Genomic DNA, 55702 nt, shown 5'->3' on the forward strand with positions numbered 1-55702 from the left:
TGCATCACACCCGGCAACTCCTCGCCGCTCACCGACGGCGCCTCGGCCGCGCTCATCATGTCGAGGGAGAAGGCAGATGCGTTGGGCCTCCGACCCCGAGCCCGCTTCGTCGCGTTCTCGGTCGTCGGCGACGATCCGATCATGATGCTCACCGGCCCGATCCCGGCGACGGCGAAGGTGCTCGACCGGGCGGGCATGCGGATCGACGAGATCGACGCCTTCGAGGTCAACGAGGCGTTCGCATCCGTACCGCTCGCGTGGCTGCGCGAGACGGGAGCGCCGCTCGAGCGGCTCAACCCCCGCGGTGGCGCGATCGCGCTCGGCCACGCGCTCGGCTCCTCCGGCACGCGGCTGCTGACCACGCTCGTGCACGAGCTCGAGTCGAGCGGGGGTCGCTTCGGGCTGCAGACGATGTGCGAGGGCGCGGGCATGGCGAACGCGACGATCATCGAGCGCCTCGACTGACGCGTCGGCGCGAGACGGCGCGCGGCGGGCGCTACATTCGGCGATGTGAGCAACGTCGCCCCCTCCGCCGTCATCCTCGTGCGCTCGCGCCGGTTCCGCGTGAACCCCGCGACCGCCGCCGACAACGCGTTCCAGGCCGACCCGCCGGCGGTCGATCCCGCGGCGCTGTCGGCGCAGGCGACGCGCGAGATGGACGCCGTCGCCGGCGCGCTCCGCGCGGCGGGCGTGACGGTGCACGTGTTCGACGATGACGACCCCACACGCCCCGACAGCGTCTTCCCCAACAACTGGATCTCGACGCATCCGGGCGGCATGGTCGGGGTCTTCCCGATGTTCGCGCCCAACCGCCGGCACGAGCGCCGCGGCGACGTGCTCGAGATGCTGAAGGCGCACTACCGCGTGCAGACGATCGTCGACTACTCGGGACTCGAGGCCGACGGCATCTTCCTCGAGGGCACGGGCGCGATGGTGATCGACCACGACTCGCGCGTCGCCTACATGGCGCGCAGCCACCGCGCCGACCAGGTCGCGCTCGAGCGCTTCTGCGCCGACTTCGCGTACGAGCCGATGGCGTTCGACGCGATCGACTCGGGCGGCCTGCCGGTCTACCACACCAACGTGCTCGGGTGGATCGGCACCCGCATGGCGATGTTCGCGCTCGAGATGGTGCCGGATGCGTCGCGTCGCGAAGCGCTCCGCGAGCGCCTGTCGGTGCACGGCCGGGAGGTCGTCGAGCTCACCGAGGCACAGGTGGGCGAGTTCGCGGGCAACGCGATCGAGCTCACCGGTTGGCACGCCGACGGCAGCCCCCGGCCGATCGTGGCGATGTCGGGGCGCGCCTGGCGGTCGCTGCGCGACGACCAGGTGGCCGCGATCGAGCGCTCGGCCGAGATCGTCGCGGTCGACATCCCGACGCTCGAGCTCTCGGGCGGCTCGGTGCGCTGCATGGTCGCCGGCATCCACCTCGACCCTCGGCCCGGCGTCAAGCCCGGGCACGCGGCGGCCGATGACGCCATGGCCGCCGAGGGGACCCCCTCGATCGGCTGAGCCGACCGGTCGAGGCGTGCCTACGCGAAGCCGGGCACAGCAGCGGGCTCGGTCGACAGCACCTCGGCGATCGTCGTGATCGTCGCGAACCTGCCCGAGAGCGCCGCCGCCGTGCGCGTGATGACCTCGTCGGCGGTCAGCTCGCCCGAGCCGTCGTGCAGGGCGAGCGGATGCGTCGCGGTCGCGTCGAGCACGACCTCGACCCGGTAGCCGAGGTCGCTCGCGAGCCGCGCGGTCGTCTCGACGCACTGCTCGGTGCGGATGCCCGCGAGGCGCACCGCGCGGACGTCGCGGCGCTCGAGCTGCTCCTCCAGGTCGGTCGTCGTGAACGCGTTGTGGACGCGCTTGACGAGCACGGGCTCATCGGCGGCCGGCTCGAGACCGTCGATGAGGCGCACGGCACCCGACTCGGGGTCGAACGCGCCGCCCGAGCCGGGTTCGGCGTGCAGCACCCACAGCACGGGCTCACCGGCCGCGCGCGCGTGCTCGACGAGCCGCGCGACGTCGGCCGCGATGCCGGGGTTCGAGATGCGATCCCACTGGGGCTGCTGGCGGAACGATTCCTGCACGTCGATGACGAGGAGCGCGGTGGTCATGCTCAGAGTGTGCGCGCTCGTCCGCCGGCCCCGCGAGCGGCACGACTGCCGGTCTCGCACAAGATGGCGCCACGCGGGGTGCGAGATGCCCCGTCGCGGGGCTGCACCGAGCGCTCAGCCGGGGATGATCCGTCGCTCGACCAGCACCCGGAACCAGCGCCGGAACGACAGCTCGGTGTCGCGGACGCCGTGGAAGCCGGCCTCGTGCAGCTTCACCGTGCTCAGCAGCGCCGGTGGCGGCGGCGCCTTGGCACCCGCGGCGAACTGGAAGTCGGCGTAGAGGTGCGAGCGGCCGAGCAGCTCGGGGAGCGCGAGCGGGCGCAGGCCGCGCCTCGCCACGATCTCCTCCCAGAGCGCCGTCCGGCGCAGCAGGTACTCCGAGATCCGGAACCGCTCGTCGGGTCCCGCCTCGACGCCGAGCTCCTCGGCGAACGCCGGCCACAGGTCCCGCCACTGGAACACCTCGCCGTTGGAGATGTTGAAGTGCTCATCGCGGGCCTCGGCGGCGCGCGACGCCCACACGAGCGCTTGCGCGAGCACCTCGGTGTCGACCGCCTCGGCGACGTACGACGGCCCGCCCGGGTAGGTGAACGGCAGTCCCTCCGCCGCTCGGATGGCCGCGTAGGCGCCGATCACCGGCACGAGGTTCATGGCGACGCCGTAGGTGGGGCCGACGATGAGCGGCGGCCGGAAGATGGTCCAGGCGAACCCCGACCGCTCGCCCTCCTCGCGGACGTAGTCCTCCTGCAACCAATAGAAGTTCTCGTGCGCGTCGCGCGGCTCGCGCTCCCTCGCCGGCACGCGGATCGGGTGCAGGTGCGCGCCGTACGCCTTCGTGCCCTGCAGCAGGCTCACGTGCGCGAGGGAGCCGGAGGCGATGAGCGGCTCGAGCGCGCTGCGGATCATCCGCAGGTTCGTCTCCATCTGCTCGCGATCGCGCCAGCCCCGCACGAGGTCGGGCTGCTCGTGGACTGCGGCGTAGACGACGTGCGTGATGTCGCCGCGCCCGCCGATCGCCTCGCGGACGCCGTCGCCGTCGAGCAGGTCGAGCGGGAGGTGCTCCGGCTCGCCGCCGCCGAGCAGCTCGGGCGCCCGCCGCGAGACGGCGACGACGCGCTCGCCCGCCGCGAGGAACGCGTCGACGGCGGCGGCCCCGACGAGTCCGCTCGCGCCGAAGATGGCGACCGTCATCTCACTCCTCCTCGAGCGTCACGATCGCCTTCACGACCTGGGCCGTCGCGATGAGCTTGTCGCCGATGCCGACCTCGCTGCGCAGGAAGGCGGTCGCCCTCCCCCGTCGCAGGATCTGCGCTCGGGCCCACACGGCCGAGCCGAGGGGCGCCGGGCGCAGGTAGGAGATCGAGAGGGAGTTGGTCAGCACGACCTCGTCGTCGCCGAGCTCGGGGAAGATCGCATAGGCGGCGGCCACGTCGAGGGCGGTCGCGACCATCCCGCCGTGCAGCATCCCGGAGTTGTTGGCGATCTTCGGGTCGACCGTGAGCTCGAGGCCCCGCGACGGGTCGGCGGGATCGGCCTCGCGCAGGCCCATGTAGCCGTGCAGCGGCGTCGCCATCAGCACCTCGAGCCGATGGTCCTGGCGCTGCGGCCGGAGCCGGGCGCTCACGGCGCCTCCCCCGCGGCCGAGAGCGCGAGCCACGCGTCGTACTGCAGCTCCTCGGTGAGCGCCGGGACGAGCCCGGCGATCGCGGCTCGCTTGACCGCGGCCGCTCCGGGAGTCACGAGGGTGTCGGCGAGCCGCTCCGCGTCCGCGGAGCCCAGCTCCGCCGATGCGAACGAGAGAGCGGATGCCTCCTCGCCGGTCATCGGGACGCCCGTGTAGACGAGGTGGTCGGCCCGCGCGCGACCGAGCAGGCGCACGAGCAGGCGGTAGGCGCCGGTCTCGAGCGCGGATCCCGGCTCGGTGACCCGGAACGCGGCGTCGGCTGCGACGAGCCGCACGTCGGCCGCCGCGGCGAGCGCGAGGCCGAAGCCGGTCGCCTCCCCCGCGACCGCCGCCACCACCGGCGCGGGATGCGCGACGACGGCGAGGAGCAGCGAGTGGAAGTCCCGGTGCGCGGCGCGCGCGTCACCCGGCTGCCGCTCGTGCTGCCACGACCCGGGCCCGCCCGCGATCACGAGCGCGCCGCCGGCTCTGCCCGCATCCTTGAGCGCAGCCCGCAGCCCCCGGCGGGCGTCGGCATCGAGGGCCCAGCCGCCGAGCTCCTCCAGCGCGATCGCGTGCATGCTCGATCCCCTCTCCATCGCCTCACTCACCGGTGAACTCCGCGGGTCGCTTCTCGAGGAAGGCGTCGATGCCCTCGAAGTGGTCCTGGGTCGACAGCAGCACGCCGAGCTGCGCCTTCTCGTAGTCGAGCCCGGCGCTGACGCCGATCTCCTCCGACATCCGCAGCGACGCCTTGGCGGAGCGCTGCGCGACCGGGCTGAAGAGGGCGAGCGACTCGGCGGCGCGGATCCCGGCGACGACGACGAACTCGCTCGGCACGACCTCGCTCACCATGCCCATGCGCTTCGCAGTCCACGCGTCAACGTTCGTCGCGCCGAGCACGAGCTCCGCGGCCCGGAAGCGCCCGATCACGCGCGACCATCGCTGCGTGCCGCCCGCGCCCGGCAGGATCCCGAGGTTGATCTCGGGCTGGCCGAGCACCGCGGAGTCCGCTGCCACGATGATGTCGGCGCTCATCGCGATCTCGCAGCCGCCGCCGAGCACGTAGCCCGCCACGGCCGCGACGAGCGGCTTCGGGAACGCGGCGATCCGGGCGAACGCCTTCTGCCTCGGCGAGCGCAGGTAGGCCGCGGGCGTCAGGGATCGCAGCTCGCGCACGTCGGCGCCCGAGGCGAAGAGCTTCGTGCCGCCCGTCAGCACCACGGCTCGCACGTCGCCGTCGCCCTCGGCCTCGTCGAGGGCGGCCACGATGCCCGCGAGCACCGCGCTGCTGAGCGCATTGCGCTGCTGCGGCCGGTTGATCGTCGCCACGAGCACGTGGCCGTGCCGCTCGACGAGCACCGGTGCGTCGTCCGGCTGCTGTTCCTCTGCGGTCATGGCAGTTCCTCCCTCGGGGTCGGGTCGGCTCGATCGCCGATCACGACCAGGTTCATGTCGGACATCGCGATGCGCTCGCCGTCGTCAGCGGTGAACACCGTGCGGATGCGCGTGAAGCTGAGCGTGCGGCCGCTCGAGCTCGACCGCTCGTCGCGCGAGATGATCGCCGTCCTGGCGCGCAGGCGCTCGTCGACGAGGATCGGCCGCGCGAAGGCGAACTCCTGCCCCGCGTGCACCACGGGGCGATCCGTCCTCGTCCAGGTCTGCGAGTCGGAGACGGGCTCCGGCGCGGCCGAGCCGGCGTTCGCCGGGTCGTCGGCGAGGAAGCCGAGCACCGGCGCGGCGAACGCGAGGGTCGGCGCGGTCGGGACGGCCGGGTAGCCCGCGTCACGCGCGCGCTCGGCGGAGGTGAGGACGCCGCCGGCCCCCAGCACCCGCGCGAACCGGATCGCGTCGTGCTCGGCGATGCGCAGCACGAGGTCGGCGACGACCTCGGCGTCCTCCGGCAGCTCGGGCACGTCGACGGGCTCCCCGCGCCCCGTCTCGGCCTCCACGGTGAGCACCTCGGCGCCGTCCTCGCGCAGCACGCGCGCCTGCGCGCGTCGGGCGTCGCCGCCATCGACGAGGAGCCGGATCGTGTCGCCCACCGGCACCGGCGCGGCGAAGCGAGCGCGCAGCGCCCTGACCTCGCTCGCGCCGGCTCGCTCCATGAGCCTCGCGGCCGCCCAGCCGAGCGTGAGCATGCCGTGCGCGATCGCGCCGTCGAAGCCCGACTCGCGCGCGGCGTCGTCGCTCATGTGGATGGAGTTGCGGTCGCGGGCCGCGACGGCGTAGTCGTCGACCACGGCGCGACCGACCTCGAGCCGAGGCTCGGGTTCCGGCCGCACGCGCACCTCGACGAGCGGCGCCCCGTCGCGCTCCGCGATGCCGAGCACGCCCGCCGGCGCGTCCCAGCGCAGCTCGACGGTCGCGCCGACGCGCACGGGCCCGAGGAAGCGCACGGACGCGCCCCGCAGCCCCTGCACGCCCGCGTCCTGGAGCGCGTCGAGCGCGATGGCGGCGAGGAGGTGGCCGTGCACGATCGGCACGCCGAACGGCGTGGCCGCCGCGAACTCGGGATCGGTGTGCAGCGGATTCGCGTCCTCCGCGAGGCGGCCCCAGCCCGCGACGCGATCCGGGTCGAGCTCGATCGTCTGCAGCAGCTCAGGCATCGGCGGGCGCTCCCGACGTCCAGCGGAGCGCGAACGCGACGACCGACGGGTGCGCCTCGTCGGCTCGCGAGCGGAGCTCGACCGACACGCGGACGTCGACCCGGCCGCCGCTGCGGGGCCTCTCGGACACGTCGCATCGGTACTCCGTGTCACCGGAGGGCTCCCAGCTGCCGGGCTCGACGTCGATGCCGAGCAGCACGCCGCCCGGCGGCAGCGGCTCGCCGCGGGTGAAGGCGCGACGCGCGGCGACGATCGTCGCTCCCGCGGGCACGCGCGCCGCCGTCGCGGCGAGACGCCGGTACTCGTCGAGATCCGGAGCGGCGCGCGGCGCAGCCCTCCACGACCCGTGCGTGGAGAGCTCCGCCACCGACCGCTCCGCGCGCGTCACTTCTGGAAGCCCCGGATGTACTCGTGCACCTCGGGCTTCGTCGCTGCGGAGGCCTGGGCCCACGACTCGAACTCGAGCGTCGCCGAGAGCGTCCCGGACGCCGCGATCGCCACGGCAGCCTTGATGTCGCGCGCGAGCTGGGCGTCGAGGGCGGCGTAGCGCCCGCCGAGCTTGAGCGCCGCCGCGAGCGGCTCATCGGCGAAGTGCGTCGCCACCCCGCTCGCCACCGCGTCGGCCCCGCGCTTGGTGCCGCCGTCGAGCAGCATCTTGAGCGCGCGGTCCTGCCCCATCGCCTGCACGAGGAACCAGGTGCATCCGCCCCCGGGGTGCAGTCCGATGCGCGAGAACGTCGCGGAGAACGCCGCGTCGGGCCCCGCGATGCGGATGTCGCACACCATCGCGAGGTTGAGGCCGGCGCCGACGGCCGGCCCTTGCACCGCCGAGATCGTCGGGATCTTCAGCTCGCGGATCGCGAGGAACGACCGGTACACCTCGTGCAGGTCGTCGCGGATCTGCGCGACGGAGCGCTCGCGGTCGCCGAAGACGGCCGGCATGTCGGCGCCGCCGCAGAACGCCGTCCCGGCACCCGTCACGACGAGCGCCGTCGCGTCCGGGTCGGCCGCGACCTCCTCGACCGCTGCCAGGAGATCGGCGCACATCGCGGCGTCGAGGATGTTGCGCCGCTCGGGGTCGTTCAGCGTGATGACCCGCAGGCCGTCGTCGTGCCGCTCGATGTCGACCTTGCTCATCGTCGCTCCTCCTCGGTGATCCAGGCCCACGCCGCCGCCTCGTCGAGCCCGACGAGCTCCCGGCCGAGGCGGGCCGCCCAGGCACGCCCGGTGCCCTCCTCGTCCCGCCACGACCACAGGCGCCGGGTCGAGAGGTGGAGCGCGTGCTCGCGGGTGATGCCCATCGCGGCGTGCAGCTGGTGCGCGATCCGGCTGCCGGAGGTCGATGCCCGGTCGATCACGACGCGCGCGGCGGCGATCCGGGTGGCTGCGTCTGCCCCGCCCTCGCCTGCTGCCGCGACGGCCTGCTCGACCGCGACGCGCGCGAGCGCGTACTCGCTCGCCATCTCGGCGAGCAGGGCGGCGACCGCCTGGAACTTCACGAGCGGCCTGCCGAACTGGTGCCGGGTGGTGACGTGCTCGATGGTGCTCGCGAGCGCCGTCTCGAGCGCGCCGAGCGCTTGCGCGGCGCGGAAGAGCGAGAGCTCGAGCAGCGCGCTGCCGGAGTCGTCGACGACGGCCTCGGCGGGCAGGCGCACCCCGGAGAGCGTGAGCGCGTCGCGCGGCTCGCCCGCGATGCTGCGACCGGGCTCCCACGCGACGCCGGCGGCGTCCGCGCGGACCAGCACCCACACGTCAGCGCCGTCCGGGTCGCTCGCACGCACGAGCACCGACTCGGCGGCGGCACCCCACGGCACGCGGGCGATGCGGCCCTCGAGCTCGATCCCCTCCTGGCTCGCGGTCGCGCGCGCACCCGCGCCGGTCGCGACCGTCGCGGTGCCGATCGTCTCGAGCCCCGTCCTGCCACCACGGGCGAGCGCGCGCAGGGCGGCGACGCTCTCCGCGACCGGGGCGGCGACGGATGCGCGACCGAGCGACTCCAGGATCTCGACGGCGTCCTCGATGCCGCCGCCCTCGCCGCCGGCCTCCTCGGGCACCGCGATGCGGTACCAGCCGAGCTCGGCGAGCATCGCACGCAGCTCGTCCTGCTCCGCCGCCTCCCCCGCAGCGCCCTCGAGCACCTCGTCGGCGACGCTGCCGAGGTCGCCGCGCGACCTCCGCGCCTCCGCGATCACGTCGCCCGCGCCGCGGGCGATGAGCGTCTTCAGCACCTCTGAGGTGCCGCCGCGGATCGTGAATCCGGGCGCGGCCGTGATGGCGCTCGCGAGCAGGCCCGCGATCCCCTCCGCGCCCGGATCGGGCTCGACGTCCACGCAGTCGCGCGCGAACTCGATCACCTCGTTCTCGAACGCGGTCCCGAGGTCCTTCAGCACGGCCGCATCCGTCACGGGCGAGCCCCCGGCGTCGATGTCGAGCGCGACCCGCACGGCCATCGCGCGGAGGGCGCCGAGGCGCGCGAGCATCTCGCCGGCCCTCGCCGCCGCGCTCTCATCCACCTCCCCCGCCCGCATCGCCTCGAGTGCGGCGGCGAGCAGCGGATAGGTGCTGAGCACGCGCTCGATCCCGCCGCGCTCGAGCGAGAGCTGGCTCGTGACCTGCGCCCACCCGTTGCCGATCGTGCCGATGACGTGGTCGTCGTCCACGGCGACGCCGTCGAACGTCACCTCGTTGAAGTGGTGCTCGCCGCCGAGGTCGTAGATGGGCCGAACCTCGACGCCGGGCGCGCGCATGTCGACGATGAACTCGGAGAGGCCCTCGTGCTTCGCCTCCGACCGCTCGGTGCGCGCGAGCACGTAGGCGTGCGTCGCGTGATGCGCCTGGCTCGTCCAGATCTTGCGCCCGGTGATCGTCCAGCCCCCGTCGACGCGCGTCGCGGTCGTGCGCACGGACGCGAGGTCCGAGCCGGACTCGGTCTCGCTCATGCCGAGGCAGAACACCATCTCGCCCGAGGCGATGCCGGGCAGGTACTTCTGCTTCGCGACGTCGCTCCCGTGGCGCAGGATCGCCGGACCGATCTGCCGGTCGGCGATCCAGTGCCCGGCGACGGGCGCGCCGACCCGCAGCAGCTCCTCGGTGACGACGAGGCGAGCGATGCCCGGCTTGCCGGCGCCTCCCGCCTCGCTCGGCCACGTGATGCCGATCAGGCCGCGTCGGCCCATCTCGCGGCTGAAGTCGGGGTCGTAGCTCCGCAGCCACGAGTCGCACACCGCCGTGAGCCTGCCCGCGCGCCGCCACTCCGCGACGAGCTCGCGCACCTCGGCGCGGACGTCCTGCGTGCTGTCGTTCTCGGTCATGCGTGCTCCACCTTCGTCTCCATCTGCATCGCGCGGGACGCGACCTGGTACCCCCGCGCCGCCGCTTCCGTCAGCACCGCGACGGCTGCTGCTCGCTCGCCGTCGGTGACCCGCTCCCGCTCGGCGACGGACGCCGTGCTCGCGCCGAGCGCCTCGGCGTGCGCGAGGAAGGCGTCGGCCCCGGCGACCGGGGCCACCTCCTCGACGACCGGCGCGTCACCGAGCCGCACGACTCCCCATCGGGTGTGCAGCCGCACGAGCGTGCGCGGCCCGGGGGCGGCGGTCACGTGCTCGACCTCCGCCTGGAACCTCCGCAGGTCGGGGGCGCCGCACAGCCAGACGAGCTCGCGCGCCTGCCCGGCGATGTCGGGGGCACCGCCGCCGCCGGGCAGCCGCACCGTCGGATGCGCGCGATCGGCACCGATGAACGAGGAGTTCACGCGCCCGCGGATGTCGACGTTGCTCGCGTCGAGGACGACGCGATCGAAGCGCCGCGCGTTCGCGAGCAGGATGCTCGCGGAGTCGCCGAGGTAGCCGAAGGCGTCGGCGTACGCGGGGTAGTCGGTCGTGCTCGTCGCCACCTGGCGCCCGGGGCCGTGCGTGCTGACCCCGGCCTCGAAGACCTGCGTGAAGGGCGCGCCGTCGAGCGCGTGCGCGACGCGGCCGGCGAGCACGGGCCAGTGGAAGCCCGTGAAGACCCAACCGCCTCGGCGGAACTCGCGCGCGGCGCGCGCGAGGAAGTCGACCACGATCGTGTCCGCCATCATGCGCCGCCCTCGGACGACAGCGCCCGCATCCAGGCCGCGAAGCCCTCGCGCGTCGCAGCGGCCGATGCGTACGCGACGTATGCCTCGACGTCCCGGTCGTACCGGCCCACCGCACCGTCGGGCGCGACCGCGCCCGGTGCCTCGACGATCGCGGACACGAGCACGCCGGGCACGTTGATGCCTCGGGAGGCGAGATCGGGCCAGTCGACGATCTCCTCGGTGACCATCACGACCTCCGTCGCCGCGCTCGCCGCGACCTGCACTTCGCCGAGGGGACCGTTGATCCAGCCGTTGCCGTCGGCGTCGCATCGGTCGACGTGGACGAAGGCGACGTCGGTCGTCAGCGCCTCGACGACCAGGCTGTCGCCGAAGGGCGTGGTCGCGGTCGCGATGCTGCCGTCGGTCCAGTCGTCGGACACGAAGCCGGTGTCGCGCAGGCCGGGGAACGGCATGAACGGCACGCCCCACGCGCCGGCGGTGAGGGCGGCCGTCATCATGCCGAGGCTCATCTCACGGATCCGCACCGAGGTGTCGCCCGATTCGGCGAGCCTGCGGAAGTTCCACGCGGGACTGGGCCCGACCGGGCTCCAGCAGTGGCCGAAGGTGGCCGTCCCGACGCAGCCGGCGCCGAGCAGCTGGTCGACCAGGAGCCCGCCGGATGCGACGACGACGTCGAGATCCCGCCTGCCCTGCCGGATGATCTCGTGGCCGACGGCGAAGAGCTGCGCTCCGAAGTTGCCGAGGTAGACGGAGCTGCCGTCGTGCACCTTGGACTTCACGGCTTCGGTCAGCGTCATCACCGGCGGTCTCACTGGTATGCCTCCGGCAGCATGTGGAGGCCGCGACCGATGTGCGCGCCGCCGTCGATCTGGATGAGCTGGCCGGTCATGAGCGATGCAGCCGGGCTCGCGAGGAAGCAGACGAGCTCGGCGACGTCGGCGACGGGCGTCTCGCGCTGCATGGGCGTCGCCTTGCCCACGAGGTTGCCGAGCACGTGCTCGCTCGCCTCGTCGCTGAGGCCGCGCGTGATGACCGTCCCAGGCCCCAGGCAGTTGAGGCGGATGCCCTCCGAAGCCCACTCGAGCGCGAGCGACCGCGTGAGGCCCAGCACGCCGGCGCGCGCGGCGATGGAGTGCGACATGCCCATGCCGCCGCGGTCGACGCCGGAGAGCGAGATGTTGACCACGCTGCCCCGGGATGCGGCGAGGTACGGATGCGCCATCCGGGTGATGTGGAAGATCGCGGTGAGGTTGAGGTCGATGACGGAGTTCCACCCGTTCACCGAGATGTCGTCGGCCGGCGCGAAGAACTGCCCGCCAGCGTTGTTGAACAGCAGCCCGATGCCGTGCACGTCACCGGTCTCGCGCACGACCTCGCCGATCGCCTCGACGTCGCGGACGTTGCACGTGCGGACCTCGAAGCGCTGCGGGTCGAGTGCGAGCGCCCGCGTCTCGAGCAGGCTCTCCTCGTGCCGACCGACGCCCGTCACTCGGGCGCCGAGCTCGATGAGCCGCAGGGCGACGGCGCGGCCGATGCCGGATCCGGCGCCGGTGACGAGGGCCGAGAGCCCGGTCAGCGCGTCGTCGCGCAGCACGCGAGGACTCTCGTGGGCCGTGTCGTTCATGGGGTCTCCTCTGCTGGGGCGTCGGTTCGAGCGATGCGCTCGCCCGAGAAGGTCACGGGAAACTGCGGCACCGGGATGCCTCGATCGTCCGAGCGCACGACCGCGCCGGGACGCACGCGCTGCAGGGCAGCGAGGGCGTCCTCGACGCGAGCGACGGGCGCGGCGGCGATCCCGAGCCGAGCGGTCTCCTCCAGCACCTCATCGACCGAGCGGCGCGCGGTCCAGGACTGCACCGCGGCCTCGAACCGCTCCGGATCGGCCAGCCGCTCGGCGGCAGTCGCGGCGGGCCCGCCGACCGCGTGCCGGAGGAGCTCCCAGTGCTTGTCGAGGCCTGCGTAGATGTAGACCCGTCCGTCCTCGCAATCGAACACCGTCGACGGCGCTGTCGCGAGATCCCGGTTGCCCCTGCCTGGTGCGGGCGCCGCGCCCCCGGCAGCCGCGAGCACGGCCGTGCCGGCGAGCGCGGTCATCGCGACCTCGATCATCGGGACATCGATCAGCACGCCCCCGCTGCGCGCCGGATCGAGGAGCGCCATCGCCGCAGAGAGACCGCCGTAGAGCCCACTGAACACGTCGGTCGGGTAGCCGCCTGAGATCCTCGGCTCTCCGTGCTCGTCGGCGTTCAGCATCGCGAAGCCGCTCTGCGCCTGCACGACGGAGTCGAGCGCCGTCCGGTCGTCGTCGATGCCGTATGCGGTGATGCACACGACGACGAGCTCGGGGTGGTCGCGGTGCAGCCGCTCCCAGTCGAGACCCAGCTTGCGGCGAGTCCTTGCCGCGAAGTTCATGACCACGGCGTCGGCGTCGGCGAGGAGCACGGCCAGCGCGGCACGCCCCTCCTCCCCGGCGAGATCGAGCCTGATGCTGCGCTTGCCGGTGTTGTACTGGCGGAAGTAGACGCTGCCGAGGCCGGTGTCGCCGAGCGAGCGGGACGGGTCGCCGGCGAGCGGCTCGACCTTGATCACGTCGGCTCCGAAGTCTGCGAGCACCTGGGCGCACGCCGGCCCGGCGATGTACTGGCTGAGGTCGACGATGCGGCGACCAGCGAGGGGGCGCGGCGTCATCGCGCTGCCGCTGCGCTCTCGCGCCGCATGAGCGCCGACGAACGGTATCGGCTGTCGCCGAAGGCATCGCGCATCGAGCGCATGCTGGCGTGCACGGCGCCCACCCCTGCGCGGCGCACGTGCTCGAACGGCCCGATCGGGTGGTTCATGCCGAGTCGCAGGGCGGTGTCGATGGCGTCGGCGTCGGCGGTCCCCTCCTCGAGGACGAAGTAGGCCTCGTTGGCCATGCAGTGGGCCAGCCGGTCGGCCACGAGCCCGGGCAGTGCCGGCACCTCGACGCTGGCCGCGCCGAGTCCAGCGAGGAGCAGCTCGATGGCGGGTCCAGGCTGGATGCCCGCCACCGGGTCGACGACGACCTCGACGAACGGCCCGGCGCCTTCCGGCTGGTGCACGCGAGCCCATGCGGCGCCGTCCGGCAGCTGCTCGACCCACCCCGCGTCGGAGCTGTCGACGACGACGGGCGCGCGCTCGAGCAGCTCGCGGATGCGTGCCAGGCCGCTCTCGCTCGGCGCTCCGCAGGAGTAGACGACGACGTCCGCGCCTTCCAGGTCGGACGCGGGTGCGTCGGGGCCTGTGAAGGCGACGCGCCCGGTGGACTCGGCCGGTGCAGGATGCAGGACCCGCGCGATCGCCTCGCGAGGCTTCTCGCTCGCGTAGTCGTAGAACCCACGGCCGGCCGCACGCCCCGTCATCCCGTTGCGGACGAGCCCGCGCACGATCGGGATCGGGCGGTACTTGGGGTCACCGAACTCCCGCAGCGCCGTCTCCGAGGAGGCGAGATGCGTGTGGAGCCCGGTGAAGTCGAGCAGGGTCAGCGGGCCCATGCGGTGCCCGAGGGCGCCGCTCGCGGCGGCGTCGACCACCGCGGGCTCCACTCCCTGCATGACGAGCAGCTGCGCCTCGTAGTAGAGGGGCCTGCAGACCCGGTTGACGATGAAGTTGGGCGTGTCCGTGCACGCGACAGGCGTCTTGCCGGCGGCCTCGACCAGCGCGGTCACGCGAGCGAGGGTCGCCGGCGCCGTCGCGGCTCCGGCGATGACCTCGACGAGCCGCATCTTCGTCGGCGGGTTGAAGAAGTGGAGGCCGGCGACCCGAGCCGGGTCGCCGAACTCCTTGCCCATCTCGCCGATGCTGAGCGACGAGGTGTTGCTCGCGACGAGCAGCTCAGGACGGCCGGCCTGCGCGACCGCCTTGAGGAGCGATGCCTTCGCGTCCATCCTCTCGACGATCGCTTCGATGAAGAGGTCCGCTCGGGCGACCGCGTCGGTGAGCGGCATCCCGGCGACCGTGACCGGCTCGCCGTCGGCCTCCGACTCAGAGGCGATGGCGTCGACCCCGGCCTGCGTGAGCTCGGGCGTGAGATCGGAGACGATCACATCGGCGCCAGCAGCCCTGAAGACGCGGGCGATCCCACGCCCCATCGGCCCCATGCCCGCGACAGCGACCGTCACTCCTTCGAGCAGGCTCACGCGTCGACCGCCTCGATCACGGCGGCGATGCCTTGGCCACCGCCGACGCACAGGCTCGCGACGCCGTACCGCTGCCCGCGCGCACGCAGCTCGTGCACGAGCGACACGACGACGCGGGTGCCGCTCTGTCCTGTCGGGTGCCCCAGCGCGATGCCACCGCCGTTGACGTTGACCTTGTCGGGGTCGAGGCCGAGCTCTCGCACGTTCTGGACGATCTGCGCGGCGAACGCCTCGTTGATCTCGAAGAGGTCGATGTCGTCGACGGTGAGTCCCGCCTTCTCCAGGCCGGCGGGGATCGCCTTGGTCGGGCCGATGCCCATCATCGTGGGGTCGACGCCCACAGCGGCCACGCTCACGACCCGCGCCAGGGGCGTGAGGCCGTGCTCACGGACGTAGTCCTCGCTCGCGAGCACTACGGCGGCTGCGCCGTCGGACATCTGGCTCGAGTTGCCTGCAGTGACCGTGCCGTCGGTGACGAACGCGGGTCGCAGCCTGCGCAGCGCTTCGATGCTCGCGTCGGGGCGGTGCGTCTCGTCCTTCGCCAGGTATCCGTCCTCGTGCTCGACCTCGACGATCTGGGAGTCGAAGCGACCGGCCTGCCACGCCGCCTCGAGGCGCTGATGGCTCGCGAGCGACCACTCGTCCTGCGCCTCGCGGTCGATGCCGAACTCCTGAGAGATCTTCTCGGCCGTCTGCCCCATGTTCATCCCGCTGATGGGGTCGTTGCCGCCGTCGCGCCAACCGTCGGCCAGCAGGATGTCTCCGCGCCGCACCCCGTCCCACCGCAGGCTGTGCGACGCCAGGTACGGCATCGTCGACATGCTCTCCACGGCGACCGTCAGGTTCACGCGAGCCTCGCCGAGACGGATGGACTGCATCGCGAGCTCGATCGCCTTCATCCCGGAGGCGCACGCCATGTTCACCGTCTGGGCGGGGATCGGCTCGGGCACACCGGCCTTGAAGGCGACCTGGCGACCGGGGTTCGGTCCGTTGCCGGCCTGACGGCAGTTCGAGACGACCACTTCGCCGAGCTCGCCCGCATCGATCCCCGCCCGCGCGATCGCGGCTGCCCCCGCGATGCCGCCCAGGTCGACCGCGCGGACATCGCGGAGCGAGCCGCCGTACTTGCCGTGAGGGGTGCGGACGGCGCTGACGATGTAGACGTTCTCGCTCATGCTCGGTGTGCTCCTTGCGATCGGCGTCGCGGCCTAGGCCTCGTGGACGACGCGGCGTGACTTGTGTGTGCTGCGCTCGAGGGTCCCGAACGGGACGGGCTCGACGACGCATCGGACGGTGAGCTCGGTGCGGATGGCTCTCGCGAGCCGATCCGCGGCCCCGGGATCGTCGCTGGGCAGCTCGGCCCGCAGCTTGATCCCCGTGGGGAAGCCGGTCGCGGGATCCTTCGTCGAGCTGTCGATGACCAGCTGGTGCTCCCCCGACGCGCCGGGGAACCCGCGGACGACCGCTTCGACAGCGCTGGGGAACAGGTTGACGCCGCGGATCACGAGCATGTCGTCGCCTCGTCCACGGACGCCGCCGGGAAGGCGCGCGAGCGTGCGGCCGCATGCACAGGGCTCCGTCGAGCGCACCACGACATCGCCGGTCCACCAGCGGACGAACGGCGTGGCCTGCTTGTCGAGGTGGGTGAGCACGAGGACGCCCGGGGTGCCGTCCGGGACGGGCTCGCCCGTCTCGATGTCGACGACCTCGGCGAAGGCGAAGTCCTCCGCGATGTGGCCTCCCGCCTGCTCCTCGCACTCCCATGCGATCGGCTGGAACTCGAGCGACCCGTAGCCGTCGAAGACCTTCGCACCCCAGGCGCGCTCGATGAAGGCTCGGGTCTGCGGCACCGCACCGCCCGGTTCGCCGCCCACCTGGATGCGACGGACGCGATTCTCCGTCAGCGGCCGGCCGAGCCGCTCCGCGGTCTCGGCGAGATGCAGCATGAACGAGGGGGTTCCGCTCACCGCGGTGGTCCCGTAGCGGGCCATGACATCGATCTGGCGCTCGGTCTCGCTCGAGCCGCCCGGGATCACGGTCGCTCCGATCTCCGAGTACGCGGTCGTGACACCGAGGCCGCCGACGAACCACGCGAATCCGAACAGCACCTGGTAGACGTCGGAGCGGCGCACACCCTGCCCATACGCAGCTCGCGCGTACAGCTCCGTCCACCGGCGGATGTCCGGTGCGGTCCAGCAGACCGGGGTCGGCGCGGAAGTCGTCCCCGACGAGAAGTGCACGCGCACGACGTCGTCGAGCGGCGCCGCGAGCATCGATCCCCACGGCCCGTCCTCGGCCAGACTGTCGACGTAGTCGGACTTCCGCACCGTCGGCAGCGCACGGAGGTCTGAGAGCTCGCGGATGTCGCGGGGGTCGAAGCCGAGGTCCGCCCACTGGCGGCGGTAGAAGGTGCTGCGCTCGCCGACGCGGGCGAGCTGCTGCTGCAACGACGTGAGCTGCAGGGTCGCGATGCGCTCCCTGTCCCACGTCTCGACGTCGCTCCAGTAGCGCTCCGAATGCGGCTGTGCCATGCGCCTCACGCCCCCTCGGCCTCGAGCGACCGCAGCGCGGTCTCGCTGAAGAAGTCGGCGATGCGCGCGACCTCGTCGGCGCCTCGCCCCGGCCGGAACCACATCGGGATCCAGTTGAGCGACCCGAGCATCGACTTGGCAGCGAGCGACGGGTCGACGTCGAGGAAGGCACCGTCCGCGATGCCCTCGCTGACGACGTCTCGGAATGCGCGCTCGTAGCGCCGACGCAGCTCGATGATGCGCTCGGTCGTCTCGGTGTGCGTGGCGAGCTCGGGCATGCCGCGGTACTGCACGAGCTGCACAGCGACCCGCTGCGGGTTGCTCGCCTCCATCATGCACAGCGCGTGGCTCCGCACCATGCGCGAGAGCCGCTCTCGGGCGGGGACACCGCTCTCGGTCGCGATCGGCTCGATCATCAGCAGCAGGTCGTGCATGCCGTGCAGGACGACATCGAGGAAGATCTCGGCCTTGCCCCGGTAGTAGTGATAGACGCGGCCCTTCGTCGACCCGAGCGCGTCCGCGATGCCGTCCATGCTCGTCGCCGTGAAGCCGTGCTTGACGAACTCCTCAGCGGCGGCCTCCAGGACGGCGTCGCGACCGGCCTCAGCGGGCCCCGGCCGCGACAGCCGCTTCGATGTGGCATCGGTCATGGTGGGCACTCCTGTCATCCCTCGTCCGCGACGAAGGCAAGGGGCCGGATCGGTGACCCGGTTCCGCCGCGGATGGGCAGAGTAGCCGCGACGAAGAAGAACTCCCAGAGTTCGGCGTCCGCGAGCGGGCGCAGGTTCATCGCCTCCATGATCGGCACGCCGCGCTCCACCAGCAAGTGGCAGTGCACCGGCAGCTCCGGTGACGGCGACTGCTCGTAGGCGACGGTGTCGGCGCCGGTGGCGATGACGCCACGATCCGTGAGCCACTCCGCTCCGGAGAGCGTCATCCCTGGAGCGCCCGTCTGCGTGCCGAGGAAGGCGGCGTTGTCGCTCCAGTGGCGGTCCCAGCCTGTGCGCAGCAGCACGACCGAGCCCGCCTGCGGCGCTGGGCGGTCGGCGAACCAGGCTTCGAGCTCCGCGGCGCCGATCCCGTCCTCCGGTGTCAGCTCCCGCCCGTGGAGCACCGTGAGGTCGACGAGGTGCCCCTGCCCCAGCACCGGGGCCATCTCGTGCACCGACTGCACCGCGACGCCGTCGCCGTACGACTGGTTCGCGACGACGTCGTGACCGCCGTAGACCTTGCCGAGCTTCGAGACGTGGGCGAATCCGTCCATGTGCGTGCCGACATGCCCGCCGGTGGTGATCATCTCGGCCGCCGCTGAGACGCCCGCCGGATACATCACCTCACCGTGCTGCTTCGTGAGCGAGAAGGAGTACGGCGGGTGGTTCGGGTGGTGCGGGATGCCCGTGTGCAGCTGGTGCGACAGGTCGTAGACGCGCTGCCGTCCCGCAGCGGGCCACGCCACGTCCAAGTGCCAGAGGTTCTCGAACCCCACTAGGCCACCTCCTCCTGCGCGACGACGTCGGCCTTGATCGCGCGCCCCAGCACGAGGCGCTGGATCTCGGACGTGCCCTCGTAGATCTCGAGGATGCGCTGGTCGCGGTAGAGCCGCTCGGCGCGCGTCGGCTTGCAGAAGCCATCTCCGCCGAAGACCTGCACGGCGAGGTCGACGGCGTCGTGCGACGCCTCGCTCGCGTAGAGCTTCGCCATCGCGCCGAGCACCGCGACGCTCTCCCCGCGGTCGTACGCCTCGGCCGCGTGCGTCGTGATCATGCGCGCTGCGGTGATCCTGGTGGCGACGTCGGCGAGCGGGAACGCGATGCCCTGGTTGTCGATGATCGCCGTGCCGAAGGTGTGTCGCTTCACCGCCTCGCGGCTCGCCTCGTCGTAGCCGGACAGCGCGACGCCGACCGACTGGGCGGCGACCGAGATGCGGCCCGCATTGAGCGTCTGCATCGCCAGTCGCATGCCTCGGCCCAGATCACCGAGCATGTCCTCGTCGCGGACCACGGTGTCGAGCTTGAGGTTGCTCGTCTGGGTGCCGCGGATGCCCATCTTGTCCTCGAGGTGATCGATGACGACCCCGTCGGCCTCCTTGTCGACCATGAACGCGGTGATGCCTCGGGCCCCTGCCTCCGGGTCGGTGAGGGCGAAGACGACGTAGTAGCGCGACGCGCCACCGTTGCCGATGTAGATTTTCTCCCCGCGGATGCGCCACAGATCGCCCTCGCGCGTCGCGGTGGCCTTGATCTGCGCGGCGTCGCTCCCGGCACCGACCTCCGTCAGCGCGAAGCTCACCGCTTCTCCCGCAGCGAGGGCGCCCAGGTACTTCGCCTGCTGTGCCTCGGTGCCCGCGAGCACGAGCGGCGTGCCGCCGAGCGCGTAGGCCGTGAGGATGGCGCCGGTGGACGCGCAGCCGCGCGAGATGCGCTCGATGACCGCGCAGGTCGTGGCGAACGACGCTCCTTGGCCGCCGAACTGCTTCGGCACGAAGAGCCCGGCGAGCCCCGAGTCCACGAGTCGCTCGACGCTCTCCCAGGGGTAGCGCTGATCGCGGTCGAGCTCGCCCGCGAGCGGCTCGAAGTGGCCCGTGGAGAGCTCATCGGCGATGGCGAGCCAGCGCTCGGATTCCTCGGTCGACGGGGGTGCCCAGATCACGCTCATAGAAGGTTCCTCTTGTCTCTTCATCGATTCAGTTCACGGATGCGGGAGCGGCCGGCGCTGGCTCGTCCCGTCGCTTGCGGCGCGCGCTGGCGATCCCGCGGAACCAGCCGGCGAGGCCGTCCTTCGAGGTCAGCAGCACGACGGCCAGGACCCCGCCGAGCACGATCTTGTCCACGTCCCCACCGAACGAGAAGTGCTGCTGCTGGATCACCAGGATCGCCGTCGCGATCAGCGGGCCGAACAGGATGCGCTTGCCCGGCAGGATCACCGCGGTCAGCATGAGCAGCAGGAAGAACTGGTCGAGCAGGTCCGGCCCGACGTAGCTGCGCTGGAACGCATAGAGCCAGCCGGCGAGGGCGCTCGCCGGCGCCGAGATCATGAACACGATCGCGCGCGTCTTGCGCACGTCGAAGCCCATCGTGGTCGTGAGCTCGGGATTCATGTGCGTCATGCGGGCCGTCAGACCGAGGCGCGAGCGGCGGAACCGGGCGACCGCATAGATGACGAGCACGACCGAGATGAGCGCGACCGGGTAGAAGTTCTGCGCGCTGCCCGCGTTGTACGGGCCGATCTCGAGCACCGGCATGCCCACGAGGCCGTCGGACCCGCCGAAGAGCTCGACGTTCGTGACGATGGCCATGGCGATGATGGCCGAGGCGTACGTCACGAGCGAGAAGACGAACTCGCGCGTGCGGATCGTGATGAGTCCGAGCACGATCGCGATCGCCATCGAGACCGCGATCGCCGCGACGAGCGAGAGCAGCGGATCCCACTGCAGCTTGATGACGAGCAGCGCCGTCGTATAGGCACCCGCGGCCCAGAACACCGTCTGGCCGAGGCTGACCTCGCCGAGGTCCGAGAGGATGATGTCCATCCCGTACGACATGATCGCGAAGATCGCGATGAGCGCGAAGGTCGTGTAGATCTTGTTGCCCCCGCCCAGCAGCTGCGGCAGGAAGAGCGCGAGCACGATGGCGGCGACCGCTCCGACGATCCGCACCACGGGGTTCGACAGCAGCGACTTCATGACTTGACCTTCAATCCCTGGGGGCGGACCACGAGCAGCACGAGCAGCACCGCGAATGCCGCCGGCATGGCGTAGGCGGGCGAGACGTACGCGCCGAACAGTGCGACGAAGAGCCCGAGCCCGAAGCCGGCGACGAGACCGCCGATGATGCTGCCGATGCCGCCGAGGACGACCACGAGGAAGGTGATGATCACTTCCTCGAAGCCCATGGAGGTGAGGATGGGGTGGCGCGGCCCGATGAGGGCGCCCGCGAGCGCGGCCGACGCTGCCGAGAACACGAAGACGCCGGCGTAGACCTTGCCCGGGTTGATCCCGTAGAGGCGAGCGAGGAATGGGTCCTCGGCGACGCCGCGCACCTTGCGCCCGGCAGTCGTCTTCTCCAGCACGAGCCATGTGACGCCGTAGAGCACGAGCGCCGCGATGATGATGACGACCTCCTGCATCGTGATGTAGGTGTTGAGGATGTAGATGCGCTCACCCATCGCGGGGCTCGCGATCTGGCGCGGGTTGCCGCTGAAGATGAGCGAGGCCCCGCCGGTGATGATGTAGCCGAACGCGAGCGTGACGAGCATGAGGCTCACGAGGTTCTGGCTGATGATGAGCTTCGACATCAGGCCCTGCATGAGGAATCCGATGAGTCCGACGGCGATCACCGCGATCGGCACCGCCGCGTAGTACGGCAGGCCGAGCGAGCTCATCGACCACCACGTCACGAACGCGCCGATCATGTAGAGCTGTCCGTGCGAGAAGTTCACGAGCCGGGCGGCGCTCAGCAGCACCGACCATCCGACCGCGAGGAGCGCGTAGCCGGCGCCGAGCGCGACGCCGTTGATGAGCTGCGACAGGAACTGGTTCATGGTGCGCGCAGCCCTCCCAGGTAGGCACTGATGGTGCGATCGTCTTCCCGCATCTCGTCGGCCGTGCCGGTCGCGGTGATCTCGCCCTGCTCGATGAGCGAGAGCCGATCCGCCACCTCGAGCGCCGCCCGGACGTTCTGCTCCACGAGCAGCACGGCGAGTCCGTCCTGCGTGAGCTCCTTCACGTGCTGGAGCACCTCGACGACGAGGCGCGGGGCGAGGCCCACCGAGGGCTCGTCGAGGATCAGGAGCGACGGAGCCGCTCGGAGCGCGCGGCCGATCGCGAGCATCTGGCGCTCGCCGCCGCTGAGCGTGCCCGCCTGCTGCGAGCGGCGCTCCTTGAGCCTCGGGAACAGGCCGAAGATGTCCTCGATCTCGAAGTTCTTGCCCTCGTCGTTCTTCGCGTCGACCATCGAGAGGTTCTCGTGCACGGTCATCTCGGCGAAGGCGCCGCGCGACTCGGGCACGAGCGCGATGCCGCGTCGGGCGCGCATCTCGGCACGGAGCTTGCTGACGTCGTCGCCCTTGAAGGTGACGGTCCCGCTGACGCGGGGCGTCGCTCGCGACCAGCCCGCGATGGCGTTGACGAGCGTCGACTTGCCGGCGCCGTTGGCTCCGGCGATCGCGAGGAGCTCGCCCTCCTTGACGGAGATGCTGATGTCCTTGACCGCCACGGAGTGCCCGTACCGGACGTGCATGTGCTCCGCTTGGACCACGTAGTTCATGTTGTCTTCCCCAGGTACGCCTCGAGCACTGCCGGGTCCCGCTGCACCATCGCAGGGGCTCCGTGCGCGATGGTGGCACCGCGGTCCAGCACGAGGATTCGGTCGCAGATCTCCATGACGAGGTCCATGTGGTGCTCGATGAGCACGAGCGCCATGCCCTGCCGCTTGAGCCGCACGAGCAGCTCAGCGAGGTCCTTCATGTCCTCGCCGCCGACGCCTGCTCCTGGCTCGTCGACGAGGAGCACTCGGCTGCCCGAGCCATAGGAGACGACGATCGACAGCACGCGCTGCAGGCCGTGCGGCAGGTCGTCGGGCTGCATGGCGTGGTAGCGCTCAGGGATGCCGAACTCGATCAGCAGCGCCTTCGCCGAGGCGCGGCGGCTCTCCCGTTGCCGCGCCTCGACCCAGGGCGTCAGCGTGCTCTTGAGCAGCGACGAGCCCTCCGCCAGTTGGAACGAGGCCATCGCGTTCTCGAGCACGGTCAGCTCCGCGAAGAACGAGTTCTGCTGGAACGTGCGGCGGAGTCCGAGCCGCGAGAGCCGCTGCGTCGAGGCCCGGTCGACCTCTTCTCCGTAGAGCGTCACCGAGCCGCTGCGCTTGACCGAGTTGGTGATGGCCGCGAAGCTCGAGCTCTTGCCGGCGCCGTTCGGGCCGATGATGCCGAGGATCTCGCCGTCGTCGACGTGGAACGTCAGGTCCGTGAGCGCGGTGAAGGCGCCGTACTTGACCGAGACACCCTCCACGCTGAGCGCGACAGCGCCACTCTTCGACTTCCGCTCGTCTCCCATCACCTGCTCGGGCGTGGAGGGTGTCACCGAGGTCACTGCTCCCAGACCTCCTCGGGGATGGCGATCTCGTCGAGCACGGTGATCTCGCCGTCGCTCACCGAGAAGGCGAACATCGGGAACATCTGCTGACCGTGGCCGGTGAAGCTCACCGAGCCGAGGATGGTGTCCTCGAAGGTCTGGCCGTAGATCGCGTCGGCGACCGCCTGCCGCTCAGCGCTGCCGGCGTTCGCGACGGCCTGCGCCCAGACATCCACCGACTGGCCCCCGAGGGCGGCGAACTTGTCGGGCATCGACCCGACCTGCTCCTCGAACCGCTCCATGAAGGTGACGTTCTTCGGGTAGGACGCCCACGGCTCGACATCGCCGAAGTAGAGGTCGGCGGACATCGTCTCGACCGAGCCCTCACCAGCGGCGTCGATCACGGTGTGCGAGACCGTGCCGGTGCCGGCGAAGTACGGGAAGTCGATGTTCGAGGCGCCGAGCTGCTGCATGAGCGCCGGCTGGCCCGACGACTCCGCGGCGTTCGCGGTGTACAGGGCGTCCGGGTTCGAGGCCACGACGTTCGAGATCGCGACCCGGAAGTCGGTGTCGGTGTACTCGAAGAGCTCCTCGCTGACCACCTCGACCGAGTCCGGGAGGTTCTGCCGCACGAAGGCGCCCGCGTCGATGCCGTAGGCGTCGTTCTGCAGCATCATCGCGACGCGCTGCGCGCCGAGCTCCTCGGCGATGTAGGTCGCCGCGGTGTACCCGCCGATGGCGTTGCCGGCGTTCATCCGGATCGCGGTGGGGTCCGCGCCGCCGAGGATGCTCGCGTTCTGCGGGATGCTCGTGATGTTCAACACGTCGGCACGCACGAGCACGGGCTGGATCGCGAGCGTCACCGGGCTGTTCCAGCCGCCCATCACGACGTCGACGCCCTCCTCGACGAGGTCGGTCGCCGCCGAGACGCCCGTTGCGGGCGTGCTCTGGTCGTCGCGCGAGACGACCTCGATCATGCGACCGTCGATGCCCCCGGCGTCGTTGATGAGCGAGACCTGCGCCTCGATACCGGCGAGCACGTGCCCGCCGTTCGGGCCGGCCGCGCCGCTGAGCGGCACGATGACGCCGATGCGGAGCGGATCCGCCGGTGCGGCCTCTCCGTCGTCGCCTGCTGCTGAGCACCCGGCGAGGGTGAGTGCTCCAACGGCGGCAATAGCGAGTGCCGCTCTCCGAGTGTTCGCGAACTTCATTGTCTGCTCCCGTTCTCGCAACCTACTACGCCGTATGTTGCTGTCCTGACAGTGCCACAGACCGGAGGGGAACTCAAGAACATCCGCCGACGATCTTCCTCCCGCGTGCTGCGCTGGCACGGGAGGTGCCGGATCTAGCGCCGAGCGAACCGGAGCCGGGCCGGTGGATCGGCCGAGTCTGCGCCGCCGGTCAGCGGTCATCGGACCGCGTTGCACGCCGCAGGGCAGGTGCAAAGCCGCGCTCCCTAGCCTCGACGCATGACGACGCATCCGATCGAGAACGTCTGGGACTACCCGCGCCCGCCGCGCGTCGAGCCGAGCGACGAGCTCGTGCACATCGTGCTCGGCGGCGAGGTGATCGCCGAGACCCGCGCGTCGCTGCGCGTGCTCGAGACGAGCCATCCGCCCACCTACTACCTGCCGCGCGAGGCGTTCCGCGAGGGCGCCCTCTCGAGCGCGAGCGGCGCGAGCGTGTGCGAGTGGAAGGGCCGGGCGGGCTACCTCACGATCTCGGGCGGCGACCGGGCCGAGGAGGCCGCCGGCTGGCACTACCCGACGCCGCGCGCAGGCTTCGAGGCGCTCGCCGGGCACGTCGCCGTCTACCCCGCGCGCATGGACCGCATCGAGGTCGACGGCGAGACCGTCGAGCCGCAGCCGGGCGGCTTCTACGGCGGCTGGATCACCTCGCGCGTGACGGGCCCGTTCAAGGGCGCGCCGGGCACGATGGGCTGGTAGCCCCTCAGGCTCGCGTCACTCCTTGTGGCCCATCTTCACGGCCTCGACGACGAGCCGCACGATGAGCACCACGAGGAAGGCGCCGAAGAGGATCGATGCGGTGCGCGGGTCGAGCGCGATCGCGGCGGCCGCGCCGAGCGCGGTCGTGACGCACGCCGAAAGCCCCACGATGAGGGCCGACGGCAGGTCGACGTTGTGCTTGCGGAGGTTGCCGATCGTGCCCGAGATCGCCGTCGGGATCATCATCGCGAGCGACGTGCCCTTCGCGACGACGTCGCTCTGCCCGAACAGCAGGATGAGCATCGGCACGATCACGATGCCGCCGCCGACGCCGAGGATGCCCGAGAGCACGCCCGTTACGAAGCCCAGCACGATGAGCCCGACGATCGACAGCACCTCGAGCGCGACCTGCCCGTCGCGCGACGGCACGACGAGGAAGAGGCTCACGGCGACCGCCGCGAGGAAGACGATGAACGCCCAGCGGATCGCGAGCACCGGCAGCTTGTGCAGCAGGTGCGCGCCGACCTGCGCGCCCACGATCGAGCCGGCGACGAGCAGCAGCGCGACGAGCCAGTCGACGTGCCCGGCCGCGGCGTAGCTGCCCACGCCGACGAGCGCCGACGGCACGATGGCGGCGAGCGAGGTGCCCGCGGCGCGGCGCCTGCCGAAGCGCGCGGCGAGCACGAGCAGGGGCACGATCACGATCCCGCCGCCGATGCCGAACATGCCCGAGAGGAAGCCGGCGACGAGGCCGATGCCGACGAGGGCGAGGATCGGGCGGCGCTGGACGGTCTCTTCGCTGTCGGTCACCGGTCCATCCTGCCGTGCTCGGGCCGCTTCGGCGTGCCGCGGCCAGCCATGGAGGACGCGCTGCCGGTCACTCCAACCTGGCGTGCTCGTGCGCCTCGTCCGGCGCGCGCACCACGAGCACGAGCACCACGATCGCCAGGATGATGGCCGAGACCGCGACCGGGAACGGCAGCAGGGGGTCGAGCAGCACGAGCAGCGCGCCGAGCGGCACGACCGTGTTGACGACCCGGTCGCGCTGATGCCGCAGCGCGATGCCCCAGATGCCCATGACGAACACGGCGATGGGCACGGTGACGGTGAAGGATGCAGTCAGCGGGTCGAGCGCTGACGTCTCGGTGAGCACGTCGATCTCCACCTCGATGCCGGCCGAGAGCGCGCCGGCGGCGGCGAAGACGAAGAAGTGCGCGTAGCCGTGCCGTACCGAGCTCGCGTAGTCGGTGATGAGCCGGTGGTGGGGCGACCAGAAGTAGATCCACCAGAGGGCGCACGTCACGACGAGCGCGAGCGTCGCGATCCAGAGCAGCGGGCCGAGCTCGTCGACCTCCTCGATCGCCACGATGACGGCGTTCGCCGAGGCGAGCAGGCTCTCGCCCAACAGGATGAGCGTGAAGAGGCCGAAGCGCTCCGTCAGGTGGTGCGGGTGCCACGGCGTCTCGCCCTGCCGCTCGGCGACGATCGGCACCGCGAGCTCCGCGAGGATGAGCACGCCGATGGCGATGAACGACACCGGCTCGGGCAGCAGCAACGACAGCAGCCAGAGCGCCTGCACTGCGGAGATCCCGACCGCGTACAGCTGCGTCGCGCGGCGGCTCTCGCCCGCCCAGCGCGAGGCGCGGAGCCACTGGGCGACCATCGCGACCCGCATCACGACGTAGCTGAAGATGAGCAGCGAGAAGTCCTGCTCCTCGAATGCCGGCGCGACACCGGCGGCGAGCACGAGCACCCCGCCCATCTGCACGAACGTCAGCAGGCGGTAGAGCCAGTCGTCGGTCGCGAACGAGGTCGCGAACCAGGTGGAGTTGATCCACGCCCACCAGATGCCGAAGAAGATGACGCCGTAGACCAGCAGCCCCTCGACGACGTGCCCCTCGCCGAGCGCGTGGTGCAGGTTGACCGACGCGATGCTGACCGCGACCACGAAGACGAGGTCGAAGAACAGCTCGAGGGGCGTGGCCGACCTGCCCGCCTCCTCCGGATCGCGCGGGCGCATCTGCAGCAGTCGGAAGCGGCCGGCCTCCGCCGCAGGGACGACCTCCGGACCGTCGCCGTCGCGAGCGCCAGCGTGGTTCGACATGCTCATGTCGGCGAGCCTAGGGTCGCGGATGCGCGACGCGCGTCACGCAATGGCGCTGCGGCCGCGCGCGGGAGCCTGTCAGGCAGCGAGCGCCCGCTCGATGTCATCCCGCAGCTGGTCGGGCGTCGTCGTGGGGGCGAAGCGCTCGAGCACGGTGCCGTCGCGACCGATGAGGAACTTCGTGAAGTTCCACTTGATCGCGCCGCCGAGCATCCCCTTCTTCTCGTCCTTGAGCCACTTGAAGAGCGGGTGCGCCTCGGAGCCGTTGACCGCGACCTTCGCGAACATCGGGAAGCTCACGCCGTAGTTCTTCTGGCACGCCTCGGCGATCTCGTCGGCGGAGTCGTGCTCCTGGTTGAAGGTGTCGGAGGGGAAGCCGAGCACGACGAGGCCCTTGTCGGCGAGTTCCTGGTGCAGCTGCTCGAGCCCCTCGAACTGCGGGGCGAGCCCGCACTGGCTCGCGGTGTTGACCACGAGCACGACCTTGCCCGAGTACTCGGCGAGGTCCACCTCGCCGCCGGTGAGTGCTTCTGCCTGGAAGTCGCTGAGCGTCGTCATGCCGCCATCCTGTCGCGGCTTGCTATGCGCGCGCCGAGCGCCGGCGTCAGTCGGAGTGCGTCGCCTCGGGCCGCTCGAGACCCTCGAAGGGCGCGGTGCCGTCACGGTAGGCGGCCTCGTCGGCCGCATCGATCACGGTCGCGCCGACCATGAGGGCGAGCAGCTGCGGCGACTGCCGGTCGACGTCGGGCGGCGCGCCGACGCCCCTGTCGACGTCGACGAGGATCACCGAGACCCACATGGCGCCGTCCGAGGCGGAGCCCAGCCAGCGCCACATCTCGGCGGGATCGAGCGAGCCGTGCACCTCGACGACCTCGGCGTCGTGCTCCGCCGCGGTCTGGTGCGCGAACGGCTCCCGCTCGAAGTCCCAGATGATCGCTTCGAAGCCGTGCTGCGCGAGCTCGGCGTCGAGGGCCGCCGTGAGCGCGTCCCAGTCGTCCGGCACCTCCGCGGTCGACACGTCGGGCGAGTTGTACGTGCGATGCAGCGACGGGCCGCCGTAGCCGTTGCCGCCGTGCTCGGAGACGCCGCCCTCCGCGCCGGTCTCCCAGGCGAGGCCGGGCGCGACGTCGTCGACCGAGCGCTGCAGCTCGTCGAGCAGCTCGTCGCCGAACCGCTCGACCTGCTCTGACCGCGGGGCGGCGAGCACGTCGGCCGGCTCGTGGTGCTGCTCGCCGGGGAAGTCGGCCCACGAGAGCGTCGTCTCGTGCCCCGACGCATCCGTCACCGTCGTGGTCGGCGACGCGGGCTGCAGCAGGCCGCAGCCGGTGAGCAGCGCCCCGACGAGGCAGAGGGCCGCGAGAGGAAGGGCTCGTTGGATGCGTCGCACGGGCCGAGCCTGGCAGGCCGCGGCGCCGCGCGGTGCCGCGAGCGCCGAAGTCATCCCCGGGGGTGACCCTGCCTGGCCGCCGCCGCATCGGGTGGTCACGACACGCCGTCGGTCGCGCGCCGGGTGGTCACGACACGCCGCGCGCGGCCACCGCCACGCGGCGTGTCGTGACCACCCATCGTGCAGCGGCTCCGCGCTGCAGCGCCTCCGTGGTGCAGCGGCTCAGTCGTGCAGCGGCTCGTGGTGCGGCGGCGGCGCGGTCTCGCGGTCGAGGCGCCGGCCGAGCGCGACCGCGAGCGCCGCGGCGAGCACGCCCAGCGCGGTGACGGCGATGAGCCAGCGGTAGTCGACGACGCCCAGCAGTGCGCTGCCGAGCGCGAGCAGCAGCATCTGCGGCACGTTGATCGAGACGTTGAGCGCCGCCGACGTGCGGCCCTGCAGGCGGGCGGGCGTCAGCCGCATCCGCAGCGTCACGACGCCCACGATGACCCACGGCACGCCGAACCCGATGAGGCCCTGCACCACGCCCATGCCGGCCCAGCGCATCCACGCCTCGGCGAGCGGCCACTGGACGAGCACGAAGGCGGCGAGCGTGCCGAGGCCGACGAGCGCGAGGCCCCACGCGACGAGGCGTCGCTCGCCGATGCGGCGCAGCATCCATGCCGAGCACAGCCCGCCCGCGAGCGCGCCGATGCCCTGGATCGCCTGCGCGGGGCCGAGCGCAGCCGGCCCCTCCTGCAGACCGTGCTCGACGAGCGGGAAGATCGTCGCGTTCAGCAGCCCGGTCAGGCCGAAGCCGACCGCCGTCGCGACGGTCAGCAGGCGCAGCAGCGGGTCGGCGAGCAGGGCTCGGAAGCCGGCCGACAGCTCGTGCCAGTACGTCTCGCCGTCGAGCCGCGGCTCGGGCGCCGACTCCTCGATGCGCACGGTCGTGAGCACGATCGCCATCACGAGGAAGCCGGCGGCGGCGAGAGTGATGACCGCCCACGGGCCGGCCGCGACGTAGAGCGCGGCGCCGAGCGCGGGACTGACGATGCGCATCCCATTGTCGATCGAGGTGAAGATGCCGTTGGCGCCCGCGAGCTCGTCGTCGGGCAGCAGGTCGCGCAGCAGTCCCGACTGCGCGGCCGCGGTGAGGTAGGCGGCGAGGCCGTAGCCGAAGGTGGCGGCGTAGATGAGCCAGACCTGGTCGGGGCCTCGCACGAGCAGGAGCGTGAGCACGACGGCAGCGGTGCCGAGGTTCGTGCCGATGAGCAGCGGGCGGCGGTGCACGCGATCGGCGAGCTGGCCGGCGAACGGGGCGAGCAGCGCCGGCAGGCCGATGAAGAGGAAGACGAGCGCGCCCGCGGCATCGGAGCCGGTGAGCTCCTTCACCCAGATGGCGAGCACGAGGTAGAGGGCGCTGTCGCCGAGGTTGGTCGCGACCCAGCCGACCATGAGGCGGCGGTAGGCGGGCCGGCGCATGGGCGACGGCGGCTTGGCAGTGGCGGGGGATGCGGTGGTGGTGGTCATGCGGACTCCTCGGGTGCGAGCGCGCGACGGTGCGCGCCGCCGGGCAGGGGGTGCCGTGAGCGGGATGAGGGTGCCGAGCGCACGGGTGGCGTGCGCGGGCGGGGCGTCAGCTGGCGCTGGGCTCCCCGGTGACGGGCGCGTCGAGGTCGGGGTTCAGCGTGGCGAAGAAGTGCGACTTGTGGCTGCCGACCGGTCGCTGCGACGGGTCGTCGTGGCGGCCGCGGAAGCGGTCGGCGAGGTGGGCGATGTCGTTGGCGAGCTCGGCGAGCTCGGCGGGCGTCGCCCAGAAGGTGGAGATGTTGACCGTGACGCCGTCGACCCAGTCGGGCAGGCGGCCGTTGCCGTGCGCCTGCAGGAAGCGGATCATGCGGTCGGCCTCGTGCTGCACGTAGAGGGCGCCGATCGTGCTCGAGGAGCGCACCGACTCGACGTCGTCGGGGTCGGGACGCAGGTCGCGGCTGCGGTGCGCCGACCTCCAGGGCTTCGACGTGCCCTTGGCCTCGGCGCGCACGATGAAGCCGGCCTTCTCGAGCGTGCGCAGGTGGAAGGAGCAGTTCGAGGGGCTCTCGCCGACGCGCTCGGCGATCTGCGTGGCGGTCGCCTCCTCGAGCTCGTCGATGACGGCGAGCATCTCGACGCGCAGGGGGTGCGCGAGCGCCCGCAGCACAGCGGGATCGCTGCTGCGGAGTGCCGGCAGCGACTCGTCGTCCGCCGCGGCACTCCCCTGGGCGCGCTCGTCGGTCATGCTCAGATCAAACCACGCTGGATGCTGAGCTCGGCGCGAACGCGGTCGTAGTAGCGCTCGCTCGCCTCGCGCTCGAGTCGAGCGCGATTGCGCTCGTCGGCCGCGCGACGCGGGATGCGGTGGATGCGTCCCATGGTCTTCCTCCTCTGGCTTCGGCGGTGCGGTGATGCGCTGCCGTTGCCTGAAAGAGTACCTTCGAAGCATCCGCTTCGCAATAGTTCTTTCGAAGCGTTTGCTTCGGCGTGTCGCGTGCGGTGTCTGCGGCGGGTGGGACGCGGATGGCCCTGCCGATCGGCAGGGCCATCCGCGTGGAGGTTCCTACATGGACACCAGGATCTTGACCTCGTGGTCCTTGTTCTCGATGAGCCGCGTGAATCCCTGCTCGACGATGTCGTCGACCGTGATGCGGCCGGTGATGAAGGGCGCCAGATCGACCTTGCCGCTGCGTGCGAGCTCGATGGCCTCCTCGTGGTCGTTGGCGTAGCCGATCGACGAGCCGAGGACGCGGTCCTGCATCGTGAGCTGCGCGGTGATGTCGAGCTGGACGGGCTTCACGTGGATCGCGACGACCTCGAGCCGGCCCCCGCCGCGCAGCACCGAGAGCAGCTGCTCCACCACGACCGCGACGCCGGCCGCGTCGAACGCGACGTCGGCGCCGGCGCCGCCCGTGTGCTCGGCGACCACTGCCGCGAGGTCGTCGTTCGCAGGGTCGACGACGACATCCGCCACCCCCGTCGACGCGGCCTTCTCTCGCCGGGCGGTCGACATCTCGCTCACGATGACGGTGAAGCCCTTGGCCTTGAGCACTGCGGCGACCAGCAGCCCGATCGGGCCGGCGCCCCCGACGACCGCGGTGCCCGACTCGACGCCCGAGTGCTTGACCGCGTGCAGCGCGACCGAGAGCGGCTCGATGAGCGCAGCCTGGTCGAGCGGCAGGTCGCCGACGGGGTGCACCCAGCGCGACTCCACGACGATGTGCTCGCTGAGACCGCCGCCGAGGCCGGAGATGCCGATGAATCCCATCTGCTCGCACAGGTTGTAGGCGCCCGCCTTGCAGGCCGGGCACGTGCCGTCGACCATGAGCGGCTCGACCACCACCGAGTCGCCGACGGCGAGGCCCTCGACGCCTTCGCCGACCTCCTCGACGACGCCCGAGAACTCGTGGCCCATCACGACGGGCAGGGTCTCGCCCGACAGCGGGTGCGGGTCGGTGTCGGACGGCGCCGGGGGCATGGGTCCGTCGTGGAACAGGTGGAGGTCGCTGCCGCAGATGCCGTTGAACGCCGGCGCGATCTTCACGGTGCCCGGGCGCAGCTGGGGCTCCTCGATCTGCTCGATGCGGACATCTTCCTTGCCGTAGTACATGGCTGCCTTCACGGTGCACTCCCTCTCGTTCGTGTCCCTCCATCGTACCGTTCGATTTTGAAGCAGACTAGGGAACGATGCGCACAGTTCAGTCTTGACGTATATAAGCTGTTGTGCAACCATCGCTCCATGCACGCACTCGACGTCCTCGGCGACCCGGTTCGACGACGCATCCTCGAGGTGCTCGCCGAGGGTGAGACGAGCGCCGGCACCGTCGCGGCCGTGATCGGCGCGGAGTTCGGCATCAGGCAGCCGGCGGTGAGCCAGCAGCTGCGCGTGCTGCGCGAGCAAGGGTTCGCGACCGTGCGCCCCGACGGGCAGCGGCGGCTCTACGCCGTCGATCCCGTCGGCCCGCGCGAGGCGCGCGAGTGGCTGTCGGCCTTCGACCGCTACTGGATGCCGAAGCTCGCGGCGCTCGACACCGAGCTCGCGCGCGGCCGGCGGCAGCGACGGCGCGCCGACGACACCGGCGAGGCCGACCTCCCCGCCGCGCCCACTTCTAAGAACCCGAAGAACCCGAACACCACGAAGGAGAAGTGACCATGGTGGATGTCCTCGCCCAGCTGGGCGCCGTGACGCGCGAGGTGCGCGTCGAGCAGATCGACGGCACCGAGTCGCACGTGCAGTCGCTCTCGCAGACCTACCGCTCCCCCATCGACGACGTGTGGGACGCGGTGACGAGCGCCGAGCGCATCCCTCGCTGGTTCATGCCCGTGTCGGGCGAGCTGCGACTCGGCGGCCGGTACCAGCTCGAGGGCAACGCCGGCGGCGAGGTGCTCGAGTGCGACCCGCCGGAGGGCGACGCCGCGCGCTTCCGCGTGACGTGGGAGTTCGGCGGCGGCGTCACCTGGCTCACCGTGCGCCTCGCGACCGAGGGCGACGGCACGCGGCTCGAGCTCGAGCACGTCGCGCATGCGGCCGACGTGCCGGCCGAGATGTGGGAGACGTTCGGGCCCGGCGCGACCGGGGTCGGCTGGGACGGCGGCCTGCTCGGCCTCGCGCTGCACCTGCTGCCGGGCGACACCCCCATCACGCCCGGCCAGGCCGAGGCGTGGACCGCGACCGACGAGGGCCGAGCGTTCTACCGCGGCGCGGCGGATGCGTGGGCGGCAGCCGCGGTCGACGGCGGCGCCGACGCGGAGGCCGCGAAGCGCCAGGCCGACGCGACGTACGGCTTCTACACCGGCACGTAGCGGCCGACGGAGGCGCGACCACAAGTCGCGCCGATGGTCACCTCGACGCCCGATCGCCCGGCGAGCACTACTCGCCCAGCAGCCGGTTCACTCCGTCGCTGAGTGGTCGATCAGCACCGGCGCCGACTGCCCCTGCTTCGCCATCGCGCTGCCCGCGGCGTTGCCCTGGGCGCTCGCGTTGATGATCGCCTGCAGGTCGATGCCCGTCGCATCCTTCATCATCTGCGTCATGGAGGCCATGTTGCCGACCATGTCGCCCGTGAGCTTGCCGGTGCCGTCGGCCGAGATGACCGTGATCTCGGACGACGCGTAGGCCTTGCCGAACGCCTCGGCCACCTGCGGCAGCACCTTCAGCAGCTCCTGCGCGAGCACGACCTGCGCGTTGTCGGAGAGCGCCTTCGCGCGCGCCTCGATCGCCTGACCCTCCGCGAGGCCGCGGGCGCCGATCGACTCGGCCTCGGCGCGACCGCGAGCGGCGGTCGCGACGGCCTCCGCCTCGCCCTCGGCCTTCGCCGCCTCGGCGGCGGCGATGCGGGCGGTGCGCTGCGCGTTGCCTCGCGACTCGGTGACCGCGGCCTCGGCGACACCCTCGGCCTTCGCCGCGAGCGCGCGGGCCTCGCGCGCGGTGCGCTCGGCGTTCGCCTCGATCTCCTTCGCCCGGGCGTTCGCCTCGGCGGTGACCTGGATGCGGTACGACTCGGCGTCGGCGACCTTGCGGACGTCGGCGTTCAGCTGCTGCTCGCGCAGCTCGGTCTGCCGCTGCGCCGTGATCTCTTCCTGCTTGACGATCGCCTGGCGCTGCACGGCGTCCTCGAGCGGCTTCGCGGCGGCGGCCTGCGAGACAGCCTTGTCGGTCTCGGCCTGCACTGCGGCCTGCTGCAGCTGCAGCACGCGGTTCGCCTCGAGGATCTGCTTCTTCGCCTGGATCGACGCCTCCTCGGCCGCCTTCTGCGCCTCGGTGTTGGCGATCGCCGCGGCGCGCTGCACCGCTGCCGACTCGGGTACGCCGAGGTTGACGAGGTAGTTCGAGGTGTCGTTGATCTCCTGGATCTGGAGCGTGTCGACGACGAGGCCCTGCTTGCTCAGCGCATCCTCCGCCGCCTGCAGCACCGCTGCGGCGAGCGCCTGGCGGTCGTGGATGATCTCGAGCACCGTCAGCTGGCCGATGATCCCGCGCAGCGAGCCCGAGAGCACCTCCTGCGTCGACGACTCGATCTCCTCCTGCTGCGAGAGGAAGCGCTGCGCGGCGTTGCGGATCGACTCCTCGGTGCCGCCCACCTTGATGACCGCGACGGCCTGCGCGTGGATCGTGATGCCGTCCTTCGCCTGCGCGGTCGTGTTGAACAGCAGCCGCCGCGAGCGGAGCGACATCTTGAACGACTTCTGCACGAACGGCATGACGAAGACGCCGCCGCCCGTGACGACCTTCTGACCCGAGAGGTCCTGGGTCGTGTGCCCCTCGGCGTCGATCGTCTTCTTGCCCTTCCGGCCCGTGACGATGATCGCCTCGTCGGGTTCGGCGATCCGGTAGCGACGGATCGCGCCGAAGACGAGCGCGACCACGACGATGACGGCGAGCGCGACGAGCAGGATGAGCGGGCTGAAGAGATCGGGCACGTGCGGCTCCATCGACGGGGGGTGGTCCCGTCAGGATACGGGCCGTCGCGCAAATTTGCCGATCTTGCCTCAGATTCTCCCTCGGGTCGTCGCCAGCGCCTGCGCCCTCAGATGATCCAGGCGGTGGCCGCCACGTCGGCGGCCAGGTCGCGGTGCTCGGACAGCAGCCGCTGCCGCTCCGTGCGCTCGATGCTGAGCGTGTGCCGCTCCTGCCAGCTGAGCTGCTCTGCTGCGCGGCGCGTGCCGCGCTGACGGCGTCCCATGATCACTCCTCGGTGCTCGTGTCGGTGTGTGGTCGCCGCCCGACGCTCGTCGTCGAGCGGTTCGCACCCATCCGATCACCGACCACCCACATGCCCGCCGCCCGGGGATCGATCGCTCGCCGTCAGCGGACGAGCACGATCTTGCCGCCGGGCGACTCGTCGCCGCCCATGAGCGCGAGCGCCTCGTTCGCGTGCGTCAGGCGCAGCTTCGCGCCGATCACGGGCGCGATCGTGCCTGCCTCGAGGAGCGGCCACACCTCGCGCCGCACCTCGTCGATGACGTCGGCCTTGCCGCCTCGGCCGGTCCTCGGCCGCGCGCGCAGGGTCATCGCCCGCAGCGTGATGCGCCGCTGCATGAGCCAGCGGAGGTCGATCTCGGCCTCGGTGCCGCGCTGCGCAGCGATGACGGTGAGCGTGCCGTCGAGCGCGAGCGACGCCAGGTTGCGCTCGAGGTAGTCGGCACCGATGACGTCGATGATGAGCTCGGCGCCGCGGCCCTCGGTGGCCCGGTGCACGGCGGCGACGAAGTCCTCCGACCGGTAGTCGACCGCCACCTCGGCGCCGAGCATCCGCACCATCCGGTGGTGCCGCGCGCTCGCCGTCGTCGCGATGCGGTACCCGCGGGCCGTGAGCAGCTGCACCGCCATGGTGCCGATGCCGCCGCTGCCGCCGTGCACGAGGGCGAGCCCCTCGACCGCGGGCTCGGCCACATCGCGGATGGCGGTCCAGACGGTGCAGACCGCCTCGGGCAGCGCTGCCGCATCCGCAAGGTCGATGCCGCGCGGCACCGGCAGCAGCTGCGTCGCGGGCACCGCGACCCGCTCGGCGTAGCCGCCGCCCGCGAGCAGCGCGCACACCTCGTCGCCGACCGCCCAGCCCTCGACGCCGTCGCCGACGTGAGCGATCACGCCCGAGCACTCGAGCCCGATGATCGGCGACTCCCCCAGCGGCGGCGGGTAGTGCCCAGCGGCCTGCAGCCGGTCGGCGTTGTTGACGGCGGTCGCGACGATGTCGACGACCACCTCGCCGTGCCCCGCGACCGGGTCGGGCGCATCCGTCCACTCCAGCGGCCCTCCGGGCCCCTGCTGCTGCATCGCCTTCACGGTCTCGCTCCCAACGTCGACGCCGCATCCACCCTAGGAGCCGCGCCGCTCGGCGCGCTGGGTCAGCGTGCGGCGGCGCATTGCACGCCCATGCGCACGGTGGCTCCGGGCATAGCCTCGAGGCAGGAGGTCGGCATGGCGGATGCGGCAGGCGAGCAGGCGGGCGACGAACCGGCGCACGACGGCGGCGAGGGCGGGCGCAGCGGCGCCGAGCCGCGCAGTGTCGCCGAGCCGCGCATCCTGGCCGACTCGGGCGTGCTCGCGGCGGCAGTGGGCGAGCCGGACGAGCGGGGCGCCGTCTGGCGACTCGATGAGGCCGAGCGCCATCTCGACGCGAACGTCATCGCGCTCCCGCCGGGCGAGCGCATCGACGAGCACGTCGGCCCGGACGAGGACGTGCTGCTGCACGTGATCGCCGGCGCCGGCACGCTGCGCTCCGCCGGCGTCGAGCTCGCGCTCGCGCCGGGTGCGGTCGTCTGGCTGCCGAGGCGCGCGCGGCGCGAGATCACGGCTGGGGCCGAGGGCCTCCGCTACCTGTCGGTGCACCGCCGGAAGCCGGGGCTGCAGGTCGGTCGGCGCGGAGCCTGAGCAGCAGCGCGGAGCCGACCGCGAGCCCGACGGCGACGCCGACGATGTCGGCCACCGCATCCCACGGGTCGCCGCCGCGACCGGGGAGCAGCAGGTGCTGCACGACCTCGGAGACGATCGCGTGCGCGATGAGCAGCGGGGCGAGCACGACTGGCCGCAGCCCGGCGAGCACGCCGAGCAGCGCCGGTGCGAGGAACACCGCAGCGTGCACGGCCTTGTCGGCGCCCGGGATGCCGCCACCCGAGGGCGGGTTCGGCAGGTAGAGCGCGATCAGCTGGACGACGACGGCGAGCGCGAAGAGCACCGCCCACACGCGCCGATCCCGCAACCACCTCATGCGTCGATCGTCGCACCTCCTGCAGCGCTGCGGTCACCGGGCAGCCGTCGACGCGTGCACGAGCAGAGGTGCAGCGCCGCCGATCGGAGGGGAATCGCCTCTCCCTGTGCTCAACACCCCAGATCGCCTCGACTCGAGGCGCGTCGACCCGCGCGCGCGACGACAACCGCCTCGCCGAACGCGCATCGCTGGGATACTCGAGCCGATGAAGGTGCACGAGACGGTCATGGACTGGGTCACCGCCGAGCTGCGGAGCGGCCGGCTCTCCATCGGCGACCACCTTCCCGGTGAGCGGGCGCTCGCCGAGACGCTGCAGGTCTCGCGCGGCTCGCTGCGCGAGGCGCTCCGGGTCCTCGAGGCGCTCGGCACGATCCGCACGTCGACAGGTTCCGGTCCGCGCTCCGGCACCATCGTCACGGCGGCGCCCGAGCAGGCACTCGCTCTCGCGCTCGACATGCAGCTCGCGACGCGCCACGTCGAGCACGAGCACATCTACGAGGTGCGGCTGCTGCTCGAGGCGTGGGCCGCAGAGCACGCCGAGGTCGAGGCCGCCGACCTCGCGGCGGCGGAGCAGCTGCTCGAGCGGATGGACGAGGTCGAGCTGCCGGTCGAGGAGTTCCTGCAGCTCGACGCCGCCTTCCACGCATCGCTGTCCCGCGCGGCGGGCAATCCGCTCATCAGCACGCTCATGGACGCGCTGCGATCGGCGATCGCCGACCACACGCTCGCCCGCGCGCAGGCCCTCCCCGACTGGTCGAGCACCGCCGTGCGGCTCCGCGCGGAGCACCACGGCATCTTCGAGTGCGTGCGCGATGGCGACCGCGCGGGGGCCGCGCAGCTGCTCCGCGAGCACATCGAGGGCTACTACCGCGAGACGGCTGCGGCCGCTGCGGACGACGCCCGCGCGTAGCGCGGTCGGTGGCGAGCGCCTGCCGTCACCCGGCCGGCACCGCCGTCGACGGACGCCCGCCGACACGCCCGAGTCGACATCGCGCATCCGGCGCAACCTTGACGGCCTCCGCGCGACTGCCCTATCGTCATGTGGTCCGACCACATGGTCTGACCACACGCGTCGCCACGATCGGTTCGGCGCCGAGCGATTCTCGAAGGAGAGAACATGGCAAGCAGCACCTTGGCCGCAGAACCGAAGCAGGAGCGGCTCAACTACCGCGTGCTGCTCGGCAGCCTGAGCGGCAGCGTCATCGAGTGGTTCGACTTCCTCGTCTACGGCACCGTCGCGGCGCTCGTCTTCAACAAGATCTACTTCCCGACCGAGGATCCGTTCATCTCGACGCTGCTCGCCTACGCGTCGTTCTCGCTCACGTTCTTCTTCCGCCCCATCGGCGGCGTGATCTTCGCGCACATCGGCGACCGCATCGGCCGCAAGAAGACGCTGTTCCTGACCCTCATGCTCATGGGCGGCGGCACGGTCGCGATCGGCCTGCTGCCCGACTTCAACACGATCGGCATCTGGGCGCCCATCCTGCTGCTCCTCTTCCGCGTGCTGCAGGGCATCGGCATCGGCGGCGAGTGGGGCGGCGCGCTGCTGCTCGCCTACGAGTACGCGCCGAAGCACCGCCGCGGCCTCTACGGCGCCGTGCCGCAGATGGGCATCAGCCTCGGCCTGCTGCTCGCCTCCGCCGTGATCGCGCTGCTCACGCTGCTGCCCGAGGACCAGTTCCTCTCGTGGGGCTGGCGCGTGCCGTTCGTCGGCAGCATCGTGCTCGTCTTCATCGGCCTGTGGATCCGCAACGGCCTGGACGAGACGCCGGAGTTCAAGCGCATCCGCGAGACCGGTGCGCGCCTGCGCCTCCCCATCAAGGAGGTCGTCACCAAGCACTGGGGCGCCGTGCTCGTCTCGATCGGCATGAAGGCCGCCGAGACCGGGCCGTTCTACATCTTCGGCACCTACGTCGTCGCCTACGCGACGAACATCCTGGGCGTGCGCCAGAACACCGTGCTGCTCGCCGTCGCCGCGGCCGCACTCGTCGCGACCCTCTGGATGCCGTTCTTCGGGCACCTCTCCGACCGCGTCGGCCGAGCGGTCCTGTACCGCTGGTCGGCGATCACCACGATCGTGCTCGTCGTGCCGTACTACCTCGTGCTCAACACGGGCGAGGCATGGGCGGTCTTCGCCGCCACGATCGTCGCGTTCGGCCTGCTGTGGGGCAGCGTGAACGCGATCCTCGGCACGCTCATCGCCGAGAGCTTCAGCCCCGCGGTGCGCTACACCGGCGCCACGCTCGGCTACCAGGTCGGCGCCGCGATCTTCGGCGGCACCGCGCCGCTCATCGCCGCGTGGCTGCTCGAGATGAGCGGCGGCCAGTGGTGGCCGATCGCCGTCTACGTGGCCATCTGCGCAGGCATCTCGGTGGTCGCGTCGTTCTTCGTGAAGCGCGTCGCGCACGTCGAGGCCTGACGCGGCGCTCCCGCACCGCATCCATCCGCACCGCATCGCTGTCTGAGAGAGGACCGACCATGAAGCGTCAGCTGCCCAAGGTCCGTGAGCTCGCCGAGCTCATGCAGTTCAAGAAGCCCGAGCTCGACGGCCGCAAGCGCCGCCTCGACGCCGCGCTCACCATCGACGACCTGCGATCGATCGCGAAGCGGCGCACGCCCGCGGCCGCGTTCGACTACACCGATGGCGCCGCCGACGGCGAGATCTCGCTGCAGCGCGCGCGGCAGGCGTTCGAGGATGTCGAGTTCCACCCCGACATCCTGCGGCCGGCCGCGAACGTCGACACGTCGACCACCGTGCTCGACGGGCCGAGCGCGCTGCCCTTCGGCATCGCGCCGACCGGCTTCACGCGCCTCATGCAGTCGGAGGGCGAGACCGCCGGCGCCGGCGCGGCAGCCGCCGCGGGCATCCCGTTCACGCTCTCGACGCTCGGCACCACGACGATCGAGGACGTCAAGGCGACGAACCCGCACGGGCGCAACTGGTTCCAGCTCTACGTCATGCGCGATCGCTCGATCTCGTACGGGCTCGTCGAGCGGGCCGCGGCCGCGGGCTTCGACACGCTCATGTTCACCGTCGACACGCCGATCGCCGGCGCGCGCCTGCGCGACAAGCGCAACGGGTTCTCCATCCCGCCGGCGCTCTCGCTGAAGACGATCGCGAACGCGATCCCGCGCCCGTGGTGGTGGTTCGACTTCCTCACCACGCCGAAGCTCGAGTTCGCGTCGCTCTCGACCACCGGCGGCACCGTCGGCGAGCTGCTCAACTCGGCGATGGACCCGACGATCTCGTACGACGACCTCGAGATCATCCGCTCGATGTGGCCGGGCAAGCTCGTCGTCAAGGGCGTGCAGAACGTGCCGGATGCGGTGCGACTCATCGACCGCGGCGTCGACGGCATCATCCTGTCGAACCATGGCGGCCGGCAGCTCGACCGCGCACCCGTGCCCTTCCACCTGCTGCCGCAGGTCGTGCGCGAGGTGGGCGCGGATGCGACCGTCATGGTCGACACGGGCATCATGAACGGCGCCGACATCGTCGCCTCGATGGCGCTCGGCGCGAAGTTCACGCTCATCGGCCGCGCCTACCTCTACGGGCTCATGGCCGGCGGCCGCCAGGGCGTCGACCGCACGATCGCGATCCTGCGCGACGAGATCGAGCGCACCATGGCGCTGCTCGGCGTCTCGTCGCTCGAGGAGCTCGAGCCGCGCCACGTCACGCAGCTGACGCGCCTCACGCCGATCGCACACGACGCCGCGGAGCACGCCGGGCTGTAGCGCCGCCACCCGTCGAGGGTCTGCGTCCGAGCTGTGATCGACTCGGAGGCAGACCCTCTTCTCGTTGCGGGCGTGGGTGCCCGCCTCGACCCTCGCTCTCGATCGTGAGCTGCTTGGTCGAGCTGCGGATGGCCATGCGCGATGCCTTGCAGCAATACCCCCCTGGGGTATACCGTGAGTGCATGAGCACCCAGCGGATCACTGCCACCTGCTCGCGGAGCGCCTCGTGAACGCTCCGGCTCGCCTGAGCCTCTACGGCCTCGGCCTCATCGGCGCGTTCGCCGCCGCGTTCCTCGTCGCCGGCGCCGTCGCGCCCGGCGCGGAGGTCGCGGCGCGGACGACCACCACAGACGGCGACCGCGCGACGCACGACGAGCCGTCCGCGGCGCAGAACGATGCCGCGATGCTCCCCGGCCTGTCGATGGAGGCGGACGGCTACCGCTTGAGCGAGGTGGAGATTCCTGCCGCTGTGGGCGAGACCGGCGAGCTGCGCTTCTCGGTGCTCGATCCCGACGGCCAGCCGCTCCTCGACTACACCGAGGAGCACGAGAAGGACCTGCACCTCATCGTCGTCCGCGAGGACGGCAGCCGGTTCCGGCACGTGCACCCCGAGCTCGACGCGTCGGGCACCTGGTCGCTGCCGTGGACCTGGGATGCAGCGGGCAGCTATCGCGTCTTCGCCGACTTCACTGCGGCGGCAGCCGAGCGCGGCGTGACCCTCGCCAGGACGATCAGCGTCGCCGGTGACTTCACGCCCGTCCCGCCGCAGGACGAGGTGCGGGAGGCGCGCGCCGGCGAGTTCGACGTCGCGCTCTCGGGCGACCTGGTCGCGGGCGGCAGCTCCACCCTCACGCTCGAGGTGACGCGGGACGGCGAAGCGGTCACCACGATGCAGCCCTATCTCGGTGCGTTCGGCCACCTCGTCGCGTTGCGCGACGGCGACCTCGCCTACCTGCACGTGCACCCCGACGGCGCCGAACCCGAAGCAGGCCAGCGCTCCGGCGCCAGCGTCGACTTCGCCGCCGAGGCGCCGACCCCCGGACGCTACCTGCTGTACTTCGACTTCCAGGTCGACGACGAGGTCCACACCGCATCCTTCGTCGTCGCCACGGGCGACCAGGCCGCTCCGGCCGAGTCCCACGCGCCCGCCGACGACGGCCACGACGACCATTGAGCCGCGCTCGGTCCCCACGCATCCCACGAGAAGGAATCCACAGCATGTCGACCACCGACGTCGTGAGCGAGTCCCCGGCGAGCACGTACGAGCTCGAGATCGGCGGCATGACGTGCTCGTCGTGCGCGATGCGCGTCGAGAAGAAGCTGAACAAGCTCGACGGCGTCGCGGCGTCGGTGAACTACGCCACCGAGAAGGCCAGGGTCACGGCGCCCGCCGACTTCGACCCGGCGCTGCTCATCGCGGAGGTCGAGAAGACCGGCTACACCGCCGTGCTGCCGACGCCGAAGGCTCCGGACACCGTCGACGATGGCGGCGAGCCCGTCGACCGCGAGCTCGTGTCGCTGCGGCAGCGGCTCATCGGCTCGATCGTGCTGTCGGTGCCGGTGATCCTCATGGCGATGATCCCCGTGCTCCAGTTCACCTACTGGCAGTGGGCGTCCCTCGCGCTCGCAGCACCGGTCGTGGTGTGGGCGGCATGGCCGTTCCACCGCGCCGCGTGGATGAACCTGCGCCACAGCGCGGCGACGATGGACACGCTCGTCTCTGTGGGAACCGGCGCCGCGTTCCTCTGGTCGCTCTTCGCGCTGTTCTTCGGCACCGCGGGCGTCCCCGGCATGACGCATCCGTTCGAGCTCACCATCGCGCCGAGCGACGGCGCCGCGAACATCTACCTCGAGGTCGCCGCGGGCGTGACGATGTTCATCCTCGCCGGCCGGTACTTCGAGAAGCGGTCGAAGCGGCAGGCGGGCGCGGCGCTCCGCGCGCTGCTCGAGCTGGGCGCGAAGGACGTCGCCGTCGTTCGCGGCGGCACCGAGGTGCGGATCCCGGTGGAGGACCTCGCGGTCGGCGACGAGTTCGTCGTCCGCCCGGGCGAGAAGATCGCGACCGACGGCGTCATCGTCTCGGGGATGTCGGCCATCGACGCCTCGATGCTCACCGGTGAGTCGGTGCCCGTCGAGGCCGCGCCGGGCGACGGCGTCACCGGAGGCACGGTCAACGCGAGCGGCAGGATCGTCGTGCGCGCCACTCGCGTCGGCTCCGACACGCAGCTCGCGCAGATGGCGCGGCTCGTCGAGGACGCGCAGTCGGGCAAGGCCGAGGTGCAGCGCCTCGCCGACCGCGTCTCGGGCATCTTCGTGCCCATCGCGATCGCGATCGCGGTCGTCACGCTCGGCGCATGGCTCGGCGCCGGCTTCCCCGCCGCGAGCGCGTTCACGGCCGCGGTCGCGGTGCTCATCATCGCCTGCCCGTGCGCGCTCGGCCTCGCCACGCCGACGGCGCTGCTCGTCGGCACCGGCCGCGGTGCGCAGCTCGGCATCCTCATGAAGGGCCCGGAGGTGCTGGAGTCGACGCGTCGGGTCGACACCGTCGTGCTCGACAAGACCGGCACCGTCACGAGCGGGCGGATGACGCTCGTCGACGTCGTCGCCGCGGCGGGCGTCGACCGCCGCGAGCTGCTGCGGCTCGCCGGCGCGATCGAGGATGCCTCCGAGCACCCCATCGCCCAGGCGATCGCGAAGGGCGCATCCGAGGAGCTCGAGGTCGACCTGCCCGACGTCGAGGGCTTCCGCAACGTCGAGGGCAAGGGCGTCAGCGGCATCGTCGACGGCCATGCCCTCGTCGTCGGCCGCGAGTCGCTGCTCGACGAGTGGTCGATCGCGCCGGATGCCGAGCTGCACCGGCGCAAGGAGGCCGCCGAGCACGAGGGCAAGACCGCCGTGCTCGTCGCCTGGGACGGCGAGATCCGCGGCCTGCTCGTCGTGGCCGACACCGTGAAGCCGACGAGCGCCGAGGCGATCCGGCAGCTGCGCGAGCTGGGCCTGACGCCCATCCTGCTGACGGGCGACAACCAGACCGTGGCCAGGCGCATCGCCGCCGACGTCGGCATCGACGAGGTCATCGCCGAGGTGCTGCCCGGCGACAAGGCGGAGGTGGTCGCCCGGCTGCAGGGCGAGGGCAAGGTCGTCGCTATGGTCGGCGACGGCGTCAACGACGCAGCGGCACTCGCGCAGGCCGACCTGGGACTCGCGATGGGGACGGGCACGGATGCGGCGATCGAGGCATCCGACATCACCCTCGTCCGCGGCGACCTGCGCAGCGCCGCCGACGCCATCCGCCTCGCCCGTCGCACGCTCGGCACCATCAAGGGCAACCTCTTCTGGGCATTCGCCTACAACGTGCTCGCGATCCCGCTCGCCGCGCTCGGGCTGCTCAACCCGATGCTCGCCGGTGCGGCGATGGCGTTCTCGAGCGTCTTCGTCGTGGGGAACAGCCTGCGGCTGCGCTCCTTCCAGAGCCGTGCCGTGACGGCGGGTCGCTGACCCGACCTCGCGACGCAGCGGTGCGTCTGCCACTATTTGCGCATGAACGCAGATACGCAAGCAGCGGATGAGCACGTCGAGCTCGCCGTCGAGGTCTTCTCGATGCTCGCGGACCGCACCCGTGTGAAGATCCTGCTCGCGCTCCGCGACGGCGAGCAGTCGGTGGGCGACCTCGCCGCAGCGGTGCACAAGCCGACGCCCGGCGTCTCGCAGCACCTCGCCAAGCTGCGACTCGCGCGCATGGTCGTGGCTCGACACGAGGGCACGCGGGTCTACTACCGGCTCGCCGACGACCACGCGAGCGAGCTCGTCTCCGTCGCGATGCACCAGGCCGAGCACATGCTCGGCACCGCGGCCGAGCACATCCTCGTCACCGACCGGGCCACGAACGATCGTGCGTGACGTCCTCCGCAACCCCGCCTACGCGAAGCTCTTCAGCGCGCAGATCGTCGCGCTGCTCGGCACCGGACTGCTGACCGTCGCACTCGGACTGCTCGCCTTCGACCTCGCGGGCGGGGATGCGGGGCTCGTGCTGGGCATCGCGCTGACGATCAAGATGCTCGCCTACGTCGGCGCCGGGCCGCTGCTCATCGCGGCGACGAACCGGGTGCCGCGCAAGGCGCTGCTCATCGGTGCCGACGTCATCCGAGCCGCGATCGCGCTGCTGCTGCCGCTCGTGACCGACGTGTGGCAGATCTACGTGCTGATCTTCCTGCTCCAGTGCGCGTCGGCGACGTTCACGCCCGCGTTCCAGGCCGTCATCCCCGAGATCCTGCCCGACGAGCGGCAGTACACGCGGGCGATGTCGCTGTCGCGGCTCGCGTACGACCTCGAGTCGCTGCTGAGCCCGGCGATCGCGGCCGCGCTGCTGCTCGTCATGTCGTACTCCAACCTCTTCCTCGGCACGGTCGCGGGCTTCCTGCTCTCGGCGACGCTCGTGGTGGCCACGACCTTCCCGCACATCGAGCCCGACACCGGGTCGTCCTTCGCCGAGCGGCTCACGCGCGGTGTGCGCGTCTTCGCCCGGAACGCCGAGCTGCGCGCGCTGCTCGCGCTCAACCTCGCGGTCGCGGCGCCGACCGCGATGGTCATCGTCAACACGGTCGTCGTCGTGCAGGAGCGGCTGCAGCGGCTGCAGCCCGACGTCGCGATCCTGCTCGCCGCCTACGGCGCCGGGTCGATGCTGATCGCGCTCGCGCTCCCCCGCCTGATCGAGCGGATCCCCGAGCGCACGGTGATGCTGGCCGGCGCCGCGACGGTGGCGGTCGGCCTCGGGGGCGTGGCGGCCGTGCTGCTCGCCGGGCCCGCGTGGTGGCTGCTGCTCGTGCTGTGGGCTGTGCTCGGCGCCGGCAACGCGGCGATCCTCACGACCGCGCCGAGGCTCGTGCGCCGCAACGCGTCGACGCCCGAACGGCCTGCCGTCTTCGCCGCGCAGTTCGCGCTGTCGCACGCGTGCTTCATCCTCACCTACCCGCTCGCGGGGGTCGTCGGGGCGGCGCTCGGGCTCGGGTGGACGGCGCTGGTGCTCGCCGTCATCGCCGCCGTTGCGACCGTCGCCGCGAGCGCGCTGTGGTCGCGGAAGGTGCGGCAGCCGATCGGCTGATGGCTGAGCGTCCGGTCAGCGGCGCGGCCGCAGGACGGCACCCATCCACCGCCACGCGCCGGCGCCCGCCGCAGCCCCGACCACCGCACCGACGAGGCCCGCGACGAGCGCGATGATCGCTATGCCCGTCGACTCGTCGAGCTCGGGCTGCAGCGCGAACGTGATCGCGAAGATCGCGATGTTGACGAGGTGCACGGGCACGCTCGCGATCGCGGCCGCGGCAGCGGTGACCCCTGCGGCGCGGCCGCCGCCCCACCGGCGCAGGCCGAACCAGCTGAGCACGAGCGCGAGCAGGCACAGCACCGAGCCGCCGGCCAGGACCGCGACCGTGAGCGGCGTGACGACCGCGGCGACGCCCTCACCCAGCGGGTCGCCGCCGCCGAAGCCGATCACGAGCGGCGCGACGAGCGCCGAGATGCCGAGGACCGTCGCCCAGAGCAGCAGCACCGTCCCGCCGAGCCCGGTGCCGAATCCGAGGAGCGCGCCTCTGCCGGCGCCCAGCCGCAGCAGGCGCCGGCGCTCCGCCTCCGGCAGCGGCGGGCGCGGCGTGCTCAGAGGGAAGGGGACGCCCTGCTGCGGGTATGGCTGCGGCTGGGGCTGCCACGAGGGTGCGCCGAACGGCATGGGTTGCGGCGGCGTGCCGTGCGGCGGAACACTCATGCGGCGACGGTAGGTCGGCCATCCTGCGAGCTGGCTGGCAGCGCGTGTGCCGCTCTCCACAGCCCACGCGCTGCCCCGCACCTCCGCGGCGCGAGCTGCGGCATCCTGCCCGGCATGAGAGCGGATGCGACCCACCGATTCGAGTTCCAGGTCGACGGCGGCAGGCGCCCGCCGTTCGTCTGCCTCGCGCGCACGCGTTCCGAGGCGGAGCAGATCGCGCGGCATGCGGGCGCTCCGGTGCGCTTCCGGCGCCGGCTCGCGATCGGTTCGGACGACGGCGATGACACGGCTCGGCTCGAGCTGCGCAAGCACGGGTTCCTGCGAGCCCCGTGGCGCGACGACGTGCTCGAGCTCGTCAGCGTGCTCGACCACGTGCGCTTCTCGGGCGGCGCCATGTCGGTGGTGCCTGTCGCCTTCCTGCCGGCTGCCGAGATCCTCGCGCGCGGCCTCCGGGCCTGCGAGTGCGGGAAGCACGGGAGCGAGCGAATTCCGACGGGGCTCCGAGCGGTCGAGCCGGGTGCCGCGATGACGGCGCGCATGGTCGAAGACGGCGGATGGGAGCTGCACCTGTGGCAGGGCGCGGGGCGTCCGCGAGTCCGCCACCTGCCGGACTGGGGGCGGTGCTCGACGGACCCCGGAGCGCTCGCGCTCGGCTTCCGACCGGCGACCCCCGTCTGGGTGGTCGCGCACCGGGTGCTGGTCACGCTCCTGGCCGTCGCGGACCTCCGCCCCGGCGAGCTCTCCGCCGTGCGCGTCGACGCACGCGCGTGATCACGAGGCGAGGAGTCGACGGGAGGAAGATGCGGCGGCCTCCGGTCGTGACGCGGCAGCCGGATCTCCTCGTTCGGCGGCCGGCGCTACGCGTAGTAGGCCGCGAGCCGGCGCAGGCCCTCGTCGATCGACACCGTCGGCGCCCACGCGAGGTCGCGGCGGGTGTCGCGCTGGTCGAACCAGTGCGCGGTCGAGAGCTGCTCGGCGAGGAACCGCGTCATCGGGGGCTCGTCGGCCCCCGGCCGGATCGCCCAGGCCCGCTCGACGAGCGAGCCCGCGGCACGGCCGAGGGCGGCCGGCACGCTGATGCGCGGCGGCGGGACGCCGGCGGCGAGGCAGATGCCCGCGAGCAGGTCGCCGACCGGGCGCGGCTCGCCGTTCGTGATGACGTAGGCGTTGCCGTGCGCGACGTCGGCCCGGTGCAGCGCCGCGACGATGCCGGTCGCGGCGTTGTCGACGTACGTCGTGTCGATGAGCGCCGTGCCGCCGTTCAGCAGCGGCACGCGGCCACGACGGGCCCGCTCGACGACGCGCTCGATGAGCTGCGTGTCGCCCGGCCCCCAGACGATGTGCGGGCGCACGGCGATGACGCGCAACGCGGCGGAGTCGCGTGCGAGCGCGAGCAGCTCGGCCTCGGCCTTCGTGCGGGCGTAGTCGCCGCGGGCGTGCTCGGGCGAGGCCGGCTCGGCGCCGACGCCTGTGAGCGAGGCGCCGACGTGCGCGACCGACGGCGACGACACCTGCACGAAGCGCGAGACCCCTGCGTGCTCGGCGGCGTCGAGCAGCGCACGGGTGCCCTCGACGTTGACGGTGCGGAACTCGGCCGGATCGCCCGCGAGCGAGACCTTCGCGGCGAGGTGGATGACACCCTCGACGCTGCCCTCCGCTCCGGGCTCATCACCGGCCCCAGCGCCGGCGACCGCCCGCGCGACGACGGCCGGGTCGGTGAGCGAGCCGAGCACATCCGTCACGCCCGGCACGCCCGAGGGCCGCCGCTGCAGCGTGCGCACGTGGTGGCCCGCGGCGACGAGCTCGGCCGCGACCGCGCGACCGAGGAAGCCGGAGGCGCCGGTGACGAGCACCTTCACGGCGTGCCCGGCTTCTCGCCGGCGAGCGTGCGCTCGGCCCACTCCGACAGCCGCGAGCGGTCGATCTTGGAGTTGTGGCGCACGTCGGTCGGCAGCTGCGGCACGACGAGCACGGCGGCGAGCGGCTGCGTCGTGCTCGCTCGCACCGCGGCGGTCAGCAGCGGGTCGGCGAGCGCTGGCCGCGAGCTCGCGGGCGAGGTCTCGACGACCGCGACCGCCTGCCGGAGCCGGTGCGGACCGATGCCGACGACGGCGGCGCGACGCACGGCATCCACCGTCTCGACGGCCTGCTCGGCCTCGACCGGAGCGATCGGACCGTCGGCCGTGACGATGACGTGCTGGCTGCGGCCCTCGATCCAGACGCGGCCCTGCGCGTCGAGGTGGCCGAGGTCGCCCGTGCGGTGCCAGCGGGTGCCGGGCGTCGCGGAGGCGAGCGGCTCGGTCTCGCGGGTCGCCATGCGGTCGGTGACCCACAGGCGGTCGTAGTGGCTCTTGAGGTGCGGCGCGGAGACGACGATCTCGCCGAGCACGCCGGGCTCGGCGCTCGGGGCGCCGGTCGCGCGGCCGTCGGCGTCGAGCGCGCTCACGAGCACGCGGTTGCCCGCGATCGGCGAGCCGACGCAGACGCCGGCGTCCGGCGCCTCCGCCGCCGCGAGCACGCCGTCGAGCGTGACGTCGGTGACGAGCAGGCACTCCGTCATGCCGTACGGCGTGTGCGGGGTGGCGTTCGGCATGAGCTGCGCGATCGCGGTGAGCATCGGCGCGCCGATGGGAGCGCCGGTGGAGAGAAAGGTGTGCACGCGCATGAGTGCGGCCTGGTCGGCCGCGGTGAGCGCATCCGACGTCGCGACGACGTTGAGGATGGCCGCGGGCGAGAGGAAGACGATGCCGGCGTCGGATGCGCGCACGGCGGCCGCGACCGCGGTGGCCGTGAGGGTGCGGGGCGAGGAGACGTCCATGTCGGGCGTCGCCGAGCGAGTGCCGAGCGCCGGGCCGAGCAGCGCGAAGGGCGCGAAGCCCGTGACGAGGCCCGTCTCGGGAGTGATCTCGAGGTGCGCGGCGAGCACGTCGCGCAGGGCGCTCAGCTGCCCGTGCGTGTAGACGACGCCCTTCGCGGGACCGGTCGAGCCGGAGGTGAAGAGGATGGCGGCCTCGTCGTCGGGACCGGGCTCGGCGGGGAAGTCGGCGCCGGCGCCCAGAGCGGCCACGTCGTGGACGCTGTGCGAGACGCCGAGGGCCGCCGCGGCGGCGCGCGGGAGGCGCTCGGCGGAGATGCGCATGCCGGGCCAGCGGAGCGCTCGGGCGGCGGTGAGGCCCAGCCGCTCGCCGATGATGACGTCGGGCCACGAGCCGCGCACGGCGCGCGTCAGGCCCTTCACGCCGAGGCCGGCGTCGGCGACGACGACGATCGCGCCGATGCGGAGGCACGCGTAGAGGACAGCCGTGAGGGTCGGGCCGGGCTTGACGAGCAGCGAGACGCGGTCGCCGCGACGCACGCCGATCTCGTGCAGTCCGGCGGCGATGCTGCGGGTCTGCGCCTCGAGCTGGCGCCAGCTGACGCGGCGCGGGCCGCCGCGTCCGGCCATGTCGATCACGGCGACGTCGTCGTCGCCGGCGCGCTGGTCGAGCCCGTGCCAGAGCGGGACGAACGCCTCGCCGCTGCCGCTGGCCGAGCCGGTCCGCGCCCGCCGCGCGCTGACCGTGTCGAGACCATCCCAACCGGGCAAGTGGTCTCGCGACGCGGCCTCCGGCTGCGCCTCGACCGGCGGAAGCGGCTGCTCCTCGACCAGCGAAGACCCCAGCCACTCGAGCACCGTCGCGGCGTACGGCTGCTCCTCCGCGACCAGGTGGCTCGCACCCTCGTAGCGGTGCACGTCGGCGTGCGGCATGCGGTCGACGAGGTCGTCGAGGTAGCGGTCGCCGAACACCGGGTCCTCCGGCCCCCATTGCAGGAGCGCCGGCACCCGGAGCGCGGCGACACCCGTGCTGATGCGGGCCAGCTCGGCGAAGCTCTCGTGCTGCTCGTCGACGGGGATGTCGGCGACGAAGCCGCCGATCCCGGCACGGCGCGCGGCCGAGCGGTAGGGCGCGCGGAAGGCGTCCTTCACCTCGGGGGCGAGCGAGGGCGTCGCGAGCGTCAGCGTCGTCTCGAGGAAGCCGGTCGTCGCGACGGTCGCGGCGGAGAGCACGCCGCGAGCGCGCGCGAGCCGCAGCGGCGCGGGGATCGGCACGCCGGCCGGATGGTGCACCGCGGTGTTCAGCAGCGCGACGGCGGCGAGCCGCTCGGGGTGGTCGACGGCCCAACCGAGCGAGATGACGCCGCCCCAGTCGTGCCCGAGGGTGACGACGGGGCCGTCGAGGCCCAGCGCATCCGCGAACGCCGAGAGGTCCGCGACCCGCTGCGGCAGCGGCCGGTGCAGTCCGGTGCGCTCCGAGAAGCCCATCTCGAGCTGGTCGACGGCGACGACGCGCCACGCGGGCTCGCCGCGCCGGGCAGCCGCGAGCGACTCCGCCGCGATCCGCCGCCAGAGGTAGCTCCAGGTGGGGTTGCCGTGCACGGCCAAGATCGTGCCGGCCACCGGTGCGCCCACGCGCGAGAGCGCATCCGCCGTGTCGAGGCAGTGCCACTCACGGGTGCGGCCCTCGTCGAGACCGCGGCCGGGCACCGCGACGATGCGGCTCCAGTGCGGGTCGAGGCCGGGGAGGCCTGCTGGCGGCAGCGATGCGGGGGCGTCGCGCCCAGTCACCAGGCGAGCTCCATCATGGCCGTGTTGAGGCCGGAGCCGACGCCCATGAGCAGCACGCGGTCGCCGCGGTTGAGGGTGGCCTGCTCCTCGGCGAGGGTGATGGGGATGGATGCGGGGCCCACGTTGCCGTAGCGCGGGAACGTCGTGGGCACGCGCGCCGGGTCGAGCTTCGCGGCCTTCACGATCGCGTTCGTGTGCACCGACGAGACCTGGTGGGTGATGTAGCGATCCATCTCGGACCACTTCCACTCGGGCGCGGCTTCCTTCCAGGCCGAGACGACGAGCTCGAGCCCGCCCTTCAGCAGCGCCTTCGCGTTCGTGTACATGCCCTCGGCGCTGCCGACGCACAGGTCGTGCCACTGCGTGGCGGCGCGCGTGACGCCGCCCAGGATGCGGTGGCCCTCGGGGTGCTCGTCGGCGCGGCCGAGCACGGCGGCGGCCGAGCCGGAGCCGAGCGTGAGGGTGGCGAACTCGCTGAGGAAGTCGTCGCGGTCGATGTCGCTGCCGAGCAGCCGGTCGATCGTGTTGACCTGGATGTCGTCGGCGTCCTCGCCGTTCACGACGATCGCGTAGCGGATCTGGCCCGATTCGATCATGCCGGCGGCGAGGCTCATGCCGTTGACGAAGCCGAGGCACGCGTTCGCGACGTCGAAGTTGACGGCCGAGGTCGGCAGTCCGAGCTCGTGGTGGAGCCGCACGGCGACGGAGGGCTCGAGGTGCTTGCGCGTGACGCTCGTGTTGATGAGGAGGCCCACGTCGCCCGGCTTGACGCCCGCCTCGGCGAGCGCCTGCTCGCCGGCGCGGACGGTGGCGGTGTCGGCCGACTCGCCCTCCGCCCAGTTGCGGCGCTCGAGCACGCCGGCGACGCGCTTGAGCAGCCCGCCGCGCAGCTTGAGGCGGTGGAGCGCCGACTCGAGGCGATCCTCGATGTCGACGGATGTCGTGACCCGGCTTGGCAGCGTGCTCGCGACAGACAGCAGTGCGACGTTGCTGAAGCGGGTCGTCGCGTTGCCTGTCGGAGGAGCTCCATCGAGAGCCGAGGACGATTGACGCATTGCTGAAGCGTAGCGAGCCGACCTATGTCGAAACTGGTTGTTGGGGGACGAGTTCGGCACCGACTCTCCGCTGGTCGAGCCGCAGCCGGCGAAGCCGGCCGCGAGTCGAGACCACCCGGCTACCGCACCGCCACCGTCAGCAGCACGGCCGCGTCAGTCAGCGCATCCACCGCGTGCCGCGCATCCGGGATGTCGACGACATCACCCTCGGCGAGCTCGACCGACTCGCTCCCCCAGCGCAGTCGCACGCGGCCCGTGAGCACCTGCAACGTCGCCTCGCCGTTGGCCTCGTGCTCGTCCATGCCGTGGCCCTCGGTGAGCGCGAGCACCGTCTGGCGCAGCGAGAGGGCGCGGCCGGAGCGGGTCGAGCGCCCGGCGCGACCGCTCGTGGCGTCGCGGGCGATGGCGAGCAGCTCGTCGGCGAGCGCGGGGAGGTGTGCGGTGTCCATGGGGCCAGCATGGCGGGTCGATCGCCGCTGGTCGAGGGTCACGCGCTCACAGCAGTCGGCGCACTGCCTCGCCGATGGCGTGCATGTCCTGCATGACGGCGTCGGTCAGCGCGAGCTCCGCCGGCCAGTTCGCGATGGCGCAGTACACGAGCGTGCCCGAGCCCGACTCGACGAAGCCGACATCGGCGCGAACGCCCGCATCGGTGCCGGTCTTGTTGACGACCATCGGCCCCTCGTGCCCGACCCCGTGCGACAGCGGGTCGAGGTGCAGCGGCGCCGCGACCATGCTCAGGTCGAGCGAGTTGGCGAGCCATCGGCGCACGCGCGCGCTCGTCGGAGCGTCGCCGAGCGTGCCGTTCGCGACGCGGGTGATGAGGTCGAACAAGCCGCGCGCTGTCGCGGTGCCGAGCGTCTGCGGATGCGCGCTCGTGCGCTCGTCGCGGACCCGGTCGTGCAGGTGCACGCCGGTGATGCCGAGCGCCTCGGCTGTCGATGCGACCCGGTCGAGCCCGAGCTCGTGCAGCAGCATGTTGGTCGCGAGATTGTCGCTGGCCGCGCCGACGAGCGTCGCCACGTCGTGCACCGTCAGGAGGTCCTGGTCGAGGTGCTGCCAGATGCCGCTGTCGGCAACCGGGTCGACCGACCTGCGGTCGAGCCGTCGACCCGGGTCGAGGTCGCCCGACTCGACGGCTGCCGCGCAGGCGGCGAGCAGCAGCAGCTTCGACGCCGACGCGACGCGCAGCTCGACGTCGGCGCCGATCTCGAGGAGCGGCTCAGCATCCGAGGCCCAGCCCATCGCGATTCCCCAGCGGGCTCGATCGGTGAGCCGCAGCGGCGGGTCGCTCGCGCTCGGCGCTCGGTGCTCGTCCGGTGTCGTGCTCACCGTTCGAGCATGGCGGCTGCGTGCCCAGTCCTCCGACAGCGACTCAACGCACGAGCAGGATCTTGCCCCCGGGCGCCTGCGGCGAGCCCATCAATCCGTGCGCTGCGTCGGCGTCTGTCAACGGCATCGTCGCGCCGATCACCGGCCGCACCTCGCCCGATTCGATGAGCGGCCAGATGTGCTCGCGCACCTGCTCGATGACGGTCGCCTTCGAGCCGCGGCCCGTGCGGGGCCGAGCCCGGAGCGTCATGGCGCGCAGCGTGACGCGCCGGCGCATGAGCGCGCGGAGGTCGACCTCGGCCTGCGTGCCGCCCTGCACGGCGATGACGGTCAGCGTGCCGTCCGGCGCGAGCGCCTGCACGTTGCGGTCGAGGTAGTCGGCGCCGATGACGTCGAGGATCGCGGTCGCGCCGTGCCCGTCGGTCGCGCCGAGCACCACCTCGACGAAGTCGTCGGTGCGGTAGTCGATCGCGAGCTCCGCGCCGAGCGACAGGCACAGGGCATGGTTGCGGGCGCTCGCCGTCACGGCCACCCGGTAGCCCCGCGCGCGCAGCATCTGGATCGCCATCGTGCCGATCCCGCCGCTGCCGCCGTGCACGAGCGCGAGGTCGCCCGGCTCGGGCAGCGGCAGCTCGCGGATCGCCGTCCACACCGTGCACACCGCTTCCGGCAGCGCCGCGGCCTCCGCCAGGCTCACGCCCGCCGGCACCGGCAGCAGCTGCGTCGTCGGCACCCCCGCTCGCTCCGCGTAGCCGCCGCCCGCGAGCAAAGCGCACACCTCGTCACCGACGGACCAGCCGGTGACGTCCTCCCCCAGCTCGACGATCGTCCCCGAGCACTCGAGCCCGAGCACCTCCGACTCCCCCGCTGGCGGCGCATAGCCGCCCGCCCGCTGCAGCAGGTCGGCCCGGTTCACCGCCGTCGCCGCGATCTCGACGACCACCTCGCCCGGAGCTGCCGAGACGTCGGGCACCTCCGCCCACTCGATCGGTCCATCGACCTCGAACTGCATCGCCTTCACGCCGTGCTCCCCTCTCCGCTGAGACCCATCCGTGTCACCCACGCTCGACTGACCGCGACCCCGATCGCCCCGAGGGCGAGCGCGGTCGACATCCACACGACACCCACCCAACCGAACCGGTCGTACAGCACGCCGCCGAACCATCCCCACAGCGCCGCGCCCGTCAGCCAGCTGAGCTGGTACAGCGCCGTCGACTGCGCGCGGCCCCGATCCGCCTCCATGCCCGACAGGGTGCTCGACATCGGATGCGCCATGAACGTGCCGATCGTCAGCAGCGTGATGCCCAGCAGCAGCACCCAGAACGACGAACCGAGCATCGGCAGCGCCGAGAGCGCCACGCACGAGCCGCCGAACGCGACGACGAACCAGGGCGGGATGCGCGTGGCGAGCTCGCCGGCGACGCGGGCAGCGAAGGCGCCCACGAAGTAGACGAGGAAGAAGAGGCTCGCGAGCGCCGCGGGGATGAAGAACGGAGCGCCGGTCAGGTGGAAGCCGAGGTAGTTGTAGACGGCGGTGAACGACCCCATGATGAGGAAGCCCTGCACGTAGATCGACGCGGTGCGCCAGCGCGAGAGGTGGTGACCGACGTTCGCGAGCGACGCGGCGAACGTTGTCGGTCGCGCGACGCGCTCCTCGATGCTGCGCGGCAGCAGGATGAAGAACAGCAGGCACGCGACGACGCCCAGGGCCGCGACGATGAGCAGCCCGAGGCGCCAGTGCCACAGCTCGCTCACCGGGCCCGCGATCAGGCGCCCGGTGACGCCGCCGATCGTGTTGCCCGTGATGTAGACGGCCGCGGCCGCCGGCACGCGGTGT

58 protein-coding genes (2 of these 58 only partly in view) are annotated in these 55702 nt (G+C 72.2%); 14 read left to right on the forward strand and 44 right to left on the reverse strand.

Features of this window, described 5'->3' with window-relative positions; all coding sequences use genetic code 11:
- Together ABD106_RS07775 and ctlX are read left to right on the forward strand one after the other, a co-directional pair.
- Positions 1-465: the 3' end of a thiolase family protein gene (locus ABD106_RS07775; RefSeq protein WP_343919068.1), read on the forward strand. 717 nt of this gene lie to the left of the window's left edge; the window shows 465 of its 1182 coding nt (coding positions 718-1182); its start codon lies beyond the left edge, outside the window; its stop codon occupies positions 463-465.
- Between the two features lie 45 nt (positions 466-510).
- Complete coding sequence (gene ctlX / locus ABD106_RS07780; protein ID WP_343919070.1) at positions 511-1512, forward strand: citrulline utilization hydrolase CtlX; 1002 nt, start codon at positions 511-513, stop codon at positions 1510-1512.
- Between the two features lie 20 nt (positions 1513-1532).
- Here the strand turns inward: ctlX and ABD106_RS07785 are convergent, their stop codons facing one another.
- The 24 genes from ABD106_RS07785 to ABD106_RS07900 all read right to left on the reverse strand — a co-directional run bounded on the left by ABD106_RS07785 (position 1533) and on the right by ABD106_RS07900 (position 24427).
- A complete protein-coding gene (locus ABD106_RS07785) occupies positions 1533-2108 on the reverse strand; it encodes a cysteine hydrolase family protein (RefSeq protein WP_343919072.1) in 576 nt (191 codons plus the stop codon).
- A gap of 114 nt (positions 2109-2222) precedes the next feature.
- Entirely contained in the window at positions 2223-3299 is a 1077-nt protein-coding gene (locus ABD106_RS07790) for an NAD-dependent epimerase/dehydratase family protein (protein ID WP_343919074.1), read from the reverse strand.
- Position 3300: 1 nt separating this feature from the next.
- Positions 3301-3732 carry a PaaI family thioesterase gene (locus ABD106_RS07795; RefSeq protein ID WP_343919076.1) on the reverse strand — a complete coding sequence of 144 codons (432 nt, stop codon included), beginning with the start codon at positions 3730-3732 and terminating at the stop codon, positions 3301-3303.
- Positions 3729-4352 carry an enoyl-CoA hydratase/isomerase family protein gene (locus ABD106_RS07800; RefSeq protein ID WP_343919078.1) on the reverse strand — a complete coding sequence of 208 codons (624 nt, stop codon included), beginning with the start codon at positions 4350-4352 and terminating at the stop codon, positions 3729-3731. Before ABD106_RS07800 ends, ABD106_RS07795 begins: the two co-directional genes overlap by 4 nt.
- A 22-nt stretch (positions 4353-4374) precedes the next feature.
- Positions 4375-5169 (reverse strand): enoyl-CoA hydratase-related protein, encoded by a 795-nt coding sequence (locus ABD106_RS07805; RefSeq protein ID WP_343919080.1) that lies wholly within the window; start codon positions 5167-5169, stop codon positions 4375-4377.
- The gene (locus ABD106_RS07810) at positions 5166-6380 is read right to left on the reverse strand and encodes a MaoC/PaaZ C-terminal domain-containing protein (protein WP_343919082.1); all 1215 of its coding nucleotides are present in this window, start codon (positions 6378-6380) and stop codon (positions 5166-5168) included. The genes ABD106_RS07805 and ABD106_RS07810 overlap by 4 nt, the downstream gene beginning before the upstream one ends.
- Positions 6373-6747, reverse strand: coding sequence for a protein kinase family protein (locus ABD106_RS07815; RefSeq protein ID WP_343919084.1), 375 nt, complete (start codon positions 6745-6747; stop codon positions 6373-6375). Before ABD106_RS07815 ends, ABD106_RS07810 begins: the two co-directional genes overlap by 8 nt.
- A gap of 17 nt (positions 6748-6764) precedes the next feature.
- Complete coding sequence (locus tag ABD106_RS07820; RefSeq protein ID WP_343919086.1) at positions 6765-7517, reverse strand: enoyl-CoA hydratase; 753 nt, start codon at positions 7515-7517, stop codon at positions 6765-6767.
- Positions 7514-9691 (reverse strand): acyl-CoA dehydrogenase family protein, encoded by a 2178-nt coding sequence (locus ABD106_RS07825; RefSeq protein WP_343919088.1) that lies wholly within the window; start codon positions 9689-9691, stop codon positions 7514-7516. Before ABD106_RS07825 ends, ABD106_RS07820 begins: the two co-directional genes overlap by 4 nt.
- On the reverse strand, positions 9688-10458 hold the full coding sequence (locus tag ABD106_RS07830; RefSeq protein WP_343919090.1) for a hypothetical protein: 771 nt from the start codon (positions 10456-10458) through the stop codon (positions 9688-9690). Before ABD106_RS07830 ends, ABD106_RS07825 begins: the two co-directional genes overlap by 4 nt.
- Positions 10455-11255, reverse strand: a complete 801-nt coding sequence (locus ABD106_RS07835) for a CoA transferase subunit A (RefSeq protein WP_343919092.1) — start codon at positions 11253-11255, stop codon at positions 10455-10457. Before ABD106_RS07835 ends, ABD106_RS07830 begins: the two co-directional genes overlap by 4 nt.
- Positions 11256-11266: 11 nt before the next feature.
- On the reverse strand, positions 11267-12082 hold the full coding sequence (locus ABD106_RS07840) for an SDR family NAD(P)-dependent oxidoreductase (RefSeq protein WP_343919094.1): 816 nt from the start codon (positions 12080-12082) through the stop codon (positions 11267-11269).
- On the reverse strand, positions 12079-13146 hold the full coding sequence (locus tag ABD106_RS07845; RefSeq protein ID WP_343919096.1) for a CaiB/BaiF CoA transferase family protein: 1068 nt from the start codon (positions 13144-13146) through the stop codon (positions 12079-12081). Before ABD106_RS07845 ends, ABD106_RS07840 begins: the two co-directional genes overlap by 4 nt.
- Positions 13143-14615 (reverse strand): 3-hydroxyacyl-CoA dehydrogenase NAD-binding domain-containing protein, encoded by a 1473-nt coding sequence (locus ABD106_RS07850; protein ID WP_343919098.1) that lies wholly within the window; start codon positions 14613-14615, stop codon positions 13143-13145. The genes ABD106_RS07845 and ABD106_RS07850 overlap by 4 nt, the downstream gene beginning before the upstream one ends.
- The gene (locus tag ABD106_RS07855) at positions 14612-15790 is read right to left on the reverse strand and encodes a thiolase family protein (protein WP_343919100.1); all 1179 of its coding nucleotides are present in this window, start codon (positions 15788-15790) and stop codon (positions 14612-14614) included. Before ABD106_RS07855 ends, ABD106_RS07850 begins: the two co-directional genes overlap by 4 nt.
- A gap of 33 nt (positions 15791-15823) precedes the next feature.
- A complete protein-coding gene (locus ABD106_RS07860; protein ID WP_343919102.1) occupies positions 15824-17146 on the reverse strand; it encodes a phenylacetate--CoA ligase family protein in 1323 nt (440 codons plus the stop codon).
- Between the two features lie 5 nt (positions 17147-17151).
- A complete protein-coding gene (locus tag ABD106_RS07865; RefSeq protein WP_343919104.1) occupies positions 17152-17796 on the reverse strand; it encodes a TetR/AcrR family transcriptional regulator in 645 nt (214 codons plus the stop codon).
- 14 nt (positions 17797-17810) lie between these two features.
- Positions 17811-18632: a cyclase family protein gene (locus ABD106_RS07870; protein ID WP_343919106.1), complete on the reverse strand. Its 822-nt coding sequence runs from the start codon at positions 18630-18632 to the stop codon at positions 17811-17813.
- Positions 18632-19801, reverse strand: coding sequence for an acyl-CoA dehydrogenase family protein (locus tag ABD106_RS07875; RefSeq protein WP_343919108.1), 1170 nt, complete (start codon positions 19799-19801; stop codon positions 18632-18634). Before ABD106_RS07875 ends, ABD106_RS07870 begins: the two co-directional genes overlap by 1 nt.
- A gap of 28 nt (positions 19802-19829) precedes the next feature.
- Positions 19830-20828 (reverse strand): branched-chain amino acid ABC transporter permease, encoded by a 999-nt coding sequence (locus ABD106_RS07880; protein WP_343919110.1) that lies wholly within the window; start codon positions 20826-20828, stop codon positions 19830-19832.
- Positions 20825-21685 carry a branched-chain amino acid ABC transporter permease gene (locus ABD106_RS07885; RefSeq protein ID WP_343919112.1) on the reverse strand — a complete coding sequence of 287 codons (861 nt, stop codon included), beginning with the start codon at positions 21683-21685 and terminating at the stop codon, positions 20825-20827. The genes ABD106_RS07880 and ABD106_RS07885 overlap by 4 nt, the downstream gene beginning before the upstream one ends.
- Entirely contained in the window at positions 21682-22410 is a 729-nt protein-coding gene (locus ABD106_RS07890) for an ABC transporter ATP-binding protein (protein WP_343919114.1), read from the reverse strand. Before ABD106_RS07890 ends, ABD106_RS07885 begins: the two co-directional genes overlap by 4 nt.
- Positions 22407-23225, reverse strand: a complete 819-nt coding sequence (locus ABD106_RS07895) for an ABC transporter ATP-binding protein (RefSeq protein ID WP_343919116.1) — start codon at positions 23223-23225, stop codon at positions 22407-22409. The genes ABD106_RS07890 and ABD106_RS07895 overlap by 4 nt, the downstream gene beginning before the upstream one ends.
- A 5-nt stretch (positions 23226-23230) precedes the next feature.
- Positions 23231-24427, reverse strand: a complete 1197-nt coding sequence (locus ABD106_RS07900; protein WP_343919118.1) for an ABC transporter substrate-binding protein — start codon at positions 24425-24427, stop codon at positions 23231-23233.
- A gap of 258 nt (positions 24428-24685) precedes the next feature.
- Between ABD106_RS07900 and ABD106_RS07905 the strand changes: the two genes are divergently transcribed.
- Positions 24686-25162, forward strand: a complete 477-nt coding sequence (locus tag ABD106_RS07905; protein ID WP_343919120.1) for a DUF427 domain-containing protein — start codon at positions 24686-24688, stop codon at positions 25160-25162.
- A 15-nt stretch (positions 25163-25177) separates the two neighbouring features.
- Here the strand turns inward: ABD106_RS07905 and ABD106_RS07910 are convergent, their stop codons facing one another.
- The 8 genes from ABD106_RS07910 to ABD106_RS07945 all read right to left on the reverse strand — a co-directional run bounded on the left by ABD106_RS07910 (position 25178) and on the right by ABD106_RS07945 (position 32287).
- The gene (locus tag ABD106_RS07910; RefSeq protein WP_343919122.1) at positions 25178-25972 is read right to left on the reverse strand and encodes a sulfite exporter TauE/SafE family protein; all 795 of its coding nucleotides are present in this window, start codon (positions 25970-25972) and stop codon (positions 25178-25180) included.
- A 67-nt stretch (positions 25973-26039) separates the two neighbouring features.
- A complete protein-coding gene (locus ABD106_RS07915; protein WP_343919124.1) occupies positions 26040-27272 on the reverse strand; it encodes a low temperature requirement protein A in 1233 nt (410 codons plus the stop codon).
- Positions 27273-27344: 72 nt separating this feature from the next.
- Entirely contained in the window at positions 27345-27824 is a 480-nt protein-coding gene (locus tag ABD106_RS07920; protein WP_343919126.1) for a glutathione peroxidase, read from the reverse strand.
- Between the two features lie 46 nt (positions 27825-27870).
- Positions 27871-28653: a hypothetical protein gene (locus ABD106_RS07925; RefSeq protein ID WP_343919128.1), complete on the reverse strand. Its 783-nt coding sequence runs from the start codon at positions 28651-28653 to the stop codon at positions 27871-27873.
- 222 nt (positions 28654-28875) lie between these two features.
- On the reverse strand, positions 28876-30165 hold the full coding sequence (locus ABD106_RS07930) for an MFS transporter (RefSeq protein WP_343919129.1): 1290 nt from the start codon (positions 30163-30165) through the stop codon (positions 28876-28878).
- Positions 30166-30271: 106 nt separating this feature from the next.
- On the reverse strand, positions 30272-30910 hold the full coding sequence (locus tag ABD106_RS07935) for an ArsR/SmtB family transcription factor (protein WP_343919131.1): 639 nt from the start codon (positions 30908-30910) through the stop codon (positions 30272-30274).
- A 2-nt stretch (positions 30911-30912) separates the two neighbouring features.
- Positions 30913-31044, reverse strand: coding sequence for a hypothetical protein (locus tag ABD106_RS07940; RefSeq protein WP_343919133.1), 132 nt, complete (start codon positions 31042-31044; stop codon positions 30913-30915).
- A 184-nt stretch (positions 31045-31228) separates the two neighbouring features.
- Positions 31229-32287, reverse strand: a complete 1059-nt coding sequence (locus ABD106_RS07945) for a 2,3-butanediol dehydrogenase (protein ID WP_343919135.1) — start codon at positions 32285-32287, stop codon at positions 31229-31231.
- A gap of 117 nt (positions 32288-32404) precedes the next feature.
- Between ABD106_RS07945 and ABD106_RS07950 the strand changes: the two genes are divergently transcribed.
- Positions 32405-32815 carry an ArsR/SmtB family transcription factor gene (locus ABD106_RS07950; RefSeq protein ID WP_343919137.1) on the forward strand — a complete coding sequence of 137 codons (411 nt, stop codon included), beginning with the start codon at positions 32405-32407 and terminating at the stop codon, positions 32813-32815.
- Between the two features lie 2 nt (positions 32816-32817).
- Positions 32818-33468 carry an SRPBCC domain-containing protein gene (locus tag ABD106_RS07955; protein ID WP_343919139.1) on the forward strand — a complete coding sequence of 217 codons (651 nt, stop codon included), beginning with the start codon at positions 32818-32820 and terminating at the stop codon, positions 33466-33468.
- An 87-nt stretch (positions 33469-33555) separates the two neighbouring features.
- Here ABD106_RS07955 and ABD106_RS07960 read toward each other — a convergent pair whose 3' ends face one another.
- The 3 genes from ABD106_RS07960 to ABD106_RS07970 all read right to left on the reverse strand — a co-directional run bounded on the left by ABD106_RS07960 (position 33556) and on the right by ABD106_RS07970 (position 36442).
- Positions 33556-35085 carry an SPFH domain-containing protein gene (locus ABD106_RS07960; protein ID WP_343919141.1) on the reverse strand — a complete coding sequence of 510 codons (1530 nt, stop codon included), beginning with the start codon at positions 35083-35085 and terminating at the stop codon, positions 33556-33558.
- A gap of 107 nt (positions 35086-35192) precedes the next feature.
- Entirely contained in the window at positions 35193-35348 is a 156-nt protein-coding gene (locus tag ABD106_RS07965; protein ID WP_343919143.1) for a hypothetical protein, read from the reverse strand.
- 122 nt (positions 35349-35470) lie between these two features.
- Positions 35471-36442, reverse strand: a complete 972-nt coding sequence (locus ABD106_RS07970; RefSeq protein WP_343919423.1) for an NAD(P)H-quinone oxidoreductase — start codon at positions 36440-36442, stop codon at positions 35471-35473.
- A gap of 144 nt (positions 36443-36586) precedes the next feature.
- On the opposite strand from ABD106_RS07970, the gene ABD106_RS07975 reads away from it, so the two are divergent.
- Positions 36587-37039 carry a cupin domain-containing protein gene (locus tag ABD106_RS07975; protein ID WP_343919145.1) on the forward strand — a complete coding sequence of 151 codons (453 nt, stop codon included), beginning with the start codon at positions 36587-36589 and terminating at the stop codon, positions 37037-37039.
- Here ABD106_RS07975 and ABD106_RS07980 read toward each other — a convergent pair.
- Positions 36957-37376, reverse strand: a complete 420-nt coding sequence (locus tag ABD106_RS07980) for a VanZ family protein (protein ID WP_343919147.1) — start codon at positions 37374-37376, stop codon at positions 36957-36959. The genes ABD106_RS07975 and ABD106_RS07980 overlap by 83 nt on opposite strands.
- 205 nt (positions 37377-37581) lie before the next feature.
- Between ABD106_RS07980 and ABD106_RS07985 the strand changes: the two genes are divergently transcribed.
- The 7 genes from ABD106_RS07985 to ABD106_RS08015 all read left to right on the forward strand — a co-directional run bounded on the left by ABD106_RS07985 (position 37582) and on the right by ABD106_RS08015 (position 46212).
- On the forward strand, positions 37582-38286 hold the full coding sequence (locus tag ABD106_RS07985) for a FadR/GntR family transcriptional regulator (protein ID WP_343919149.1): 705 nt from the start codon (positions 37582-37584) through the stop codon (positions 38284-38286).
- A gap of 207 nt (positions 38287-38493) precedes the next feature.
- Positions 38494-39795, forward strand: coding sequence for an MFS transporter (locus ABD106_RS07990; protein ID WP_343919151.1), 1302 nt, complete (start codon positions 38494-38496; stop codon positions 39793-39795).
- Between the two features lie 59 nt (positions 39796-39854).
- Positions 39855-41111 carry an alpha-hydroxy acid oxidase gene (locus ABD106_RS07995; RefSeq protein ID WP_343919153.1) on the forward strand — a complete coding sequence of 419 codons (1257 nt, stop codon included), beginning with the start codon at positions 39855-39857 and terminating at the stop codon, positions 41109-41111.
- 226 nt (positions 41112-41337) lie between these two features.
- Complete coding sequence (locus ABD106_RS08000) at positions 41338-42285, forward strand: heavy-metal-associated domain-containing protein (RefSeq protein WP_343919155.1); 948 nt, start codon at positions 41338-41340, stop codon at positions 42283-42285.
- Positions 42286-42329: 44 nt separating this feature from the next.
- The gene (locus ABD106_RS08005) at positions 42330-44609 is read left to right on the forward strand and encodes a heavy metal translocating P-type ATPase (RefSeq protein WP_343919157.1); all 2280 of its coding nucleotides are present in this window, start codon (positions 42330-42332) and stop codon (positions 44607-44609) included.
- A 42-nt stretch (positions 44610-44651) separates the two neighbouring features.
- Positions 44652-45011, forward strand: coding sequence for an ArsR/SmtB family transcription factor (locus tag ABD106_RS08010; RefSeq protein WP_343919159.1), 360 nt, complete (start codon positions 44652-44654; stop codon positions 45009-45011).
- On the forward strand, positions 45004-46212 hold the full coding sequence (locus ABD106_RS08015) for an MFS transporter (RefSeq protein ID WP_343919161.1): 1209 nt from the start codon (positions 45004-45006) through the stop codon (positions 46210-46212). The genes ABD106_RS08010 and ABD106_RS08015 overlap by 8 nt, the downstream gene beginning before the upstream one ends.
- Positions 46213-46227: 15 nt before the next feature.
- Here ABD106_RS08015 and ABD106_RS08020 read toward each other — a convergent pair whose 3' ends face one another.
- Entirely contained in the window at positions 46228-46872 is a 645-nt protein-coding gene (locus tag ABD106_RS08020) for a hypothetical protein (protein ID WP_343919162.1), read from the reverse strand.
- A gap of 114 nt (positions 46873-46986) precedes the next feature.
- Between ABD106_RS08020 and ABD106_RS08025 the strand changes: the two genes are divergently transcribed.
- A complete protein-coding gene (locus ABD106_RS08025; protein ID WP_343919163.1) occupies positions 46987-47643 on the forward strand; it encodes a hypothetical protein in 657 nt (218 codons plus the stop codon).
- An 86-nt stretch (positions 47644-47729) separates the two neighbouring features.
- On the opposite strand, the gene ABD106_RS08030 is transcribed toward ABD106_RS08025, so the two are convergent.
- From ABD106_RS08030 to ABD106_RS08060, 7 genes are all read right to left on the reverse strand, one after another.
- Complete coding sequence (locus ABD106_RS08030; RefSeq protein WP_343919164.1) at positions 47730-48731, reverse strand: NAD-dependent epimerase/dehydratase family protein; 1002 nt, start codon at positions 48729-48731, stop codon at positions 47730-47732.
- On the reverse strand, positions 48728-51478 hold the full coding sequence (locus ABD106_RS08035) for an alpha/beta fold hydrolase (RefSeq protein ID WP_425545733.1): 2751 nt from the start codon (positions 51476-51478) through the stop codon (positions 48728-48730). The genes ABD106_RS08030 and ABD106_RS08035 overlap by 4 nt, the downstream gene beginning before the upstream one ends.
- On the reverse strand, positions 51475-52533 hold the full coding sequence (locus ABD106_RS08040; protein WP_343919166.1) for a 3-oxoacyl-ACP synthase III: 1059 nt from the start codon (positions 52531-52533) through the stop codon (positions 51475-51477). Before ABD106_RS08040 ends, ABD106_RS08035 begins: the two co-directional genes overlap by 4 nt.
- A 119-nt stretch (positions 52534-52652) precedes the next feature.
- Positions 52653-52982, reverse strand: a complete 330-nt coding sequence (locus ABD106_RS08045) for a cupin domain-containing protein (protein WP_343919168.1) — start codon at positions 52980-52982, stop codon at positions 52653-52655.
- A 46-nt stretch (positions 52983-53028) separates the two neighbouring features.
- Positions 53029-53865 (reverse strand): serine hydrolase, encoded by an 837-nt coding sequence (locus tag ABD106_RS08050; RefSeq protein WP_343919170.1) that lies wholly within the window; start codon positions 53863-53865, stop codon positions 53029-53031.
- A gap of 43 nt (positions 53866-53908) precedes the next feature.
- Positions 53909-54877 (reverse strand): NAD(P)H-quinone oxidoreductase, encoded by a 969-nt coding sequence (locus ABD106_RS08055; protein ID WP_343919427.1) that lies wholly within the window; start codon positions 54875-54877, stop codon positions 53909-53911.
- A gap of 5 nt (positions 54878-54882) precedes the next feature.
- A protein-coding gene (locus ABD106_RS08060; RefSeq protein ID WP_343919172.1) for an MFS transporter crosses the window boundary here: on the reverse strand, positions 54883-55702 show its 3' portion. It continues 383 nt past the right edge of the window; only the last 820 of its 1203 coding nucleotides appear in the window; the start codon falls outside the window, past its right edge; its stop codon occupies positions 54883-54885.

Origin of the sequence: Agrococcus citreus (assembly GCF_039527715.1) — a bacterium.
Lineage (GTDB): Bacteria > Actinomycetota > Actinomycetes > Actinomycetales > Microbacteriaceae > Agrococcus > Agrococcus citreus.

What these genes read in the sequence shown, in the direction of transcription:
- ABD106_RS08010 (WP_343919159.1), top strand. Translation starts at nt 44,652, where the DNA reads ATGAACGCAGATACGCAAGCAGCGGATGAGCACGTCGAGCTCGCCGTC.
- ABD106_RS07975 (WP_343919145.1), top strand. Translation starts at nt 36,587, where the DNA reads ATGGCGGATGCGGCAGGCGAGCAGGCGGGCGACGAACCGGCGCACGAC.
- ABD106_RS07875 (WP_343919108.1), bottom strand. Translation starts at nt 19,801, where the DNA reads ATGAGCGTGATCTGGGCACCCCCGTCGACCGAGGAATCCGAGCGCTGG.
- ABD106_RS07810 (WP_343919082.1), bottom strand. Translation starts at nt 6,380, where the DNA reads ATGCCTGAGCTGCTGCAGACGATCGAGCTCGACCCGGATCGCGTCGCG.
- ABD106_RS07985 (WP_343919149.1), top strand. Translation starts at nt 37,582, where the DNA reads ATGAAGGTGCACGAGACGGTCATGGACTGGGTCACCGCCGAGCTGCGG.
- ABD106_RS07940 (WP_343919133.1), bottom strand. Translation starts at nt 31,044, where the DNA reads ATGGGACGCATCCACCGCATCCCGCGTCGCGCGGCCGACGAGCGCAAT.
- ABD106_RS07980 (WP_343919147.1), bottom strand. Translation starts at nt 37,376, where the DNA reads ATGAGGTGGTTGCGGGATCGGCGCGTGTGGGCGGTGCTCTTCGCGCTC.
- ABD106_RS07840 (WP_343919094.1), bottom strand. Translation starts at nt 12,082, where the DNA reads ATGAACGACACGGCCCACGAGAGTCCTCGCGTGCTGCGCGACGACGCG.
- ABD106_RS07785 (WP_343919072.1), bottom strand. Translation starts at nt 2,108, where the DNA reads ATGACCACCGCGCTCCTCGTCATCGACGTGCAGGAATCGTTCCGCCAG.
- ABD106_RS07885 (WP_343919112.1), bottom strand. Translation starts at nt 21,685, where the DNA reads ATGAACCAGTTCCTGTCGCAGCTCATCAACGGCGTCGCGCTCGGCGCC.
- ABD106_RS07805 (WP_343919080.1), bottom strand. Translation starts at nt 5,169, where the DNA reads ATGACCGCAGAGGAACAGCAGCCGGACGACGCACCGGTGCTCGTCGAG.
- ABD106_RS07935 (WP_343919131.1), bottom strand. Translation starts at nt 30,910, where the DNA reads ATGACCGACGAGCGCGCCCAGGGGAGTGCCGCGGCGGACGACGAGTCG.
- ABD106_RS07905 (WP_343919120.1), top strand. Translation starts at nt 24,686, where the DNA reads ATGACGACGCATCCGATCGAGAACGTCTGGGACTACCCGCGCCCGCCG.
- ABD106_RS07860 (WP_343919102.1), bottom strand. Translation starts at nt 17,146, where the DNA reads ATGGCACAGCCGCATTCGGAGCGCTACTGGAGCGACGTCGAGACGTGG.
- ABD106_RS07955 (WP_343919139.1), top strand. Translation starts at nt 32,818, where the DNA reads ATGGTGGATGTCCTCGCCCAGCTGGGCGCCGTGACGCGCGAGGTGCGC.
- ABD106_RS07900 (WP_343919118.1), bottom strand. Translation starts at nt 24,427, where the DNA reads ATGAAGTTCGCGAACACTCGGAGAGCGGCACTCGCTATTGCCGCCGTT.
- ABD106_RS08025 (WP_343919163.1), top strand. Translation starts at nt 46,987, where the DNA reads ATGAGAGCGGATGCGACCCACCGATTCGAGTTCCAGGTCGACGGCGGC.
- ABD106_RS07890 (WP_343919114.1), bottom strand. Translation starts at nt 22,410, where the DNA reads ATGAACTACGTGGTCCAAGCGGAGCACATGCACGTCCGGTACGGGCAC.
- ABD106_RS07930 (WP_343919129.1), bottom strand. Translation starts at nt 30,165, where the DNA reads ATGACCACCACCACCGCATCCCCCGCCACTGCCAAGCCGCCGTCGCCC.
- ABD106_RS07990 (WP_343919151.1), top strand. Translation starts at nt 38,494, where the DNA reads ATGGCAAGCAGCACCTTGGCCGCAGAACCGAAGCAGGAGCGGCTCAAC.
- ABD106_RS08005 (WP_343919157.1), top strand. Translation starts at nt 42,330, where the DNA reads ATGTCGACCACCGACGTCGTGAGCGAGTCCCCGGCGAGCACGTACGAG.
- ABD106_RS07820 (WP_343919086.1), bottom strand. Translation starts at nt 7,517, where the DNA reads ATGAGCAAGGTCGACATCGAGCGGCACGACGACGGCCTGCGGGTCATC.
- ABD106_RS07835 (WP_343919092.1), bottom strand. Translation starts at nt 11,255, where the DNA reads ATGACGCTGACCGAAGCCGTGAAGTCCAAGGTGCACGACGGCAGCTCC.
- ABD106_RS07920 (WP_343919126.1), bottom strand. Translation starts at nt 27,824, where the DNA reads ATGACGACGCTCAGCGACTTCCAGGCAGAAGCACTCACCGGCGGCGAG.
- ABD106_RS07880 (WP_343919110.1), bottom strand. Translation starts at nt 20,828, where the DNA reads ATGAAGTCGCTGCTGTCGAACCCCGTGGTGCGGATCGTCGGAGCGGTC.
- ABD106_RS08055 (WP_343919427.1), bottom strand. Translation starts at nt 54,877, where the DNA reads ATGCAGTTCGAGGTCGATGGACCGATCGAGTGGGCGGAGGTGCCCGAC.
- ABD106_RS07970 (WP_343919423.1), bottom strand. Translation starts at nt 36,442, where the DNA reads ATGCAGCAGCAGGGGCCCGGAGGGCCGCTGGAGTGGACGGATGCGCCC.
- ABD106_RS07830 (WP_343919090.1), bottom strand. Translation starts at nt 10,458, where the DNA reads ATGATGGCGGACACGATCGTGGTCGACTTCCTCGCGCGCGCCGCGCGC.
- ABD106_RS07915 (WP_343919124.1), bottom strand. Translation starts at nt 27,272, where the DNA reads ATGAGCATGTCGAACCACGCTGGCGCTCGCGACGGCGACGGTCCGGAG.
- ABD106_RS07995 (WP_343919153.1), top strand. Translation starts at nt 39,855, where the DNA reads ATGAAGCGTCAGCTGCCCAAGGTCCGTGAGCTCGCCGAGCTCATGCAG.
- ABD106_RS07790 (WP_343919074.1), bottom strand. Translation starts at nt 3,299, where the DNA reads ATGACGGTCGCCATCTTCGGCGCGAGCGGACTCGTCGGGGCCGCCGCC.
- ABD106_RS07855 (WP_343919100.1), bottom strand. Translation starts at nt 15,790, where the DNA reads ATGAGCGAGAACGTCTACATCGTCAGCGCCGTCCGCACCCCTCACGGC.
- ABD106_RS07950 (WP_343919137.1), top strand. Translation starts at nt 32,405, where the DNA reads ATGCACGCACTCGACGTCCTCGGCGACCCGGTTCGACGACGCATCCTC.
- ABD106_RS07965 (WP_343919143.1), bottom strand. Translation starts at nt 35,348, where the DNA reads ATGGGACGCCGTCAGCGCGGCACGCGCCGCGCAGCAGAGCAGCTCAGC.
- ABD106_RS07800 (WP_343919078.1), bottom strand. Translation starts at nt 4,352, where the DNA reads ATGCACGCGATCGCGCTGGAGGAGCTCGGCGGCTGGGCCCTCGATGCC.
- ABD106_RS07865 (WP_343919104.1), bottom strand. Translation starts at nt 17,796, where the DNA reads ATGACCGATGCCACATCGAAGCGGCTGTCGCGGCCGGGGCCCGCTGAG.
- ABD106_RS08040 (WP_343919166.1), bottom strand. Translation starts at nt 52,533, where the DNA reads ATGCGTCAATCGTCCTCGGCTCTCGATGGAGCTCCTCCGACAGGCAAC.
- ABD106_RS08020 (WP_343919162.1), bottom strand. Translation starts at nt 46,872, where the DNA reads ATGAGTGTTCCGCCGCACGGCACGCCGCCGCAACCCATGCCGTTCGGC.
- ABD106_RS07825 (WP_343919088.1), bottom strand. Translation starts at nt 9,691, where the DNA reads ATGACCGAGAACGACAGCACGCAGGACGTCCGCGCCGAGGTGCGCGAG.
- ABD106_RS07845 (WP_343919096.1), bottom strand. Translation starts at nt 13,146, where the DNA reads ATGACGCCGCGCCCCCTCGCTGGTCGCCGCATCGTCGACCTCAGCCAG.
- ABD106_RS08045 (WP_343919168.1), bottom strand. Translation starts at nt 52,982, where the DNA reads ATGGACACCGCACACCTCCCCGCGCTCGCCGACGAGCTGCTCGCCATC.